At 71.3% G+C, this 42,588-nt stretch carries 39 protein-coding genes, 1 tRNA gene and 1 pseudogene (1 of these 41 cut by a window edge); 19 read left to right on the top strand and 22 right to left on the bottom strand.

The features are described from left to right. The 5 genes from A4R25_RS28375 to A4R25_RS28355 all read right to left on the bottom strand — a co-directional run. Positions 1 to 594, bottom strand: a 594-nt coding sequence (locus A4R25_RS28375) for a helix-turn-helix domain-containing protein (RefSeq protein WP_157539186.1), incomplete at its 3' end; no start/stop codon positions are given. Positions 595 to 968: 374 nt separating this feature from the next. Further along, complete coding sequence (locus A4R25_RS28370) at positions 969 to 1,712, bottom strand: hypothetical protein (RefSeq protein ID WP_043328843.1); 744 nt, start codon at positions 1,710 to 1,712, stop codon at positions 969 to 971. Between the two features lie 74 nt (positions 1,713 to 1,786). Continuing rightward, complete coding sequence (locus A4R25_RS28365; RefSeq protein ID WP_043328844.1) at positions 1,787 to 2,503, bottom strand: response regulator transcription factor; 717 nt, start codon at positions 2,501 to 2,503, stop codon at positions 1,787 to 1,789. Beyond that, positions 2,473 to 3,669, bottom strand: coding sequence for a hypothetical protein (locus tag A4R25_RS28360; RefSeq protein ID WP_064448674.1), 1,197 nt, complete (start codon positions 3,667 to 3,669; stop codon positions 2,473 to 2,475). Before A4R25_RS28360 ends, A4R25_RS28365 begins: the two co-directional genes overlap by 31 nt. Beyond that, on the bottom strand, positions 3,659 to 4,834 hold the full coding sequence (locus tag A4R25_RS28355; protein WP_064448673.1) for an ATP-binding protein: 1,176 nt from the start codon (positions 4,832 to 4,834) through the stop codon (positions 3,659 to 3,661). The genes A4R25_RS28360 and A4R25_RS28355 overlap by 11 nt, the downstream gene beginning before the upstream one ends. 206 nt (positions 4,835 to 5,040) lie before the next feature. On the opposite strand from A4R25_RS28355, the gene A4R25_RS28350 reads away from it, so the two are divergent. Both A4R25_RS28350 and A4R25_RS28345 read left to right on the top strand, forming a co-directional pair. Continuing rightward, a complete protein-coding gene (locus tag A4R25_RS28350; protein WP_043328848.1) occupies positions 5,041 to 5,481 on the top strand; it encodes a hypothetical protein in 441 nt (146 codons plus the stop codon). Positions 5,482 to 5,522: 41 nt separating this feature from the next. Continuing rightward, entirely contained in the window at positions 5,523 to 5,933 is a 411-nt protein-coding gene (locus A4R25_RS28345) for a TIGR03618 family F420-dependent PPOX class oxidoreductase (RefSeq protein WP_064448672.1), read from the top strand. On the opposite strand, the gene A4R25_RS28340 is transcribed toward A4R25_RS28345, so the two are convergent. Both A4R25_RS28340 and A4R25_RS28335 read right to left on the bottom strand, forming a co-directional pair. Continuing rightward, a complete protein-coding gene (locus tag A4R25_RS28340) occupies positions 5,930 to 6,376 on the bottom strand; it encodes a hypothetical protein (RefSeq protein ID WP_064448671.1) in 447 nt (148 codons plus the stop codon). The genes A4R25_RS28345 and A4R25_RS28340 overlap by 4 nt on opposite strands. Positions 6,377 to 6,533: 157 nt before the next feature. Next, complete coding sequence (locus A4R25_RS28335; protein ID WP_197494987.1) at positions 6,534 to 6,893, bottom strand: MerR family transcriptional regulator; 360 nt, start codon at positions 6,891 to 6,893, stop codon at positions 6,534 to 6,536. Positions 6,894 to 6,968: 75 nt separating this feature from the next. Here A4R25_RS28335 and A4R25_RS28330 point away from each other — a divergent pair, with 75 nt between their 5' ends. The 5 genes from A4R25_RS28330 to A4R25_RS28310 all read left to right on the top strand — a co-directional run bounded on the left by A4R25_RS28330 (position 6,969) and on the right by A4R25_RS28310 (position 11,403). Then, positions 6,969 to 7,694 carry an SDR family oxidoreductase gene (locus A4R25_RS28330; protein WP_064448670.1) on the top strand — a complete coding sequence of 242 codons (726 nt, stop codon included), beginning with the start codon at positions 6,969 to 6,971 and terminating at the stop codon, positions 7,692 to 7,694. Positions 7,695 to 7,897: 203 nt separating this feature from the next. Further along, positions 7,898 to 8,473 carry an alpha/beta fold hydrolase gene (locus A4R25_RS28325; protein WP_064448669.1) on the top strand — a complete coding sequence of 192 codons (576 nt, stop codon included), beginning with the start codon at positions 7,898 to 7,900 and terminating at the stop codon, positions 8,471 to 8,473. 31 nt (positions 8,474 to 8,504) lie between these two features. After that, the gene (locus A4R25_RS28320; RefSeq protein WP_064448668.1) at positions 8,505 to 8,831 is read left to right on the top strand and encodes a hypothetical protein; all 327 of its coding nucleotides are present in this window, start codon (positions 8,505 to 8,507) and stop codon (positions 8,829 to 8,831) included. A 135-nt stretch (positions 8,832 to 8,966) separates the two neighbouring features. Then, positions 8,967 to 10,976 (top strand): hypothetical protein, encoded by a 2,010-nt coding sequence (locus tag A4R25_RS28315; RefSeq protein ID WP_064448667.1) that lies wholly within the window; start codon positions 8,967 to 8,969, stop codon positions 10,974 to 10,976. A 31-nt stretch (positions 10,977 to 11,007) separates the two neighbouring features. After that, positions 11,008 to 11,403, top strand: coding sequence for a hypothetical protein (locus tag A4R25_RS28310; protein WP_064448666.1), 396 nt, complete (start codon positions 11,008 to 11,010; stop codon positions 11,401 to 11,403). Positions 11,404 to 11,734: 331 nt separating this feature from the next. On the opposite strand, the gene A4R25_RS28305 is transcribed toward A4R25_RS28310, so the two are convergent. The 8 genes and pseudogenes from A4R25_RS28305 to A4R25_RS28280 all read right to left on the bottom strand — a co-directional run bounded on the left by A4R25_RS28305 (position 11,735) and on the right by A4R25_RS28280 (position 19,980). Further along, positions 11,735 to 12,364 carry a hypothetical protein gene (locus A4R25_RS28305; protein ID WP_064448665.1) on the bottom strand — a complete coding sequence of 210 codons (630 nt, stop codon included), beginning with the start codon at positions 12,362 to 12,364 and terminating at the stop codon, positions 11,735 to 11,737. Between the two features lie 45 nt (positions 12,365 to 12,409). Further along, positions 12,410 to 13,750 carry an IS701 family transposase gene (locus A4R25_RS28300; RefSeq protein ID WP_278090470.1) on the bottom strand — a complete coding sequence of 447 codons (1,341 nt, stop codon included), beginning with the start codon at positions 13,748 to 13,750 and terminating at the stop codon, positions 12,410 to 12,412. Between the two features lie 204 nt (positions 13,751 to 13,954). Beyond that, entirely contained in the window at positions 13,955 to 14,596 is a 642-nt protein-coding gene (locus A4R25_RS31290; protein WP_157539182.1) for a hypothetical protein, read from the bottom strand. A gap of 404 nt (positions 14,597 to 15,000) precedes the next feature. Beyond that, positions 15,001 to 16,118, bottom strand: a pseudogene (locus A4R25_RS28295) (IS701 family transposase); the annotation flags it as partial. A 333-nt stretch (positions 16,119 to 16,451) separates the two neighbouring features. Further along, positions 16,452 to 18,275, bottom strand: coding sequence for a DUF262 domain-containing protein (locus A4R25_RS30900; RefSeq protein WP_197494986.1), 1,824 nt, complete (start codon positions 18,273 to 18,275; stop codon positions 16,452 to 16,454). Positions 18,276 to 18,397: 122 nt separating this feature from the next. Next, complete coding sequence (locus A4R25_RS31960) at positions 18,398 to 18,520, bottom strand: GntR family transcriptional regulator (protein ID WP_082931174.1); 123 nt, start codon at positions 18,518 to 18,520, stop codon at positions 18,398 to 18,400. A gap of 13 nt (positions 18,521 to 18,533) precedes the next feature. Then, the gene (locus A4R25_RS28285) at positions 18,534 to 19,838 is read right to left on the bottom strand and encodes a tyrosine-type recombinase/integrase (protein ID WP_064448663.1); all 1,305 of its coding nucleotides are present in this window, start codon (positions 19,836 to 19,838) and stop codon (positions 18,534 to 18,536) included. A gap of 69 nt (positions 19,839 to 19,907) precedes the next feature. Beyond that, positions 19,908 to 19,980, bottom strand: a tRNA-Arg gene (locus A4R25_RS28280). 170 nt (positions 19,981 to 20,150) lie between these two features. Between A4R25_RS28280 and A4R25_RS28275 the strand changes: the two genes are divergently transcribed. Further along, positions 20,151 to 20,885 carry a hypothetical protein gene (locus tag A4R25_RS28275; protein WP_064448662.1) on the top strand — a complete coding sequence of 245 codons (735 nt, stop codon included), beginning with the start codon at positions 20,151 to 20,153 and terminating at the stop codon, positions 20,883 to 20,885. Between the two features lie 21 nt (positions 20,886 to 20,906). Here the strand turns inward: A4R25_RS28275 and A4R25_RS28270 are convergent, their stop codons facing one another. Together A4R25_RS28270 and A4R25_RS28265 are read right to left on the bottom strand one after the other, a co-directional pair. Then, on the bottom strand, positions 20,907 to 21,923 hold the full coding sequence (locus A4R25_RS28270) for an alpha/beta hydrolase (RefSeq protein ID WP_043328867.1): 1,017 nt from the start codon (positions 21,921 to 21,923) through the stop codon (positions 20,907 to 20,909). Positions 21,924 to 22,086: 163 nt separating this feature from the next. After that, positions 22,087 to 22,497, bottom strand: coding sequence for an HPF/RaiA family ribosome-associated protein (locus A4R25_RS28265; RefSeq protein ID WP_043328869.1), 411 nt, complete (start codon positions 22,495 to 22,497; stop codon positions 22,087 to 22,089). 286 nt (positions 22,498 to 22,783) lie between these two features. Here A4R25_RS28265 and ssb point away from each other — a divergent pair, with 286 nt between their 5' ends. The 3 genes from ssb to A4R25_RS28250 all read left to right on the top strand — a co-directional run bounded on the left by ssb (position 22,784) and on the right by A4R25_RS28250 (position 26,320). Beyond that, positions 22,784 to 23,638 carry a single-stranded DNA-binding protein gene (ssb, locus tag A4R25_RS28260; protein WP_064448661.1) on the top strand — a complete coding sequence of 285 codons (855 nt, stop codon included), beginning with the start codon at positions 22,784 to 22,786 and terminating at the stop codon, positions 23,636 to 23,638. A gap of 85 nt (positions 23,639 to 23,723) precedes the next feature. Next, positions 23,724 to 24,740, top strand: a complete 1,017-nt coding sequence (locus A4R25_RS28255) for a cobalamin biosynthesis protein (RefSeq protein ID WP_064448660.1) — start codon at positions 23,724 to 23,726, stop codon at positions 24,738 to 24,740. Next, the gene (locus tag A4R25_RS28250; protein WP_064448659.1) at positions 24,737 to 26,320 is read left to right on the top strand and encodes a cobyric acid synthase; all 1,584 of its coding nucleotides are present in this window, start codon (positions 24,737 to 24,739) and stop codon (positions 26,318 to 26,320) included. The genes A4R25_RS28255 and A4R25_RS28250 overlap by 4 nt, the downstream gene beginning before the upstream one ends. Here the strand turns inward: A4R25_RS28250 and A4R25_RS28245 are convergent. Beyond that, positions 26,314 to 26,715: a rhodanese-like domain-containing protein gene (locus A4R25_RS28245; RefSeq protein ID WP_013288093.1), complete on the bottom strand. Its 402-nt coding sequence runs from the start codon at positions 26,713 to 26,715 to the stop codon at positions 26,314 to 26,316. The genes A4R25_RS28250 and A4R25_RS28245 overlap by 7 nt on opposite strands. Before the next feature lie 111 nt (positions 26,716 to 26,826). Here A4R25_RS28245 and A4R25_RS28240 point away from each other — a divergent pair, with 111 nt between their 5' ends. From A4R25_RS28240 to A4R25_RS28225, 4 genes are all read left to right on the top strand, one after another. Next, positions 26,827 to 27,483: a uridine kinase gene (locus A4R25_RS28240; protein WP_231915660.1), complete on the top strand. Its 657-nt coding sequence runs from the start codon at positions 26,827 to 26,829 to the stop codon at positions 27,481 to 27,483. Between the two features lie 21 nt (positions 27,484 to 27,504). Then, on the top strand, positions 27,505 to 28,869 hold the full coding sequence (locus A4R25_RS28235) for a dipeptidase (RefSeq protein ID WP_064448658.1): 1,365 nt from the start codon (positions 27,505 to 27,507) through the stop codon (positions 28,867 to 28,869). A gap of 78 nt (positions 28,870 to 28,947) precedes the next feature. After that, positions 28,948 to 29,154 carry a hypothetical protein gene (locus tag A4R25_RS28230; protein ID WP_030273275.1) on the top strand — a complete coding sequence of 69 codons (207 nt, stop codon included), beginning with the start codon at positions 28,948 to 28,950 and terminating at the stop codon, positions 29,152 to 29,154. 86 nt (positions 29,155 to 29,240) lie between these two features. Continuing rightward, positions 29,241 to 30,824: an ATP-dependent DNA ligase gene (locus A4R25_RS28225; RefSeq protein WP_064448679.1), complete on the top strand. Its 1,584-nt coding sequence runs from the start codon at positions 29,241 to 29,243 to the stop codon at positions 30,822 to 30,824. A gap of 10 nt (positions 30,825 to 30,834) precedes the next feature. Here A4R25_RS28225 and A4R25_RS28220 read toward each other — a convergent pair whose 3' ends face one another. Further along, positions 30,835 to 31,659 (bottom strand): SURF1 family protein, encoded by an 825-nt coding sequence (locus A4R25_RS28220; protein ID WP_043330989.1) that lies wholly within the window; start codon positions 31,657 to 31,659, stop codon positions 30,835 to 30,837. 134 nt (positions 31,660 to 31,793) lie between these two features. Here A4R25_RS28220 and A4R25_RS28215 point away from each other — a divergent pair, with 134 nt between their 5' ends. Continuing rightward, positions 31,794 to 33,164 carry a cobyrinate a,c-diamide synthase gene (locus A4R25_RS28215; RefSeq protein ID WP_064448657.1) on the top strand — a complete coding sequence of 457 codons (1,371 nt, stop codon included), beginning with the start codon at positions 31,794 to 31,796 and terminating at the stop codon, positions 33,162 to 33,164. Positions 33,165 to 33,276: 112 nt separating this feature from the next. On the opposite strand, the gene A4R25_RS28210 is transcribed toward A4R25_RS28215, so the two are convergent. Continuing rightward, complete coding sequence (locus A4R25_RS28210; protein WP_064448656.1) at positions 33,277 to 35,409, bottom strand: transglycosylase domain-containing protein; 2,133 nt, start codon at positions 35,407 to 35,409, stop codon at positions 33,277 to 33,279. 121 nt (positions 35,410 to 35,530) lie between these two features. On the opposite strand from A4R25_RS28210, the gene cobC reads away from it, so the two are divergent. From cobC to cobA, 3 genes are read left to right on the top strand one after another with little or no spacing between them, the layout of a single operon-like run. Next, positions 35,531 to 36,613, top strand: a complete 1,083-nt coding sequence (gene cobC, locus A4R25_RS28205) for an Rv2231c family pyridoxal phosphate-dependent protein CobC (RefSeq protein ID WP_064448655.1) — start codon at positions 35,531 to 35,533, stop codon at positions 36,611 to 36,613. After that, a complete protein-coding gene (gene cobT, locus A4R25_RS28200) occupies positions 36,613 to 37,683 on the top strand; it encodes a nicotinate-nucleotide--dimethylbenzimidazole phosphoribosyltransferase (RefSeq protein WP_064448654.1) in 1,071 nt (356 codons plus the stop codon). Before cobC ends, cobT begins: the two co-directional genes overlap by 1 nt. Continuing rightward, complete coding sequence (cobA, locus tag A4R25_RS28195; RefSeq protein WP_043328883.1) at positions 37,680 to 38,921, top strand: uroporphyrinogen-III C-methyltransferase; 1,242 nt, start codon at positions 37,680 to 37,682, stop codon at positions 38,919 to 38,921. Before cobT ends, cobA begins: the two co-directional genes overlap by 4 nt. A 205-nt stretch (positions 38,922 to 39,126) precedes the next feature. Here the strand turns inward: cobA and otsB are convergent, their stop codons facing one another. Both otsB and A4R25_RS28185 read right to left on the bottom strand, forming a co-directional pair. Next, positions 39,127 to 41,727, bottom strand: a complete 2,601-nt coding sequence (gene otsB / locus A4R25_RS28190; protein WP_043328885.1) for a trehalose-phosphatase — start codon at positions 41,725 to 41,727, stop codon at positions 39,127 to 39,129. Then, positions 41,724 to 42,588, bottom strand: partial view of a trehalose-6-phosphate synthase gene (locus A4R25_RS28185; protein ID WP_043328887.1) — the 3' portion only. The gene runs 536 nt beyond the window's last position; the window shows 865 of its 1,401 coding nt (coding positions 537-1,401); the start codon falls outside the window, past its right edge — the gene reads right to left on this strand; the stop codon is at positions 41,724 to 41,726. The genes otsB and A4R25_RS28185 overlap by 4 nt, the downstream gene beginning before the upstream one ends.

The following is a 42,588-nucleotide window of genomic DNA, read 5'->3' as shown; positions in this document are numbered from 1 at the left end:
GTAGGCGGTGAACGCCTGTCTGATCGCGGTGATCGCGGCTCGGGCGGTCTCCGCGGCGGCGGCGTGGCAGGCGACCAGGGTGCGGGTGCAGTCGTCCAGGACGTCGAAGACGACGACAGTGCGGCCGTCGGCGAGTTTCACTTCGGTGGCGTCGATCTGATAGCAGTCGCGGGGCCGGGCATAGCTGAAACGCCGCCACGAGCTACGCGGTCGTTTAGCCGGAGTAGCCACGAGCAGGTCATGCCGGGCCAGCACCCGGTTGACCGTCGAGCGTGACGGCACCGACCAGGACGCGTCGGTGCGCCGGCGCACATCGTCCAACGCGTCTCGGATGAAGTCAGCCCCGTTGTCCGGGCCCAGTTCAGCGCGCAGTTTGCAGATCCACGCGTCCACCTCCGGCGGCGTGACCCGCGGACTGGTACGCGGCCGCCGGGATCGTTCCTGCCACTGACCCTCGGCCCGGATACGTGCGCGGTGCCGGTACACCGTGCGCACCGACACCCCGTGCTCACGCGCGAACTCGGCCGCGTTCACCCGAACCCCCGCCGCCAGCAGCGCGTCCAGCAGGTTCATCACATGCCGCCGAGAAGCCATGCCCGGCAGCACATACCACCCGACCCAAGATCCCTACCACGTGACACATGTATCGGGACTTCAACGCTGACAGATGTCATGGGACTGAACAGCCCCCATGAGGGCCCTTTCGTACCAAGATCTACACAGATCTCATGACGTAGTACGTTCGTCTCATCTGGTGGTGTGCCCTCCAGGAGTGCGGTGCGCGCCCGGCCGAACTGAGCGAGTGGAGTCTCACGCAACGCCCCTCCGTTGCCGAGATCTTCGGCCGCCCACCACGCACATACGAGGAAAGGGCCGCCGAGAACGCTCACCTGTTCCGCCGACTGAGGACAGCCGCACCGCGCAAGGATGCACCTCCATGCCGCAGAGGATGCGCGCTCGGGGGAGGGTCAGCAGGCGGAACCGGGCTGGTCGCGGGCCGGGACGTCGGACAGCGCCCACGGCGACGCCTCGGCCACCGGCGGACGGTAGTAGTCGTCGCGGGACAGGAACTCCACCGGCAGCGAGCCCGGCAGCGTCACCGTGCCGAGCATCGGGCCGGGGGAGGCGGCGACCCGGGTGGCGAGCACGTCCCGCTCCGGCGGTGAGAGGTCGACCAGATCGGGGTTGGCCAGGCGGTATCCGGCCACCGCGCGGCGGACCTGCCGGGCCAGCCCGGCGACCGGCCCGACCGGGCCGGTCAGTGCCAGCGCCGGCTGCCGGATGGTGCGCAGCGCGTCGCAGACCACGCGCAGCTCGGCTGTGCCGTCGCCGTGATCGACCAGTTCCAGCCGGGACGGCCACTGCCAGCGGATCTGACCGCTGACCAGGCGGGACAGCCGGACCGGGCGCCGGTGCCGGGCACCCGTCCGGCTGTCCCGCCCGGGGACCACTGACAACTCGGAACCGCTGCAGACGTACGCCAGCCGGCGGTCGGTCACGGTGATCGTCGCCGGCGCGGGCAGCGCCCAGCAGCGGACGTCCTCGGTGGGGCCCAGCAGGTGACCGGCGACCCGCAGCAACTGATGCCCGAGTATGCGCTCACCCGGCTCGGGCACCAGCGCGTAACGCCGGTCCAGCACGGGACGGGTGGGGTCGGCGTCGGCGTCGAACCGATGCGGTCCGACGAAGAAGGGTGCGGCGTCCTCCGGCACGGTACGACCTCCCGGTGACGGTTGGCGGTATCAGGGAGCCTGCCGGATTCGTAGGGTGATTGTCATGACACCTGTTAGGGGGTCGGCCGGTCGGCCGACGCCTGCGACCGGTAGATGCCGATATCTTCCGGTCGGACGAGTCCGTCCTCGATCGCGCGGGCGAGCAGAGCCGCCTTCGTGGCAGCCGGACGCCCCGCTCGGGTGTACTTGATCCGCGCTCGGTCGACGTACTGCTTCACTGTGTGCTCGCTGATCTGCATCCGGCGCGCCACCGACGCCTTCGACATCGACTGGAACCACAACAGCAGCGCCTCGCGCTCCTTGTCCGACAGGGCCGGACGATCCGGCCGGGCGTCGCCGACCATCGCGCCGGCCAGCGCGGGCGGCACGTACGGCCGGTCCTGCGCCGCCGCCAGCACGGTGCCCACACAGTGCTCGCGTCCCTCGTGCTTGGCCAGGAACGCCACCGCGCCCGCGTCCAGCGCGGCCAGCATGGTCGGCGGGTCGCTGTGCTCGGAGTAGACCACCACCCGGCGCCCGGCCGCGCTCAGCTCGGCCAGCTTGTCCAGCACCATCCGGCCGTGCAGGCGCAGGTCGAGCAGCACCACCTCGGCGTCGGGCGCGGCCCGTAGCACCTCGTCCGGGTCGTCGCCGGTGGCCACCACCCGCAACCGCGGCTCGCCGGCCAGCCAGGCCCGCACCCCGTCGATCACCACCGGATGGTCGTCCACGATCGCCACCCCGATCGGCCACCCGGCGTTCACGTCCGCCGCCAGCGGGTCTGCGTCCATCTGATCTCCCCGTCCCGCTCGTGCAGGTGTTCCACCGGTCCGCCCCCACCGGTCGTCGTCTCGTCCGGGCCGTCGTGGTCCGGTGTCACCAGGCTGACCACCACCTCGTCCGGTCCCGCGACCACTGTCAGCCGCGCCCAGCCCTCGGCCGCGGCGAGCCCTGCCGTGAGCGGGTCGGCCAGCCCGCGCCGGATCTCCACCGGCAGCTCCGGCGGCGTGCCGACCGCCACCAGGTCGATCGGCAGCCCGTTGCGTTCGGCCAGGTCGGCCGCCGCGCGCAGCTCGTGCAGCAGCGCGTCGGGCACGTCGTCGGACTCGGCGATGAGCCGGCGCAGCCGGGCCGCGGCCAGCACCGCCCGCCGCCGCACCGCCGGGTCGGCCGGGTCGGCGTCGCCCGACGCCAGCTCGGCCAGCACCTCCTCGGCGGTGCCGCTGACCAGAGCGAGCCGTTCCTGGCGCTCGGTGCGGGCCCGCTCGGCCGCCTCCCGCTCCGCCGCCACGGCCAGCGCCGCCGCCGCGGTGGCGGCCCGGGCCCGGGCCTGCGCGGTGAGCGCCGCCGCGCCGACGAAGACCGCCACCGGCAGGGTGGAGGTGCCGTAAACGTACATCGTGGCCCGGCTCAGATCGGCCGACGCGGTCGCGCCGTACAGCACCACCGCGGTCACCGCGATCGCGCCGTGCGCGGCGAGCATGACCAGCAGCCAGCGCACCGGCCGCCGCCAGAGCGCCAGCAGGAAGAACCAGGCCAGGCCGCCCCACACCCAGTTGGCGGTGCTGAACAGGAAGCGCTCGCCGGCGCCCGCGACGACCGCCGCGTCGACCACCAGCAGCGCCGCGGCCAGGCTCCGGGCCGGGGGCAGTTCGCCGCGCAGCAGAAGTACGCCGGCCCAGACCCCGATCAGCGCGGTCACCAGCCAGCCCACCGCCACCACGGCGGGGAAGGCCATTCCCGGTCCCGCCCGCAACACGGCCGGCAGCGCGATCGCCAGGTGCCAGGCCGCCGCGATGACGATTGCGGCGATCCGCGCGCCCCCGTCGGAGGCGTCGGCCACCGCGTGCGCCTCCGGCGGGGCGGTGGCCGGTCCGGGGCGCGTCGCCACCCGCGGCCGGGGAAGTGGACGCAGCACGGAGTCGGCGGTCACCGCCGCACCCGACTCAGTCGGCATCGGACCACTCCAGCCGAATCCGGGTGCCCGCGCCAGGGGCGGAGGTCACCAGCGCGCGTCCACCCACAGTGGTCATCCGCCCGTGGATCGACTCGCGCAGCCCGTACCGGTGGGCCGGGACCGTGGCGGGGTCGAAGCCCGGACCGTCGTCGACCACCTCGACCACGACGGCGCCGCCCTCGCGGGCCAGGCGCAGCGACGCGGTCGCGCCGGGTGCGTGCCGCGCCACGTTCGCGAGCGCGGCGGCGGCGCTGTCGGCGAGCGCCGTGGCGACCTCCGCCGGCAGCCGGCAGGGCGCGAGCGTCGCGGTCACCGCCGGCCCGGGCGTTCCGGCGAGCACCTGGCGCAGCCGTTCGTCCAGGTCGGCCTCGCCGGCCGCGGTCGCGGATCGCGCGCCCGCCAGGGCGGTCAGGGTACGCAGATCGTGCGCGCACCGCTCGCGCAACGTCGCCGAGTCGGGTACCGCGCCGAGGCCGACCATGGTGAGCGTGCCCAGCACGGTGTCGTGCAGGTCGCGGTTCTGCCGCCGTTCGTCCTCGCGGGCGGCGCGCGCGACCACCGCCTCGTGGGACAGCCGCTGGTAGTCGGCGAACGCGGCGTCGGCGCGGGCGATCCGGCGGCGCATCACCGCTGTCATCACCGCCGCGCTTCCGGTCTGCACCAGCAGCGTCCCGGCGTGCGCCCGCGCCTCGACCGGGTTGCCGGCCAGCGTGGTGCCGGTGACGTACGCGGCGGTGACCAGCAGCCCGGCCGGCACCGACCAGCGGGCCGGCGCGGTGGCCTGCGTGTTGATCACCGTCGAGCTGGCCAGCACCGCGATCCAGCTCGCCTCGCCCGGCAGCACCTCCGGCGCGACCAGCCACGGGACGGCGAGCGCGGCGGCGGTGGTGAGCGCGACGTCGCCGGCCACCAGCGGCCCGTCAATGCCGTGCCGGAACGCCCGCCAGGCGTACCAGACCGACCAGACGGTGAGGACGACGACAGCGGGGATCAGCAGCGCCACCCGCACCGGCGGTGTCCGCACCGACAGCGCGACCACCGCGCCGACCAGACCGCAGGTGAGTCGCAGTAGCGCGGGAAGCGTCGTGAAGATCAGCGTGAACGCCTCAGCCGCCGGCCGGGCCTGGGTGGACCCGGGCAGAGACGTGGCGGCAGCGACCGGCATCGGGGGGATGTCCTTCCGGCAGCGACCCGGCCGGGTCCGCGCGGCATAGATTGACGCCGGAGAATAACACGGTTTGTGGGTACTGGTCACCCTTGGTGCTTGACGAGTTTCGCTCCGGCGTAAAGCAGCCGAGGCTCAGCGCCCCGCCGAGAAGCGGAGCCGCGGCCTCCGGTTTACGGTTGCCGGCGTCTCCTACCCTGCGGGGTATGGCATACCAGCCGGCCATGGTGCCGCCGAAGAAGTCCAAGCGAACCCTGTTCATCGTGCTCGGCGTGGTGCTGGCGATCTGTTGCTCCGGCGGTGTGCTCGGCGGCTTCTTCCTCTTCCGGGTCGTGCAGGAAGCCACCGGCCCGGCGCGCTCCACAGCGCAGACCTACGCCGAGGCGATCGTCGACCGCGACTACCCCGCCGCGTACCGGCAGCTCTGCACCCGCGTACGCGACCGGGTCAGCGAGGCGGACTTCACCCGGCAGCAGTCCTCCCAGCCGGAGTTCACCGGCTACGAGATCACCGGGCTCAACGTGTCGAACAACAACGGCCGGGTGAGCGGGTCGACGACCATCCGGTTCACCCCGGCGGTCGGGACCAACGTGACGCAGTCGTTCCCGATGGTCAAGGAGGACGGGGAGTGGCGGATCTGCGAGTGAGCCGGTGGCGCTCCTCCGCGCGCACCTGATCCACTTGTCGCATGGCCCCATCTCCCACCGCACCGGTTCCCCCGGCCGTCGAGGACCGGCTCGCCCGCGAACGCAACGTCTGGCTCTGCACGCTGCGCCGGGACGGCTCACCGCACATGACGCCGGTGTGGTTCGTGTACGCCGACGGCGTCTGGTGGATCGGCTGCGAGGGCCGCAGCGTCAAGGCCCGCAACGTGGCGGCCGACCCCCGCGTCTCGCTCGCCCTGGAGGACGGCGTCCACCCGGTCGTCGCGGAGGGCGTCGCCCGCCTGCACCGTGCCGGCTTCCCGCCCGCGATCGTGGCGGCGTTCGCCGAGAAGTACGGCGGCTGGGACATCCGGCAGCCGGTCACACCGGACAGTGAACGGGTGCTGCTGGAGGTGCCCGTCCGGCGGTGGCTGCTCGCCGGCCGGGCACGCTAGTCCCCGGAGAATCCCCAGAAGTAGATCTCGCTCGGGACGCCCGCCTCGTCGTGCAGCACGGCGTACCGGCCGAACCAGCGCTGCTTGGCCAGCGGCGCGAGCGCCTCGACGTGCGCGCGGGTCGGCCTGGCGACGCCCACACGTGCGAGCGCTTCGGCCTCGGTCACCCGCTGGAACGTCCCGAAGCCGGGCTCCTCGCCGTCGGCCAGCACCCGCGACATGTCCAGGATGGAGTGTGTGCCGGACTCCTGTACCCGCTCGTCCGCCCACAGCTCCTCCTCGCTGCGGGGACGGTCCGGGAAGTCGGCGGCGGACGCACCGAACTCGCCCGGCGCCGCCCACCAGTAGTCGCCGGTCTCGAAGACCTGCCGGCGCAGTTCGTCAAGCGCGGCCTGGGCATCCGGCTGGTACGCCACGAAGTAGGTCCATCCCGATGCGCCCACGCTGCCTCCCGGTGATCCCGCTCGTCGACCGCCGTCGTGCGGCGGCGCACGCGATCATGCCCGACACCACCGACGAAACCGGCGGGTCGACGCGACCAGGATTTCTGTGCCACTCTCCGCCATGCGTCTGTCGTCGGACCTGCGCGGGCGATCGCGCCTACGGGTGCGAATCGGTGATCGCAATGACCTCGTCGAGGCGGTCCAGGGCGGCCCGGAGATCGTCGACCCTGGCCTGGATGCGCTCGCGCTCGGCGCGCAGCATGGCCCGCTGCCCGGGGTCGGTGTGCCCGGAGTCCCAGCACGGCAGGAGTTCGGCGATCCGGCTGCTGGTCAGGCCCGCCGCGTACATCTGCTGGATGAACCGGACCAGCGTGACCGTGTCCGGCCGGTAGAGGCGCTGGCCGGACGGGCTGCGCCTGGGGACGAGAAGACCCTGCTCCTCGTAGTAGCGCACGGCCCGCACCGAGACACCGGCGCCGCGTGCCACCTCACCGATGCGGATCAGCGGCTCGGTCACGGTGACCCCTCTCACCCCGGTCTCGGCGATCAACACTTGCCTCTGACGTCAACGTCAGGTTTTAGCGTACCGGGCATGGACATCAACGACTCGGTAGCCCTCGTCACCGGCACCAACCGCGGCCTGGGCCGCGCCTTCGCCCAGCGCCTGCTCGAACGCGGCGCCCGCAAGGTCTACGCGACCGCCCGCCGGCCGGAGACCGTCGACCTGCCCGGCGTCGAGGCGCTGCCGCTCGACATCACCAGCCCCGCATCCGTACGGGCCGTCGCCGCTGCCGCCCCGGACGTCACGCTGCTCGTCAACAACGCCGGCATCCAGACCGGAACCGACCTGGTGACCGGTTCGCTGGAGGCGGTACGACACGAGGTGGACACCAACGTGCTCGGCCACCTGGAGATGATCCGCGCGTTCGCGCCGGCACTCGCCCGCAACGGCGGAGGCGCGATCGTGAACGTGCTCTCCGCCATGTCGTGGTTCGGGACCAGGGGCGCCGGCGCGTACCACCTGACCAAGGCCGCCGCCTGGGCCATGACCAACGGCGTACGCCTGGAACTCGCCGACCAGGGCACGCTCGTGACGGCGGTGCACCTCGGCCTGGCCGACACCGACATGTCAGCCGGCTGGCCCGTCGACAAGATCGCGCCGTCCGATCTGGCCGACGCGGCGCTCGACGGCGTCGAGGCGGGCGCCGCCGAGGTTCTCGCCGACCAGTGGAGCCGGGACGTCAAGTCCCGGCTGACGCTGACGCCGGAGGAGTTCAACGCCGCGATGGACCGCGCCCTGGCGGCGCTGGCGGCCTGACCGGGCCTGGCGGTACGTGCCGGTCGTGGCCGCGTTCGCTGAGGCGCCACATCGCCGACCGGTTGCAGCGCGTTGACGGTGACCCGGAGGGTGTCGGGGCGCCTCCGATCACCCTGATGCAGGATGCAGCGGGTGACCTCGATCTATCGAACCGCTGCGGGCCAGGACAGGATCCGCCGGTGGTGCGAGGAACAGTTGACTGCATGGTGGTCGCCGCCGACCTTCCAGGCCAGCCAGGGCTGAGCTCCGACGAAGCGGGCACCGCCGGTGGCCGGCTCACGTGGTACGGCTCGTGGCTGGGAGAGGTCATCGAGAAGACCACCGCCGGGCCGGTCGTGGTGCTCGGGCATTCGTTCGGCGGCGCTGTCACGCTCGCCGCGGATCATCCGAGGATTCGGGGAAAGGTCGCCGTGTCTCCAGGCGGGTTGTGCCGGCTCCGGATCACACCCCGTGTCCTGCTGGCGTTCCTGGCCTGGCTGGTGCGGCCACGCGCTGATTCGAGCCGTCGACTGCTACGCATCCTGTCTGCTCCCGGCCAGGAGCCCCGCGCCGAACTGGTAGAATGGATGACGCTGGTCGCCCGGTACGCCCGTCCGGTGAGCTCCGACGACCTCGTACCGGCGGCCGCTCACACGATGCCGGTCGTGGTCGCGAGCGGACACCACGACGTGTTCCTGCCCCGGAACGACTGCGCGCAGGAGCACGACAGCGGATCCATGCGGACGCCGACATCGTTCCCGGCGCCGGCCATCTCGTCACCGACGAGCGCCCCGACCTGATCGCCGCGCTGGTTGCCCGGCTGGAGGATCAGTGGCGCTGAACAAGCGGGGCAGTCGGCCCATCGTCGTCGACGGCAACCGCTACTGCTGGCTCGTCCGCCGGAAGCCGACGTACAGCCAGGGTCTGACCTGGTCACCGTTGAGCTTCGCCGTTGAGCGCGCGGATCTGGCTGGGTGCGCCACTCTCGTCGTCCGACTCGCGTCACCGCGACCGGACAACTGGATGAATGCCGTGGCCTCTCCGGTGCTCCCTTCGCTGGTCGCGAGTGCCATCAGGCAGGGGCTTGAGCGGGGCTGGCAGCCCGAGCGCCCCGGCTCCCCGTTCATGCTGGACCTCGGCGCTGACGAGCAGGGCTAGGGCCGGCGACGCGGAGCGCACCGCGCTGAAACACGTCCTTGGAACTCGTCTCGTGACCGTGCGGAAGGCCGGAAACGCGGTTCTCCGAATGGCGTTTCGCTCCGTAGGATCTCCGGCGATCAAGGGGGATTAACGGTGGGCGATTTCCAGCAGTTCGTGACGGACGTGACTTCACGTCTGTCCACCATGTCCAAAGGTGAGTTGTACCTCGTCGGCGACGGCCTCGACCGGGACTCACTCTGGCTCACCTTCCTCGAATCCTTCCCCGCCGGCACCAATCCGCGGTTCCGTGAGCGATCCGAGTACGACTGCTCGACCTGCCGCGGTTTCATCAAGCACTTCGGCAACGTCGTCGAGATCAACGCCGGGCGCGTCCGTACCGTCTGGTCCGGGGTCTCGGCCTCCGACCCGGTCTTCTCCGTCGTCGCCGCCGCTCTGGACGAGTTCGTCCTCTCGCTGCCGTTGGCCACCGTCTTCCGGTCCACTCAGGAGCAGTACGGCACGAAGACCACCCGATCGCTGCGCGACGGCCAGGTCGAGGTGTGGCACCACCTGCACGGCCGGGTGGAGAAGCGGCATCGCACCGACGACGTCGGCGCGGCACAGAGCGACTTCGACGCCGCGGTGCAGGTCTTCCAGCGCGGCCTGGCCGAGCTGACCCCGCACGCTCTGGACACCGTCGTCGACCTCATCGACGACAACGCCCTCTACCGCGGCACGGAGCATCGTCGGGCGGTGACCGAGTTCCGGTCGCTGCAGAACCGGTGGACGAAGGCGACCGACGGACGGGCCTTCGTCTTCGCCAACGCCATGAACCCGGCGGCACGCTTGCGCAACACGGTGATCGGCACCCTCGTCCAGGCTCTCTCCGCCGGCGTCGACCTGGAGCAGGCGGTCCGGTCGTTCGAGACGAAGGTGGCGCCGCAGAACTACCAGCGCCCCACGGCGCTGATCACCCCGGCCATGGTCAAGGCTGCCATGAAGACCATTGACGAGTTGGGCATCGAGGAGTCGTTGCAGCGACGGTTCGCCCGGCTGTCCGACGTGTCGGTCAACAACGTGCTGTGGGTCGACAATGACACCCAGCCGCAGATGAAGGACGGCATCGAAGGGCTGCTCATGCAGGCGGCCACCAGGACGTCGACAGGTGCGCGCCTTCGTGACGCGAAGCCGGAGGAGATCCCCGTGGTCTCCTTCCTGAAGGACATCCTGCCCGGAGCCAGCTCCATCGACCTGTGGGTCGCCAACACCCACGAGCCGCACTTCGTCAGTCTCACGACCGGCCGGCACCCGGCTGCTCCGCGGTTGTTCAAGTGGGACAACGACTTCGCCTGGTCGTACGGCGGCAACGTCGCCGACTCGATCCGGGAGAAGGTCAAGCGGGCCGGCGGCAACGTCACCGGCAAGCTGCGGGTGAGCCTGTCCTGGTTCAACCACGACGACCTCGACCTGCACGTGTTCGAACCAAACGGCGACCACATCTGGTACCAGGAGAAGCGCGACAAGCTGGACGTCGACATGAACGCCAGCGGGCCGTTCTCCCGCGAGCCGGTGGAGAACGTCACCTGGACCGACCACGTCCCCGACGGTGAGTACCGGATCGAGGTGAACCAGTACCGCAAGCGGGACAGCGCCCAGGTCGGCTTCGTGATCGAGACCGAGAGCGACGGGAAGATCGAGCATTACCGCCACGAGCGCGCGGTCGGCCACAAGGAGACCGTCGAGGTCGGCCGGATGACGGTCACCGGCGGCGTGATCACCGCTTTCCGGCCGGGTAAGGACGTGCAGCGGGGCAGTGCGGGCAAGGAGTTGTGGGGGATCACCTCCGAACAGTTCGTACCGGTGTCCACGATCATGTACTCGCCGAACTACTTCGACGACAACGAGGTCGGCAACCGGCACTACTTCTTCATCCTGAAGGGGTGCGTGAACGACCAGCCGACGCGCGGGATCTACAACGAGTTCCTCCGCGCCGACCTGCAACCGCATCGCAAGGTGTTCGAGGTTCTCGGCGACCGCACCAAGTGCGAGCCCTCTCCGGATCAGCTCTCCGGCCTCGGCTTCAGCTCCACGATCCGCAACTCCGTGGTCGCCAAGGTGACCATGACCGGCGGCCGGCGCCGCCTCCTCAGCATCCAGTTCTGATCCCCTGCCCAGAAAACGGAGAGAGGTCGTTGTGACCATTTTTGAGAAGGCCACCCGGGAGAAGTTCCGCTATCCGTCGGCCAAGGGATTGCTGACCACGGAGCAGCTGTGGGAGCTTCCGCTGACCGCCAAGTCCGGCTTCAGCCTCGACGACGTGGCCAAGGCGGTCAACGCCGAACTCAAGGCCGTCGACACCGAGTCGTTCGTGACCACCGAGGCCAATCCGGCCAAGGCGACCCTGGAGACCAAGTTGGAGGTCGTCAAGCACGTCATCGCCGTCCGCCTCGCCGAGGACCAGGCGGCGAAGGCGGCGGCGGCCAAGAAGCTGGAGAAGGAGAAGCTGCTGGCGGTCCTGGGCCGTAAGCAGGACGCGGTCCTGGAGAACCTGACCGAGGCGGAGCTGCTGGCCCGGATCAACAACCTGTAGCCCGCTGACGATCTGGCCTGCGGTGGGGATGGTGCGCCCGGCAGGATTCGAACCTGCGGCCTTGGGATTAGAAGGACTTTTAGGCATCGCCGGACCGCCTCGCATGGCCGTCGTATCTGGGCCGGTAGCGGCCTCGCGGGGTGCAGTCTTTGCAGGTCAGGCCGTGTCTCTGCACATCTTCGGGCGGAAGCGGATTCCGGAGATCGCCGGGGATCGCCGAAGGTTGCTGCGGACCCTTCCCGGACCCTCGATCTTGACTCCCTGCTACCCGGTAGGGGTACTCCCGGTAGCAGCGGCTCCTCTCGGCATCGGAGAGGAGCCGCTGCAGCGGCTACAGGACCTGACGCGGAAGGATGCGATCCTCCACCGTCTTTGCTCCGATGGGGGAGAGGGTCACGTGGCCTGTTGTCTCGTCGTACTCCACAAGCCGGTCCCGGTGGAGCTGCCGGAGAACTCTCTTGTAGTTGGACAGACGATCTTGTTCGAGGTGCTTGGCGAGGATCTTGTCCGTTAGTTGCGTTGTGAACGAATGAAGCAGCAGCAGAGTCTTGTTGGAGAGGGACATCGACGGGTCGAGCACCCGTGCTGTATCACCGACATGCCAGATCAACGGGACGTGGCGCTCCACGAGGGCTTCAACAACGCTCGTCGCCGTTGCTAGGTCGGTGCCATGGAACATGCGGACGAACTCGGCCATGATCCACTGAGTCGCGTGCAGTACAAAGGTGGCATCCATGTGGTTGGCGCTTACGTCGCCGCCGACATGCCCAACACCGCGATTGTTACGGATGTCGTACAGCGCAACGAGCACCCGCGGCACCGTCACCCGCGCCGACTTCGGATACAGCTTGCTGTCCGCCTGCTCCAGTAGCTTGCATGCATGGTCAAACCGGGACGGCTTGCTCGCTGTCTGGGCATAGTTGCCCCCGTCTAGGTAGCCCGCAAGGATCGTGTACGCCACCTCCGAGAAGCGTCCGCCGTCTAGTACGGCAGCCGCCGTTCGGGATCATGGCTGGAGTTCGAGGTTGAGGCGTCGGGTGTAGTGGGCTTGGCGGGCTCGGGCTTGATGCTGGCGCCGCCAGTCTGACCAGCGCAGACGGTGGGCGAGGTTGCTGAGCGGGCGGATGATGCAGGCGTTGATCAGGCGCCGGACCTCGTTGACGGTGAGCTTGATCAGTCCGGTGTCGGCCGGGTTGTGGTCGGCGGCGTCGGCGGCGCAGATCGCCAGGACGGCGAGGGCGGCCAGGGCGAGGGTGGTGAACCGGTGCCAGGAGTCCCAGCGGCGGACCTGGTGCTGGTCGAGACCGACCTGGCCCTTGGCAGCTTGGAAGCTCTCCTCAACCGTCCAGCGGATGCCCGCGACCCGCACGAGTTGGGCCAGGGTGGCCGGTTGCGGGGTCCAGCAGCGGTAGAAGGCCAGCTCACCGGTGGTGGTGTTGCGGCGGATCAGGAGGCTGTGGTGGCCGCCGTCGTCGGGGTCGGCGTCGGTGCAGACGTCGTCGAGCCAGGCCCAGTCGTAGAAGCGTGGCCCTTTCGACCCGGCACCGGCGCTGCGACGTTGCCACGCCGAGGCCGGCAGCTCGGCGGCGACCCGGTCAGCCCGAACCCGGGTCTTGCCGCCGTCGAGTGGGACCAGGTGGCTGCGGGACACGGCCAGGACATAACCCAGGCGGTGGTGGCGTAGGTGGGCACGGAAGACGCTGCTGTTGCCATAGGCCTCGTCCGCGGCCGCCCACCCGGCCGGGACGCCGGCGTCGACGGCCGCGGTGATCATGTCGGCGGCCAGCTCGGACTTCGTGGCGAAGGCGACCTCGTCGGGAACCCCGGCGGCCTGGCATCGGTCCCGGTCATCGGTCCACGACACCGGCAGGTAGACCCGGCGGTCGATCAGCGTGTGCCCATGCCGGCTGGCATAGCCGCAGAACACCCCCACCTGCGCATTCTCGATCCTGCCGGCGGTGCCGGTGTACTGGCGTTGCACTCCGATGGTGTGCACGCCCTTCTTCAGGTCCCCGGTCTCGTCCACGACCAGCACCGCGTCCGGATCACCGAACCGGCCCACGACCACCGCCCGCACATCGTCGCGGACCGCATCGGCATCCCACACCGCCCGAGACAACAACCGCTGCATCGCGTCCGGCCGGGCATGCCCGGCCCGCTCCGCCAACTGCCAGCACGTCTTGACCTCGATGTCGGCCAGCAGCCCTGTCACGAACGCCGTCGCCGTCCGACGCGGCTCGACCCGCCCGAAGCGTCCCGCGAACGCATCGCACACCCCGGTCAGGACTTGCCGCCACCGGTCTGGGTTTACGCTGTGGCACGCGGCCACCGCCAGATCTGAAGTCATGTCCACAGCAGACAGACGATCACGCGGTGGCCGCACCTCGTCTACCCGGCCCCACCAGCGACATCTCAAACGGCGGCTGCCGTACTAGCTCGGCTGCTTCCCACCGTCCTTCCCGGTAGTTCCGGGTGATCTTGCGGAACTCCTCTACTAACTCGGCGCGGAGCCCTGGCGGCAGATGCGCCAGGGCCGTCGCTGCGTCAAGCGTCACTTCTTGGCCTTTGTAGTAATGGGCATGTCGTGCTCGACAGTGTTTCGCCCCCGAGGAGTGGTCTTGATCGCCTTCATGCTGCTCGTGTCAATCCAGCTATTGAGAAAGGCCGTGTTGCGGAGGGCAGTGTTCGGGTGGCCCGGCTCCCGCCAGGTGCATTCCTTATAGGCAGCAAGCACGTGACCCACGCCGATCTCAGAAAGTTCGTACACCTGTTCCAGCCAATAGACCGCGAGCAGGTTCTTCTGGTGGATCGTTGTTGGGTTTTTCTCGGCGACGAGATCGCGGAACGCTTGCTTGCCAGAAGGTCGAAAGTCGATGTCGCGGACTGGAGTCCATGAACGACGGCCAGTGGCCTTCCGTGGTGCCGTCGCCTTCTTGGCCTTCCGCGACCGACCCCCGGTCGCGGCAGGCTCTACATCCGTCTCTTCCTCGGCTTCTGTGACGCTTCCTGCCTCATTCGTCTGCTGCGAGGCAGGCAGAGCCTCCATGGGAGCCGGTCGCGGCGACGGCACCCCGTTGAAGCTGCTAATCAGGTCTTCGTAAGCCCGCTCCTTCAGTCCATCCGGAAGATCCTTTACTGCCTCCGCGATCTTTGGCATTACTTCGAGCAATCGCTGGAAGTCCCCCTCGGCCACTGGCCCCTCCTGTACCGGCGATGGTGAACAGGACATTCTCTTATGTGGAGGAAGGCGATGTAAAGCTGATCAATGTGAGTCGGATGATCAGTTATCTGCTGATGGGACTTCCGGCCGACACAGACCGCTCGTAGGCCGCTACGCCCGCGCCTCCTGTGTCGGAGCCGGTCGCGGTCTCTCCCGTCCGTCCTGTCGTGGGCTCGGCGCTCGACGGCCACGCTAGTACTCCAGCCGCACCTGGTGGAGCCGGAGTCTTCGCTGGTAGTGGGCCCTTCTGGCGCGGTATTGGTGTCGTCTTCGCCATCGTGACCATCGATGGATGTGGTCGAAGGGTCGGGTGGTGGTGATCAGGTGTGCCAGGAGACGTCGGACCTCGCCGAGGGTGAGGGGAATGAGGCCGTCGTGGGATTCGGTTCCCCCTTTTTGGCCTGTGTGGCGGTGACGGTGAGGTAGGCGTGGGCGCACAGAACGAGAGTTGTGTGCCGGTACCAGGCGTCGTACCGGCGCACCTGGTAGTGATCCAAGCCGACCTCGGTCTTGGCGGTCTGGAAACACTCCTCGATCGCCCAACGGGTCCCTGCCACGCGGATCAGGTCTTCGTCGAGGGTGCTGCCTACGGGGCCGAAGCACAGGTAGTAGGCCAGTTCGGTGGGGTCGGTGATGCTGCGTCGGATCAGCAGCCAGTGGCCGTAGCCGTCAACCGTGCCGGGCAGGGAGGCCACGGCCCAGTCGTAGAGTCGCGGCCCTTTGGCGCCGTCGCCGCAACTGCGCCGCTTCCATGCCAGTGCCGGCGCGTTCGCGGCGAGGACATCCGGACGGGAGCTGCCCACCGTGGTCGGGACCCGCTGGTTGCAGGGCACGGCCAGGACGTAACCGATGCGCTGCTGCTGCAGCCACGTCCGGAACTTCGAGTCCTGCCCGTATGCCTCGTCAGCGGTCACCCATTTCGCTGGTAGGCCCGCGGTGACGGCGCGTTCGAGCATCCGCAGCCTTAGCGCGGGTTTCGTGGCGAACCCGACGCTGGCGGGGATGCCGGCTTCGGTGCGGCGGGCGGGATCGTCGCACCAGCGGCGGGGCAGATACAACTCCCGGTCGACCAGGGTGCGCCCTTGCGGCCCGGCGTAGGCAAGGAACACCCCGAGCTGGCAGTTCTCCGTCCGCCCGGCCGTGCCCGAGTACTGACGCTGCACCCCAGCCGACTTGACTCCCTTCTTCAGGAACCCGGTCTCGTCGACAATCAACACCCCGTCGTCATGGCCGAGATGTTCCGCCACGTAGGCGAACAGGTCGTCGCGAACAGCGTCCGGGTTCCACGCAGACTTGTTGAGTAGCCGTTGCATCCGATTCGGCGTGGTATCTCCGGCGGCCTCGGCGAGGGTCCAGCCGTTCTTGCTCGCCAACGGCGACAGCAACCCGACCAGGTACGCCAGCGCCTGCCGGCGCGGCTCCGCCCGCCCGAAACGGTGCGCGAACCCGCCAGCAGATCATCCAAACCCGCCCGCCATCCCACGATCTCATCGATCAACACAAGCACGGGAGCCTGCCCGCCGTACGATCGGCCACAACAGACAGACGGTGCGACCAAGCCACACATCCGTCCAATAGCATCGACATCCGCAGCTACGCGGACGACATAACCCGGACGTCGACCATGCCGCTGAGCTGCTGAAACTCTGAATCACGAAAGTGCGGCTGGAGTACTAGGAAAGGGCTCGATGTGCCACGGTTAGGGGTGCTGACCTCCCATCCGGTGTCGATTGCCGCTGTGACAACGGCGTGACCCACGAGCCAGGTGCCACCAAGCACGAGTAGTCGCACGTAACGCTTACCAATTAGAGCTAAGGAGGTGATGTTGCTAGTTCGAATTGTCGGCGGATGTGAACCGTGAATAAATTCGCATGTAGTCGGTGTGAAGCACTTCCACCGTCTCTGATCCTAGTCTCTCCACCAGTTTTTGCTCGAAGAATAGCGGTTGATTTGCGCCCACCACCTTCAATACAACGACGGCTCTGGATCGGTAGTTGAACAATCGAGCGCTAGCTACGACCGACTTGGCGAACGCGGGGTCTAGTTGGCTACTGGTCAGGCGCTGCGTTAGCCAGGTCCAGTAGTCATTCAGGGACTTGCCCGCTACTTTTGCCTCTCGCTCAACTCCGACAATTTGAAAATGGCGATAAGGTTGTGCAGTTACACCGTCGAGATCTTTGACTCGCGCCGCGTCTTTTTGATTGTCGGCAATTCCGATCACCACGTGTCCCACTACGCCAGGGCCTGCATTCGCCATCGCTGTGAGCGTCCGGCAGATTTTCCGGAAGGATGCCTCGTCGAAAGACCGTGGTGTTGAGAGCGTGTAGAAACCCTGTTTGCAATCGAATAGTTGCTGTTCCACAACGGCGTTTCCAAGAAGCGTTTCGAGTTGGCTTGCCCAGCCGTACTTGCTGTAGTCCTCCGTGGTGCCGCTTTCCTCGAACGCTGCCCGAAGAACGCCTTTTACGGCGTCAACCGAGTTTCTCTTTGCATCTCTCGCCCAGTCACCTCCGCCAGCGGGTACGGAGAGTGCACCCTGTCCGATCCCTTTCAGCTTCCGTGCAGCTAGGTCGTGGTCTCTGATGCGCATTCGATCTTTGAAGAGCAACTCGAAGACTGCGAGGAAGAGGGCGTGGAAGTAGCGTGGGGACCGGCCACCACTTCCGGCCTCGATCAAGGATGAGAACCGCTTATCTTGAGTAGCCAAAATTTCGCGAATTTCGTCATAAGCCTCCATGAGGTGGTTTTCAAGGCGCTCAGAGCCATACGCGTTGATCGCACTCGCGATTGCCATCGATTCTTTCGTCGCTACGTCCTCCGGTTGGTCGCTATCGGAGAAGTCGTAGTAGGCATCCCGGATTCTCGTTCCGGTATTGGGGAATGGATCAATCAGGCAGTCAATGAGTATGTCGAGGACGACTTGTTCGTCTAGCGACTCGCGAACATCCTCCCGCCGCAAGACGCCTTCCTTGACCCAGAAAATGTCGTCTACTAGTACTCCATAGCTTAGGTCGCGACTGGTAATACTAAGCTTCGGCATGACGCGAAGCGGGACGTTATTGCTAGGGGAGGTGTCCGTTCTGATTCTAGAAGAGACGATGCGTACGAGGTCGGCGAGGGGTGATACCGTGCCGGCTTGGCGAAGCTCTTGCCTAGAGAGCCGTTTGCCACCTGAATTAATTCTACGGAATACTTCGTCTACGCTGGCTGACGAAGCTGGCCGAAAGACCGACAAGGCAACGGTGTAGTTGGATAGCTCTACCGACAGGTGCCGGTCCATGACGGGTTGGCGCTGAATGAGCATGCCTTCGTCTTTCAGTGCCTTGGTGTCGGCGAGCGCGTCCAAGTCGAAGTAGAACCCGTTCACGGGGAATTCGTTCTCAAGGAAGGAGAAGATGGCGTTGAAGCGCTGCATGCCATCGATGAGTTCGTAGGAGATGTCGCCAGGTTTTCCGATCTCAGCTACCAGGAATAGTGGAATCGGCATATCTTTGATGATGGAGTCGATCAGGCGCTGCTTTTCTTCGACGCCCCAGACCAGCTTGCGTTGGTAACGGCGATTGACCTCGAACCGGTCCTTTCGGTACAAGCCGTAGACTCGTTGAATGCTTTCGCTACGAACTGAGAGTTCGCTGGCAGCCGGTCCAGTCACTTCCACTCCTCGGCCTTGGCGTCGCGCAGACCTCGGAGTCTAGGTCTCGCGGAGTGAGTTGTGGAGCGAGGTGCGACCCTCAGCGCTCGCGACCGTCGCTCGGCGACCTCTGGCAACGTTTATCAGCCCTTCTGAGGCCAAAGTGCCACAGCACGGTGAGCCGTACCCGCCGAGACGCCATGCGCCGCCGCCAAGTCGGCAACGGTGGGAATCCTGTCGCCGGGCCGAAGTAGACCATCGATCATCTGCTGGCGCAGGTTAGCAGCGACCTCTCGATATGGCTGCTTGGTCCGATCCGTCTCGCTGGTGGAAGCGGCGAGGTGGCATTCGCGCGGCCAGCGTCCCGGCCGCCCGTTGATCCGACTCCGACAGCCATGCGGCATAGACCCGAAGCGTTGTCGTGCCGCCGCCTCCATGTCCAAACCATCCGGCGACCGTCCGCACATCAACACCCGCGTTGATCAGCTCGGTTGCCGAGCAAGGGCGCAGCGCGTGGATGTGGCTGTCGATGCCGAGCCGACTGGCGAGCCGGCCGTACCGCTGGGTGATGGTGTCGGGGCGGTAGCCACGGCTGTTGTCCGGTTCGGGGGAGAAGACGTAGTCGGCAGGGTCGGTGTCCGCGTCGAGCTGCGCCAGGCGGTCGGCGTACCGGCCGTGCAGCTCGCGCAGCACTTCGATCGTTTCCGGGTCGAGCGCCACCCGCCGCTGCTGGTGCGTCTTGGTGTCCTTCTCCCGGAGTTCGCCGTGTTCGTCCAGGTAGGCGCTGCGCCGCAGCGTCAGCACACCGGCGGCCAGGTCGAGATGGTGCCAGCGCAGCGCGGCCAGCTCGCCACGGCGGGCGCCGGTCGTCATCGCGAGCCAGACCAGCGCGCCCCAGTCTGGATCGTGCCATGCCTCGCTGATGATGCGGGCCGCGTCGGCGGGGCTTGGTGGCTGCGGGTCGGGGTGCGGCGGCGCGGGTGGCTCGGCCTGGCTGGCGGGGTTGACGGCGATCCAGCGCCACCGGACCGCCCTGCTGAGAGCACCACTGAGGATCCAGTGGATTTGCCGCGCCGACGAAGCGCTGAGCGGCTTGCAGACGTGCGGGCTGCACTTCGCGGTGCAGGTGTGCGCACCCTCCACGCGGTGCTTCACGTACGCCTTCCCACCGCACCAGTCGCGGCAGCGGCGCAGGCTCGCGTAGAACGACTCCAACGTCTCGGCATCGAGCCGGCCAACCGGCAGCTTGCCGAGCGCCGGCCGTACGTGCTTGTTGAGCTTGTTGACGTAGCCCATGCGGGTGGTGGCCTTGATGTCGGCTACCTCAAGCCACCGGTCTAGAAGTTGGTCGAGCGTGGCGCGGGTGCGCGGGTTGCGCCACTCATCGACCTGCGCCAGCAGCCGCGTACGCGCCTTCTCGGCTTCTTTGGCAGCGGCGCGGCCGGCGGGGATGACGTCGGTCAGGTAGTGCCGCTTCCCGCTGATCGGGTCGACGCCGGCATAGACCTTTACACGCAGTGAGCCGCTGGGGAGCGTTTCGACCTCGCCGCGTTGGCGCTTGGTGCGTCCGTTCGAGGCTGCCACAGTGCCACCCGTAGCGCGCCCGCACCACGAATGGCCCCATGCGAGCGGTTCAGGAAGACGAAGTGCCTGTGCGCCCGGCAGGATTCGAACCTGCGGCCTTGGGATTAGAAGTCCCCTGCTCTATCCGCTGAGCTACGGGCGCGCGCCGACGGTCGTCGCGCCAAGAGGGTACCGCCGCTCCCCGTCCGCCCGGGGGTACGGGTCGGCGCGTCCGTTCCGCCCCTCAGCGTCCCATGCCGGGGCCCGGAACGGCACCACAGTTCCGGCGGGTCCCGCGTGGGCCGGGCGGGACGCGATCCGTACCCTCGTCGGATGCTGCTCGACCAGGAAACCGAGAACGAGATCGTCTTCGAGCTGTGTCAGCTCCTCGGACGGGCGATCCTGCCCCTCACCGGCTCGGACGGCCCGGGCACGCCGCCCGGCGTCCTCGGCACCGCCTTCTTCTACAGCGAGCTGGTCGGCGCCACCGACGACGGGGAGGTCGCGCACGAGTGGCTGCTCACCGCCGACGCGCTGACCGACCGGGCGTACGGCGAGATCGGGTTGCGGCCGAGCGTCACGGACCCGGCCGAGGGCGCGGACGAGCCGATCGACCTGCCCGGTTTCGCCGACCACTGGCTGCACCTGCCGGAACTGGGGCTCGCCGCGATGCCGACCGGCGGCCTGCACGGCTGGGCCGACGACCGGGGCTGGCGCTGGCGTACCCAGCAGGTCACCGAGGCGGTGGCCGCGCCGGCCGACTCGGTCGCCCGGATCGGCGCGGCGCCCGTCTCGGCGTTCGTGCTGGCCCTGGGCGCGGGTGAGGACGGGTCGCGGCCGTTGGAGGCGGTGGTCGAGCGGGTCGCCCGGGACGGCGGCGAGGTGCGGGTCACCACGGAACTGCCCGCCGGCTACGTGGGCGCGCCGGTGTTCGCGGTGGAGGCCGGACCGGACGGCGGACCGGCGCTGCGCTGCCTGGGCGTGGTGCTGCCGTGGCGCGCGGGCGGGCACCCGGTCGCGACGTTCGACCGGATCCGCGCCGCGCTCGCGGCGGTCGTCACCGACTGAAGCGGCTTGGCGGGGCCGGGCTCAGCCCTCGGCGGTCGCGTCGGCCGGCCGCCGAGGTGACGGCGGCGTCGTGGGCTCCGGTTCGGTCGGTCCGGCGCGGAGGAACCCCTCCGCCCACCGTCCGACCTCCGCGAAGACCTTCTCGCGTACGCCGGGACTGGACAGCGTGAGGTCGTGCAGCCCGCCGTCGAAGCGGGCCAGCGTGACGTGCCGGCCGAGGCGGGGCGCCCAGCGCACCATGTGCTCGACGTCGAGCACGGCGTCGGCGCCGGTGGCGCTGTCGTGCCACTTGGTGCCCCGGAAACTGCGCGTCGAACAGGCGAGCAGCACCGGCACCGGGATGTCCAGCCCGGCCCGCAGGCGACGTTGACCGGTACGGATCGCGTTGATCCAGCCGGCCCGCACCGGGAACCCGGCGAGCGGCTTCCAGGCCAGGTCGTACCGCCACTCGCCCCGGTGGTCGGCGTGCAGGCTCTCGCCGTACACCGTGCCCAGGCCGAACGGCAGGACACGCTGCGGCGCCCTGCGGCCCAGGCGGGAGACGGCGGCCGCGAGGGGTCGACGGACCATCCAGGGCGCGTTGATGTCGAAGAAGGGGCTGTTGAGCACGATGCCGTCGACCAGTCCGGCGTCGCGACGGTCGTGCGCCCAGAGCGAGATGATCAGGCCGCCGGTCGAGTGGCCCATGGCGAGCAGGGTGTCGTGGCCCTCCTCGGCACGGATGATCTCCGCGGCGGCGTCCAGCTCGGGGAAGTAGTCGCTCAGGTCGCGGCAGAAGTTCGGAGTCTGGTGCGCCAGCAGGCTGCGGCCGTACTTGCGCAGGTCGAGCGCGTAGAAGTCCCAGCCGCGCTCGGCGAAGAAGTCGGCTACGTGGGTCTGGAAGAAGTAGTCGACGAAGCCGTGCACGTAGAGCACGGCGCGACCGGTCGGGCGGTCGGCCCGCCGCCGCACCAGGGTCGCGACGACCGGCCCCTCGTCGTCGGTGCCCAGGTCGATCGTCCGCCGCTCGTAGGGGGCGCCCAGCACGTCCGGTTCCACGACCGCGACGGTACGCCGCCGCGCTACCCGGCGGTAGGGGTGCTGGGCTGTAAGGAGGGGGCCCTTGTTAACGCATCCGGTAGAGGAAGGGCCCCTTCTTAACAACGCCTCGGCGCGGGGACGGCCCGCCCGCCGGCACCGAGCGGGCGGGCCGTGCCAGGATTCAGACGGTTTCGGCGTCCTCGCGTGCGGCGTCCTGCAACGGGACGCCCTCGGGCTGGTCGACGGCGCGCAGGTGCTTGTTGTTGCGCGGCTCCTGCCGGGTCTTCGCGTCGTTGAGCTTGCGGCGCAGGTCGTCCCGGACGTCGTTGAGCGCGGCGTGCAGATCCTCCTCGGTCGAGGTGGTGACGATCTTCTGCCGGCCGGCGATCCAGCACTCCAGGGTCACCTTCTGGCCCCGGGCCTCACGATCCTTGACGGACACCTCCAGCTCGGTGGCGTCGGCGTGGAAGCCGGCGAGCCGGGTGTCCAGGGTCGCGAACTGCTCGGCGATCCAATTGCGGTCGCCCTGGGAGAACCCGGCGCCGACCCGCAGGCACTCGGCCACGGTCGCGGGGTTCGCCACGGCGCTCATCGCGCTGCCTCGCGGACGTCTCGGAGAAGCATCGGAGCTCCCTTTCTCTCGGTTGATCAAGTACTTACCCAACCGGCGTGATTCCGGAACGCCTGCTTGCCGGCTCCACTCGATCGTGCGTCGCCGCAGGTCAGGCGCGTAGGGCCGGTTGACCTAGCAGATCGGGACCTTGATCAGGGGGTTGTCCACAAGGCGGTCCGTCATCCACAGGTACGGGCCGGGCGGGTGGCCCGGGCTAGGCGGCGGGCCGACGCTTTCCGGGACAAGTCGATCCCTGGGAGGGGCGATGTTCGATACGTACGTCACGATCGTCGGCAATGTGCTGACCGCGCCGGAGTGGCGCCGGACCACCCAGAGCGGAACGCTGGTGGCCAACTTCAAGGTCGCCTCGACCGCCCGCCGGCTCGACCGCGACAGCGGCCGCTGGGTCGACGGCAACAGCCTTCGGGTACGCGTCAACTGCTGGCGCCGCCTCGCCGAGGGGGTGGCCGCCTCGGTAGCGGTCGGTGACCCGGTCATCGTCGCCGGCCGTCTCTACACCCGGGACTGGACCGACGAGTCCGGCACCCACCGCACGCTCTACGAACTGGAGGCGGTCGCGGTCGGGCACGACCTGTCCCGCGGCCGGGCCCGGTTCCTGCGTAACCAGCCCCGCGCGGCCACCAGCACGGTCGAGGACGCGGAGGCCGAGCAGCGGGTGCACGGCGAGACGACCGAGCCGGTGCCCGACGGGCAGGCCCCGGCCACCTTCGACGACCGGCCCTTCGACGACGACTTCCCGCCCCCGGAGTACGGCGGCGGCCGGGTCGGGCTCGTCGGCACCGTGGAGCGGGTGGGTGAGCCCGACCCGTTCGACGCCCGGTCCGTCGACGCCCGGTCCGTCGATGCCCGGTCCGGTGCGCGGCAGGCCACCGGCTTCGAACCCGGTTCGGGTGGCCCGGCGGGGGAGGAGGACGAGCTGGGCGACGTGGCCGACGACGGGCCGGCCTCGGCCGAGGACGACGAACTGGGCGAGGTCGCACCGCCGGAGGTCGGCGGACCGGGTGGTTCCGGGCCGGGTGAGGGCGAGCCGGGCGGCGCGAGCCCGGGCGGGACCGCGTCGGGGCGCCGGAGCAGGCGACGGACCCCGGTGCCCGCCTGACAGTCGTCCGACGGGGGCGCGGGGTGGTGACATCGGCGTCTCCACCCCGCGTACGACTAGGCTGGCCGGCCGGAGGTGGTGACGGGTGCGGCAGGCGACCGCCATGGCGAACGCGACCGGACTGGTGGCGGGCTACGCGCTCGACGCGCTGCTCGGTGACCCCCGCCGGTGGCATCCGGTGGCCGGCTTCGGCCGGGCGGCCGGTGCCCTGGAACAGCGGCTCTACCGTCCCGACCGGTCGGCCGGCGCCGCGTTCACGGCGCTCGCCGTCGGCGCGCCGGTCCTGCTCGGCGCCGCCGCCGCGCTGGCCACCCGCCGTCATCCGGTGGCCCGGGCCGCGCTGGTCGCCGCCGGCACCTGGACGGTGCTGGGTGGGCGCACGCTGCGGCACGAGTCCCGGGTGATGGCCCGGGCGCTGGGCCGGGCCGACCTGCCCGCCGCCCGGGCCCGCCTCGGCAACCTCTGCGGGCGGGACCCGTCCGCCCTCGACGAGTCCGAACTCGCCCGCGCCACGGTCGAGTCGGTCGCCGAGAACACCTCGGACGCGGTGGTCGCCCCGCTGGTCTGGGGCGCGGTCGCGGGCCTGCCCGGTCTGCTCGGCTACCGGGCGGCAAACACGCTCGACGCGATGGTCGGTCACCGCTCGCCCCGGTACGCCCGCTTCGGCACCCCGGCGGCCCGGCTGGACGACGTGCTGAACCTGGTGCCGTCCCGGCTGACCGGGCTGCTCACGGTGGCGGTCGCGCCGGCGGCGCACGGGGACCGTGCCGTCGCCTGGCGGGTGTGGCGGCGGGACCGGGCCGACCACCCGAGCCCCAACGCCGGTCAGTGCGAGGCGGCGATGGCGGGCGCGCTCGGTGTCCGGCTCGGCGGGCGCAACGTCTACTTCGGCCGCGCGGAGACCCGGCCGTTCCTCGGTGACGGGCCCCGCCCCGAGGCGCGGCACCTGAAGCGGGCCGCCCGGATCTCCGGCGCGGTCGGCGTGGCCGCGCTCGGCCTGGCCGCGCTCTACCCGGTGACCGTCGGGCGCGTGGCCGGGGCCGCCGGACGGGCCGCGCTCGGCGTCCTCATGCGGGCAGCCCGCCGGGGGAGCGGGCGGTGAGCGGCGGGCTGCTGGTCGCCGGCACCACCTCCGACGCGGGCAAGAGCGTGCTCACCGCCGGCATCTGCCGCTGGCTGCGCCGCCGGGGCGTCCGGGTCGCGCCGTTCAAGGCGCAGAACATGTCGAACAACTCCGCCGTCGTGGTCGGGCCGGACGGGCGCGGCGGGGAGCTGGGCCGAGCCCAGGCGATGCAGGCCGCCGCCTGCGGGCTCGACGCCGACCTGCGGTTCAACCCGGTGCTGCTCAAGCCGGGCAGCGACCACGCCAGCCAGGTGGTGCTGCTCGGCGAGGCGGTCGACACGGTCACCGCCGGCAACTACCACGAGGTGCGGTCCCGGCTCGCCACCACCGCGTACGCGGCGCTGACCGAGCTGCGCGAGGAGTACGAGGTGGTGATCTGCGAGGGCGCGGGCAGCCCCGCCGAGATCAACCTGCGCGACGGCGACTACGTCAACATGGGGCTGGCGCGTGCGGCCGGGCTGCCGACGATCGTGGTCGGCGACATCGACCGGGGCGGCGTGTTCGCCTCGATGTTCGGCACCGTCGCCCTGCTCGACGCGGCCGATCAGGCGCTGGTCGCCGGGTTCGTCGTGAACAAGTTCCGGGGCGACCGGGGGCTGCTCCAGCCGGGGCTGGACATGCTGCGCCGGGTCACCGGCCGCCCCACGTACGGGGTGGTGCCGTGGGCGCTGGACCTGTGGCTGGACGCGGAGGACTCGCTCGCGTACGGGCGGGTGCTCGGCCGGCCGCCCGCGCCCCGGGGCACCGACTGGCTCGACGTGGCAGTGGTGCGGCTACCCCGGATCAGCAACGCCACCGACGTCGAGGCCCTCGCCACCGAGCCGGGTGTGCGGGTACGCCTCACCGTCGAACCGGCCGAACTGGCCGCCGCCGACCTCGTGGTGCTTCCCGGCACCAAGTCGACTGTCGCCGACCTGGCCTGGCTGCGGGAGACCGGCCTGGCCGACGCGGTACTGGCGCACGCCGCCGCCGGCCGGCCGCTGCTCGGCATCTGCGGCGGCTTCCAGATGCTCGGCCGGGCGATCCACGACCCGGTGGAGAGCCGCGCGGGCACCGTTCCCGGCCTCGGGCTGCTGCCCGTCGAGATCACGTTCGAGCCGGTCAAGACGGTGCGCCGGGCCGAGGGCAGCGCCGCGGGAGACGTGCCGGTGAGCGGCTACGAGATCCACCACGGCCGGGTGTCGACGGCCGACCCGGGACTCGCACCGCTGCTCCGTCACACCGACGGCACCGGCGAGGGCGCACGCCTCGGCAACGTGTACGGCACCCACTGGCACGGCACGTTCTCCTCCGACGAGTTCCGCCGCCGCTTCCTGACCGAGGTCGCGGCGGCGGCCGGGCGCACCGGCTTCAAGGTCGCCCCGGACACGTCCTTCGCGGCGGCCCGGGAGCGGACGCTGGACCTGCTCGGCGACCTGGTGGAGGAACACCTCGACACGGACGCGCTGTGGCGGCTGATCGAGTCCGGCCCGCCGCCGGGACTGCCGTTCGTGCCACCCGGCGCGCCGCCGGCACAGCGCGTCGTCCGACCGGCCGCCGTGGAGCGCGCGGTTCAGTAGCGCACGTCGGCCGGGCGGTCGGACATCGGCAGCCCGGCCTCCCGCCAGCCCTGCACCCCGCCGATCATGTCGGTGGCCTGCCGCAGCCCCAGCGTCTGGAGGCTGGCGGCGGCCAGGCTGGAGCTGTACCCCTCCCGGCACACCACGACGATCTCGCGGTCGTACCCGGTGGCCTCGGGGATGCGCCAGGCGCTGGCCGGGTCGAGCCGCCACTCCAGCACGGTGCGGTCGATGACGATCGCGCCGGGCAGCTCACCCTCCTCGCGGCGCTGCGCCTCGGTACGCGTGTCGATCAGCAGCGCGCCGCCTCGGACCGCCTCGACGGTCTCGTGCGGAGTGAGCCGGCGGAGACCGGCGCGGGCCTGTTCCAGGAGGGCGTCGACGCCCGGACACATCACGTCATGGAGCACCCCCCGATGATGCCCAGCCGCCCACGTCACCGCTCGCCGAAACGGTCCGCCCGGGTCGCAGGTTCCAGCGGACGGGGGAACGTTAGCGTCGGTCGGGTGAACGTCGCCGTGATCGAGGCGTACGCCGGGTTGGCCCGCCGCGTGCTGGCCGGTCCGGCGCGGTTGGGGCGTACCCGGCTGGTGGCCGTCGACGGGCCCAGCGGCGCGGGCAAGAGCGTGTTCGCGACGCGCCTCGCGGACGCGCTCGCGGAGCGGGCGGGCGGCGTGCGCCCGCCGTTGGTGCACACCGACGACCTGCTCGACGGCTGGGACGACCAGCTCACGTTCTGGACCCGGCTGGAGGAGCAGGTGCTCGGCCCGCTGCGGGCCGGCCGGGCGGGCGGCTACCGCCGCTACAGCTGGGTGCGCCGGCGCTTCCTGGACCGGGTGGTGCCGGTGCCGGCCGGTCCGGTGCTGATCGTCGAGGGGGTGAGCGCCGCCCGCGCCGCGGTACGCCCCGAGCTGACGCTGTCGGTGCTCGTCACCGCGCCGGCCGAGCTGCGGTTGCGCCGGGCGCTCGCCCGCGACGGTGAGCAGATCCTGCCGGAGTTGCGCCGCTGGCACGCGGGGGAGCGGGCGCACTTCACCGCCGACGGCACCGCGGCGGCGGTGGACCTGGTCGTCGACGGCGCCCCGGACCTGCCGCACGACGCGGACCGCTACTACGTCCGGGTGGGCGGCCGGCGATCAGGCTCGGCCGACGTGGCGGGGTAAGGCCAGCATACGATTCCGGTCATGACCACTCCGATCCTCTCCGAGTCCGAGGTGCGGGCCGCCGTCGAGCGGGAACTGCCCGGCGTCCGTGCCGACCTCGAGCGACTCGTCCGCATCCCGGGCATCGCCTTCGAGGGCTTCGACCACTCGCACGTGGAGCGTTCCGCCGAGGCGGTGGCGGAGCTGCTGCGCGGCTGCGGCCTCGACACGCGGATCGTCCGGTCCGGCGGCCAGCCCGCGGTGATCGGCACGAAGGCGGCCCCGCCCGGCGCGCCCACCGTGCTCATGTACGCGCACCACGACGTGCAGCCGGTCGGCGACCTGTCGCTGTGGGAGTCGGACCCGTTCGAGCCGGTGGAGCGTGACGGCCGCCTCTACGGCCGGGGCGCCGCCGACGACAAGGCCGGCATCATGGCTCACGTCGCCGCGCTGCGCGCGTTCGGCGACCGGCTCCCGGTCGGCGTGGTGCTGTTCATCGAGGGCGAGGAGGAGTACGGCTCGGACTCGCTGGAGCGGCTGCTCGCCGAGCACCGTGACGATCTGGCCTCCGACGTCATCGTGATCGCCGACTCCACCAACTGGGACGTCGGCGTGCCCGCGCTGACCACCTCGCTGCGCGGCATCGTCAACTGCTTCGTGGAGGTGCGCACGCTCGACCACGCGGTGCACAGCGGCATGTTCGGCGGCGCGGTGCCGGACGCGCTCACCGCGCTGGTGAAGCTGCTCGGCACGCTGCACGACGAGGCCGGTGACGTCGCGGTGGACGGACTGGTCGGCCGCGAGGGCGCCAGCGTCGACTACCCGGAGGACCGGTTCCGCGCCGAGGCCGGCCTGGTCGACGGCGCGGAGCTGTTCGGCACCGGCCGGATCACCGACCGGCTCTGGACCAAGCCGGCGCTGGCGATCCTCGGCGTGGACGCGCCGGCCACCGGCGAGGCGCCGAACGCGCTGGTGCCGTCCGCGAAGGCGAAGCTGAGCGTACGGCTCGCGCCGGGCGACGACCCGAAGAAGGCGTACGCGGCGCTGACCGCGCACCTGGAGCGGCACGCGCCGTGGGGCGCGCAGGTGTCGGTGACGTTCGAGCACGACGGCGCGCCCTGCGTCATCGACGCCTCCGGGCCGATGTTCGACGCGGCCCGGTCGGCGTTCCGGGCGGCCTGGGACGGCACCGACCCGGTGGACATCGGGGTGGGCGGGTCGATCCCGTTCATCGCCACGTTCCAGGAGATGTTCCCGCAGGCCGCGATCCTGGTGACCGGGGTGGAGGACCCGCACGCGCGGGCCCACGGGCCGAACGAGAGCCTGCACCTGGGCGAGTTCGCGCGGGTGTGCCTGGCCGAGGCGCTGCTGCTGGCCCGGGTGGCGGAGGCCGGAAACCGCGGCTGAGGTGTCGAAACCGTAACTTCGGGGCCGATGTCGGAGTTTGTGGTGTGTCGGCGGGCGGGGTGTTATAGCCTTTCGAACATGCGTACGAACGACGAGATGGAGCGGCTTCAGGCCGCCGTCCGTGCTCTGGGGGACGTCGACGTCTCCGCGTGGTCCGAGGACACGCTCAACGAACAGATCGGCGAGCTCTCCGCCGCGCTGGTCACGCTCGACGCGCTGCTCACCCGGGTCGCCGAGGGCGTGCGCGGGCGCGGCCTGCGGATCGAGGAACCGGTCTCGGCCTGACCGGTTGCCGGTGACCCGGCCACCCGTGTGGTGTGCCGGGTCGCCGGATCGGCCCCGGTGTCGCAGGTGACTGGCAGGATATGGGCGTGCGTTTCGTGGAGCTGGCGGCCACCTCGGCCGCGGTCGGCGCCACCAGCGGCAGACGAGCCAAGGTGGAGCTGCTGGCCGCTGCGCTGCGCGGGCTGGAGCCGGGCGAGATCCCGGCCGGCGCCGGCTATCTCGCCGGTGAGCTGCGCCAGCGTCAGACCGGTGTCGGCTGGGCGGGCCTGCGTGACCTGCCGCCGCCGGCCGCCGAGCCGACGCTCACCGTCGCCGCCGTCGACGCGGCGATCGAGGAGATCTCCCGCGTCGCCGGCTCCGGTTCGCAGGCCCGGCGGCGGGATCTCGTCGGCCGTCTCTTCGCCGCCGCGACCGCCGACGAGCAGCGCCTGCTGACCGGCCTGTTCCGGGGCGAGCTGCGGCAGGGCGCGCAGGCCGGGCTGCTGACCGACGCGGTCGCCCGCGCCGCCGACGTACCGGTCGCGGCCGTCCGGCGTGCCCTGCTGCTCGCCGGTGACCTGCGCGCGGTGGCGGTCGCGGCGCTCACCGGCGGCGCCCCGGCGCTGGCCGGGTTCGGCCTCCAGGTGGGCCGCCCGCTCGCGCCGATGCTGGCGCAGAGCGCGCCCTCCGTCGACGAGGCGCTCACCGCCACCGGCGTGCCGGCGATGGTCGACGTGAAGCTCGACGGCATCCGCATCCAGGTGCACCGTTCCGGCTCGGACATCGCCGTGTTCACCCGCAGCCTGGACGAGATCACCGGCCGGCTGCCCCAGGTGGTGGCGGCCGTACGCGCGCTGCCCGCCCGCGAGCTGGTGCTCGACGGTGAGGCGATCGGGCTGGACGCGGCCGGCCGGCCGCTGCCGTTCCAGGAGACGTCCAGCCGGGCGGCCCGGCGCACCACGCCCAGCACCACCGGGCCGACGCAGGTCGCGCCCGCTGTGCTGGCCGCCGCCGAGCGCACCGGCGAGCCGGTGCTCACGCCGTACTTCTTCGACCTGCTGCACCTCGACGGCGCCGACCTGATCGACGCGCCCGGGCGGGAGCGGTGGGCGGCCCTGGCCCGCGCGGTCGACGCCTCGCTGCTCGTCGACCGGATCGAGGTGGACGACGCGGAGCAGGCGGCCACGGCGTTCGCCGCGGCGGTTGACGCCGGGCAGGAAGGCGTGGTCGTGAAGGACCCGGCCGCGCCCTACGACGCCGGCCGGCGCGGCTCGGCCTGGGTCAAGGTCAAGCCGCGGCACACGCTCGACCTGGTGGTGCTCGCGGTCGAGTGGGGCAGCGGCCGGCGCGAGGGGTGGCTGTCGAACCTGCACCTCGGCGCCCGTGACCCGCGAACCGGCGAGTTCGTCATGCTCGGCAAGACCTTCAAGGGGCTCACCGACGAGATGCTGCGCTGGCAGACCGAGCGGTTCCTGTCGCTCGCAGTGGAGAAGGGCGACTGGGAGGTGCGGGTCCGGCCGGTGCAGGTGGTCGAGATCGCCTTCGACGGGGTGCAGACCAGCAGCCGTTACCCGGGTGGCATGGCCCTGCGCTTCGCCCGTGTGCTGCGTTACCGCCACGACAAGACGGCCGCCGAGGCGGACACGATCGACGCGGTCCGCGCCATCCACGCCGGCCGGATCACCGGCTGACCGGTCCGGCTCAGGCGGAGGTGGGGGCGGCCGGCTCGGCGGCCCGGTCCACCGGCTCGCCCGGCTTGTCCAGTCCGGCGAGGCGCCGGGCCTCGCGGCGCGCCACCCAGCCGTAGCCGAACAGGCTCATCACCGCGAAGATCCACCACTGCCACACGTAGCCGAAGTTCTGCCAGTTGTTCGTGTGCCCGATCTGCACCGCCCGGAAGGCCGGGTCGGCGGCCGGCGTCTGCCCGTCGAGCAGCACGTAGCCGCCGGTCACCGGATAGGGCAGCTGCTCCGCCAGGCGGGGGATGTCGATGCGCCGGGCCTCCAGCTTCCCGTCGCGCCGGCTGACCCCGCCCCCGCCGCTCTCGCTGGCGACCACCCGGCCGGTCACTGTCACCTCGCCGCCCGGCGCCGCCGGCACCTGCGGCTGGACCGTCGCGCCTGCCCCGGGGGCGGGCGGGATCCAGCCCCGGTCGACGAGCACCGCGCTGCCGTCGGCGAGCACCAGCGGGGTGAGCACCTCGAAGCCGACCGTCCGGTCGACGGTCCGGCCGCGGATCAGGACGGTGTTCGCGCTGTCGTACCGGCCGGTGGCGGTGACCCGGCTCCAGGTCAGCTCCTCGGCCGGAGCGGGACCGACGGCACCCGCGCCTCCGGTGGGCGCGGGCAGCGCGTCGCGCAGCGGCGCGGGCGTCATGGTGGCCCCGGCGTCGATCCGGTCGTTGATCGCCGTCCGGCCCCGGTAGCGGTCCAGCTGCCAGTTGCCCAGGAACACCATCACCGTCGCGGCGACGAGCGTCAGCGCGAGGTAGCCGAGCCAGCGCGGGGTCAGCAGGAACCGGTACACGTTGGCCAAGGCTACCCGTATGAGCGATGCCACTCGCCGTCGCCGGGCAGAAACGGCGGTACGCGCGGACGTCGCGGGCCGGGCCGGACGGGTATGGTCACGCGGGCGGAAACCACCCACATCAGGAGTCGATGATGACCGACGTGCCGCGCGTCGTGCTGAGTGCGCCCTCCTCGGGTCACGGCACCGGCGCCGTCTCTCTCGGCCTGCTGGCGGCCCTCGCCGACCGGGATCTCCCGGTGGCCGGCTTCAAGGTCGGGCCGGACCAGGTGGACGCGGCGTACCTCGGGCTCGCCGCCGGCCGTCCCGGGCGCACGCTCGATCCGAGGCTGGTCGGTCCGGAGCGGATCGTCCCGCTCTTCGCGCACGGCGCGGCCGGGACCGGGTTCGCCCTGGTGCAGGGGACGATGGGCCTCTACGACTCGGTCGCCGGGCGGCCGGAGAGCGAGTCCACGGCGGCGGTGGCCACCGCGCTGCGCAGCCCGGTGGTGCTCGTGGTGGACGTGGCCGCGATGGGCCAGTCGGTGGCCGCGCTGGTGCACGGCTTCCGGGCGTACGACGACGAGCTCTGGCTGGGCGGCGTGATCCTCAACCGGGTGGCCTCGCCCCGGCACGAGGCGCTGCTGCGCGAGGCGCTCGACGACGTCGGCGTGCCGGTCTACGGGGCGCTGCGCCGGCACGAGCTGCCGCCGGTGCTGCCCGCCCGGCGGTACGGCACCGGTCCCGTGGTGCGCGGCGACGCCGATGCCGAACGTGGCGTACGCCGGCTCGGGGAGGCGGTGGCCGCCACCGTCGACCTCGACCGGCTGCTGGTGCTGGCCCGGTCCGCCCCGGCGCTCACCGTTCAGGCGTGGTCGCCGGAGCCGGCCGACGCCCCGGCGGCGTCGGCGGAGCGCCCGGTGGTCGCGCTGGCCGGCGGTCCGGCCGGCGCCTACAGCCACCCGGAGGTCGCCGAGCTGCTGCGCGCCGCCGGCGCCGAGGTGGTCACGCTCGATCCGCTGCGCGACGAGGCGCTGCCCGCCGGGGCGCGGGCGCTCGTCGTCGGCGGCGGGTTGCCCGAGACGTACGCGGAGCAGCTCTCCGCCAACCGCCGCCTCTGCATCGCGGTGGCCGAGCTGGCCCGCTCGGGCCGTCCGGTGATCGCCGAGGGGGCCGGCCTGCTCTGGCTGGCCCGGGAGCTGGACGGCCTGCCGATGTGCGGCGTGCTCGACGCGGTCGGCACGGTCCGGGACGGCCTGGTGGTCGGCTACCGCACGGCCACGGCGGTCACGGACAGCGTGGTGGCCCCGGCCGGTACGACGGTGACCGGGCACAAGCAGCACGCGGCAGTGCTCACGCCGCGCGCCGGTGAGCGGCCGGCCTGGCGCTGGGAGGGCGGCAACCCGGAGGGGTTCGTCCGGCAGGCCGTGCACGCCTCGCAGCTCGTGCCGCACTGGGCCGCGCACCCGGACGTCGCGGCCCGGCTGGTGGCCGCCGCGCTGGCGCCCGTGCCGGCGCCCGCCTGACCGCAAGGTGACGGAAACGTCGATCAAGGAGCTCGCGTCGGCGGATCAGGCGATCCGGACGCAAACTCCTTGATCGACTACCCGGGCGCACCCCCGGGCGGATCGGGGCGGGTCAGCCGACAATCTGGTCCGAGGGTGGGGTGAATTGGCGGGTCGGCTGACCCTTCAGGGAATCCCGCAGGGTCTGCGCCACCGCGTTCACCGGGATCTGCGACTGCCCGTCACCCACCGCGTTGAACGGATTGTCCGGGTCGGCGATGAAACTCGCCGCCGCCAGCTCCGGCGTGTAGCCGACGAACCACGCCGACCGGGTGCTGTCCGTCGTACCCGTCTTGCCGGCTACCGGCCGGCCCACGGTGCCGCGGACGCTGTCGGCCGTCGACCAGCCGCCGCAGCTCCCCTTCGCCGGGGTGTCGCCGGTCGGGCAGCGCGCCGCGTCCGTGGCGGCCCGGGCCGCGTCCGCGTTCACCACCTGGCGGCACCGCGGCTTGGCGACCTCCCGCTGCACCCCGCCCGGCGTGCTGTACGTGGCCGGTGTGCCGTCCCGGTTCATGATCGCGTTGACCGGGATGGCCTCGCAGTAGCGCCCGTCGGCGGCGATGGCGGCGTACGCGTTCGCCATCTCCAGCGGGGTGGCGTCGGAGACGCCGAGCGTGAACGCGCCCCACTTCTTCGCCTTGCCCGGCGACGCCTGTTCCTTGTCCACGTCGGTACGCCAGCGCAGCCCCAGTTGCTCGGCCAGCCGCACCCCGGCGTCCGCGCCGATCTTCTCCTCCAGCTGGACGAAGTAGGTGTTCACCGACTTGCCGAACCCGGACCACATGGTCTGCCGCCCGGTCATCGCGCCGCTGGCGTTCGACGGGGCCCACCCGTCGTAGACGGCCGACTTGTACGTGTACGGCGAGTCGTACGCGGTGGACAGCGGCATCCCGGCGTTGAGCGCGGCGAGCATCGGGAACATCTTGAACGTCGAACCGGCCTGGTAGCCCGGGAGCGTCCCGCCGCCGAGCAGCGGCGCCACCGTGTTCGGGTAGTTCGCCTTGACCTTCGGTCCGGCCTCCGGGTTCGAGCTGTTCGGGTTCTCGGCCAGATCCAGCGAGTAGTTCCGGTTCACCGCCATCGCCTTGATCCGCCCGGTGCCGGGCTCGGCGACCACGATGCCGTTGGCGAACGGGCTGCCGGTGTTGTCCTTGGCGCCCACGTTCTTCTCCGCCGCCGCCTGCGTCTTCGGATCGAGCGCGAGCACGATCCGGTAGCCGCCGCGGCGCAGCTTGTCCATCCGTTCCAGCCGGTTCTCGCCGAACGCGGGCTGGGCGCTCCACCAGTTCTTCAGGTAGTCGCAGTAGAAGCCCCAGCTACGGTGCCCGCCGTCGATCGCGGCGCAGTCGTTCGGCGGGTCGGTCAGCTTCAGCTTGATCGGCTGGCCCTTGGCCGCCGCGGCGGCGTCGGGCGACAGGTAACCGAGGCGGGCCATGTTGTCCAGCACGTAGTTGCGCCGGCCGGTGGCCTCCTTCTGGTCGGAGGTGATCGGGTCGTACTCCGACGGCGACTTCACCAGCCCGGCCAGCGTGGCCGCCTCGACCGGGGTGAGTGTGGCCGGGGTCTTGGAGAAGAAGATCTGCGAGGCGGCGTAGATCCCGTACGCGCGGTGGCCGAAGTAGGCCGAGTTGAGGTAGCGCTCCAGGATCTGTTCCTTGGTCAGGTGCTTCTCGATGTCCAGCGCCATGCGCATCTCCTTGACCTTGCGCAGGCTGGTCTGCTGGGTCGCCTCCTGGACCTCCTTGGGCGTGGTCGCGCTGTCCCGCAGCGCCATCCGCACGTACTGCATGGTGATCGTCGAGGCGCCCTGGGAGACGCCGCCGGATCGGGCGTTGGAGACGAAAGCTCGCGCCACACCCTTCGGGTCGACGCCGTGGTGCTGGTAGAAGCGGTTGTCCTCGGCGGCGACGATCGCCTGCTGGATGTTCGGCGACATGTTCTCGATCTTGGTGTACTGCCGGTACTCCTCGTAGAACATCGTCAGCACCGTCTTGCCGTCCGGCGCGTAGACGTACGAGGTCTCGGCCGGCAGCGCGGTCTTGAGGATGCTCGTCTTCTGTTCGATCGCGTGCGCGGTGGCCTTGGCCCCGATGCCGGTGACGGCGACCAGCGGATACAGGGCGGCGGCGACCACGATGCCGGCGATCAGCCCGGCGCGGAGAAGAGGAACGAGACGGCCAGCGGAAGCAAGGGGACGACTGCTCACGGGGTCAAGCTATGACATTTCCGATTCGGAAATGAGAAGAACTCATAAACCGGCGGACCGTGACGCGACCCACGCCGGGATGCGCTGTCCCGGGCGGCGGCTACCCGGCAGGATCGCGGACATGCCCGCACCATCGACCGGGAGCGCCGCCGCGCTCGACGAGCCCGACCTGGGCCACCACGGGGACGCCGAGGCCACGCCCGGCCTGGTCGACCTGGCGGTCAACGTGCGCCGCGCCCCGATGCCGGACTGGCTGGCCGACCCGGTCACCGCCGCGCTGGGCGACCTGGCCGCGTACCCGGACCCGGCGCCGGCCCGCGCCGCCGTCGCTCACCGGCACGGGCGACCCCCGGAAGAGGTACTCCTCACCGCCGGCGCCGCCGAGGGTTTCGTCCTGATCGCCCGCGCGTTGTCCGGCGTCCGCCACCCCGTCGTGGTGCACCCCCAGTTCACCGAGCCGGAAGCCGCGCTACGGGCCGCCGGGCACCGGGTGGACCGGGTGCTGCTCGACCCGGCCGACGGCTTCCGCCTGGACCCGGCGAGCGTCCCGGAAGACGCCGACCTGGTCATGATCGGCAACCCCACGAACCCGACCTCCGTGCTGCACCCGGTGGAGGCGATCGCCACGCTGGCCCGCCCCGGACGGGTGCTCGTGGTCGACGAGGCCTTCGCCGACACCACCACCGCGCCGGGCGTCGACGGCGAGCCCGAGTCCCTGGCCGCGCGTCGCGACCTGCCCGGCCTCGTGGTCGTGCGCAGCCTCACCAAGACCTGGGGCCTGGCCGGGCTGCGGATCGGCTACCTGCTCGGCGACCCCGCGCTGCTGGCCCGGTTCGCCGCCGCGCAGCCGCTCTGGGCGGTCTCCACCCCCGCGCTCGCCGCCGCCACCGCCTGCGCCGCGCCGGCCGCCGTCGCCGCCGAACGCGCCATCGCCGCCGAACTCGCCGCCGACCGCGACCACCTGGTGGCCCGCCTGTCCGGCCTGCCCGGGGTACGCGTGGCGGGCCGCCCCGCCGCCGCCTTCGTCCTGATCCACGTGGCCGGCGCCGCCGACGTACGGGAGCGGCTGCGCGCGCACGGCTGGGCGGTACGCCGGGGCGACACGTTCCCCGGGCTCGGCCCGGACTGGCTCCGGATCGCCGTACGCGACAGGGGCACCACAGACGCGTTCATCGAGACGCTGGCACGGATCCTGGAGGTATGATGCTGGAGTCCACAGTCGCGGCGATCCGGCCGCTGGACGAGGCCGCCATGGCGGCGGCCCGCGAGTTGCAGGGGCGGCTGACCAAGCCCGCGGGCTCGCTCGGCGCCCTGGAGCCGCTCTCGGTACGCCTCGCCGGGCTGGCCGGCGCCTGCCCGCCGCCGCTGCCCGAGCCGGCCGCGGTGGCGATCTTCGCCGGTGACCACGGCGTGCACGCCCAGGGCGTGACCCCGTGGCCGCAGGAGGTCACCGCCCAGATGATCGCCAACTTCCTGGCCGGCGGCGCCGTGGTGAACGCGTTCGCCCGCCAGGCCGGCGCCTCGGTCACGGTGGTGGACGTCGGCGTGGCCACCCCGATCCCCGGCGCCGAGTCCGCCGACCCGGCCGGGCCGCGTCTGGTGTCCGCGAACGTCCGCGCCGGCACCCGCGACATGACTGTCACCGCCGCGCTCACCCGGGACGAGGCCCGCACGGCCGTCGAGACCGGTATCCGGGTCGCGGGCGAGCTGATCGACGCCGGGGCGGGCATCCTGCTCACCGGCGACATGGGCATCGGCAACACCACCCCGTCCGCCACGCTCATCGCCGCGTTCTCCGGCGTCGACGCCGAGGCGGCCACCGGCCGGGGCACCGGGGTCGACGACGAGACGTACGCCCGCAAGGTGGCGGTGGTGCGGGCCGCGCTGGCCCGGCACGAGCCCGACCCGGCCGACCCGCTGGGTGTGCTGGCGACCGTCGGCGGGCTGGAGCACGCCGCGCTGACCGGCCTGATCCTCGGCGCCGCCGCGCGCCGGGTGCCGGTGCTGCTCGACGGCGTGATCGCGGTGAGCGCCGCGGTCGCCGCCGCCGCGTTCGCGCCGGACGCGGTGGGCGCCATGGTGGCCGGGCACCGCAGCGCCGAGCCGGGCGCCACGGCGGCGCTGCGGCACCTCGGGCTGGAGCCGCTGATCGACCTGGGGCTGCGGCTCGGCGAGGGCACCGGGGCGCTGCTCGCCCTGCCGGTGGTCACCGGCGCGGTCCGGGTACTGCACGAGGTGGCGACGTTCGACTCCGCCGGGGTGGCGGAGAAGTGACCGGACCGACGTCGCCCAGCCCGTACCCCCTGGGGTTGCGGCTGGACGGGCGGCGCGTGGTCGTCGTGGGCGGGGGAGCGGTCGCCACCCGGCGGGTGCCGGCGCTGCTCGACGCCGGCGCGGACGTCCTGCTGGTCTCGCCCGAACTGACGCCGGCGCTGCGTGCCCACGTCGACGCCGGGCGGCTGCACTGGGAGCCGCGCCGGTTCGCCCCCGGTGACCTGGACGGCGCGTGGCTGGTCCAGGTGGCGGTGGACGACCGGACCGCCGCCGCCGCGGTCAGCGCCGCCGCGGCCGAGCGGCGGATCTTCTGCGTACGCGCCGACGACCGGACGGCGGCGAGCGCGTGGACGCCGGCGGTGACCCGGCACGGCCCGGTGACGGTGGCGGTCCTCGGTGGCGGCGACCCCCGCCGCGCGATGGCAGTCCGCGACGCCGTCCGGGAGTTGCTCGGAAGGAAGGGCCCCCCGTTAACGCCTGCGGTAGAGGAAGGGACCCCTGTTAACACCGGCGGCCGCGTCGCGCTCGTCGGATCCGGTCCGGGCGACCCGGAGCTGATCACCGTGAAGGGATGGCGGCTGCTCACCGAGGCCGAGGTGGTCGTCGCCGACCGGCTCGTGCCCGGACTGCTCCTGGACGAGATGCGCCCCGACGTCGAGCTGGTCGACGCCTCCAAGATCCCGTACGGGCCGTCGCGCGCCCAGGAGGAGATCAACCGGATCCTGGTGGACCGGGCCCGGGCCGGCAAGGTGGTGGTACGGCTCAAGGGCGGCGACCCGTACGTCTTCGGCCGGGGCGGCGAGGAACTGCTGGCCTGCGCCGAGGCGGGCGTACCGGTGACTGTGGTACCCGGCGTGACCAGCGCGATCGCGGTGCCCGAGGTGGCCGGCGTGCCGGTGACGCACCGGGGCGTGGCGCACGAGTTCACAGTGGTCTCCGGGCACCTCGCGCCCGACGCGCCCGCGTCGCTGGTGCGTTGGGACGCCCTGGCCGGGCTGCGCGGCACGCTGGTGATCCTGATGGGGCTGAAGAACCTCGCCGCGATCAGCGCCACCCTGATCGCGCACGGCAAGCCGGCGGACACCCCGGCCGCGGTGATCCAGGAGGGCACCACGTCGGCCCAGCGCACGCTGCGCTCCACGCTCGGCGCGGTCGCCGCCGACGTCGAGGCCGCCGCCCTGCGCCCACCCGCGATCGTGGTGGTAGGCGACGTGGTGCACGCCCTGACCCCCGCCTGACCCTCCGCCCTCGCCCTCGCCGCCCCGCCCGCCCCGCCCCGAGCGCATCGATCTTGCACTTCGTGCCCGCAGGATGCCCGTTTCGATCACCTTTGCCCGGGCCGCAACTGCAAGATCGCGGGGGCGGGGCGGGGCGGGCGGGGCGGGGATGGAACGAGGGCGGCGGCGGGGACCGTTGGGTCCCCGCCGCCGCCCTCGTACGGCGTTACTGCTTGAGCATGTTGTCCAGCAGGAGGGCGCAGCGGATCAGGCCCAGGTGGCTGTACGCCTGCGGGTGGTTGCCCAGCCCGCGCTCGGCCAGCGGGTCGTACTGCTCCGGCAGCAGCCCGGTTGGCCCGGCCGTGTCGACCATCTGGGTGAACAGCTCCTCCGCGTCGCTCCGGCGGCCGGTGCGCAGGTACGCCTCGATCAGCCACGACGTGCAGATGTGGAAGCCGCCCTCCCGGCCGGGCAGGCCGTCGTCCCAGTGGTACCGGTAGACGACCGGCCCGCTGCGCAGCTCCGCCTCGATCTTGAGCACGGTGGAGAGGAAGCGCGGGTCGTCACCGGCGAGCAGCCCGGAGATGCCGATCCACAGCGACGAGGCGTCCATCTCCTCGTAGCCGTAGGCGACGCTGTACGCCTCGGCCTCCGGGTGCCAGCCGTGCTCCAGCACGTTCGAGGCGATCCGGTCGCGCAGCTCGACCCACTCGGGCCGGTCCTCGCCGCCGTGCCGCCGTACGACGTGCAGCGCCCGGTCCACGGTCATCCAGAGCATGACCTTGGAGAAGACGTGGTGCCGCGGGGGGAGGCGGGCCTCCCAGATGCCGTGGTCGGGCTCGTGCCAGCGGCGGCGTACCGCCTCGACCATGTTCTCCAGCACCCGCCACTCGTCGTCCCGGATCGAGCCCCGGGCGTCGGCGACTGCCGCGATCAGGTCCGCGACCGGCCCGAACACGTCGAGCTGGAGCTGGTGGTTGGCGAGGTTGCCGACCCGTACCGGCCGGGAGCCGGCGTAGCCGGGCAGCGTGTCGATGACCGCCTCGGCGCCCAGCTCGAAGCCGTCCACCGTGTAGAGCGGGTGCAGCCGCTCCGGGTGCCCGCCGGTGCGCTCGACCACGCCGTCGATCCAGCGCAGCAGACCTTCGGCCTCCTCGGTGGAGCCGAGGTCGACCAGCGCGCGGGCGGTCATCGCGGCGTCCCGGAGCCAGCAGTAGCGGTAGTCCCAGTTGCGGACACCGCCCAGCTCCTCGGGCAGCGACGTGGTGGCCGCGGCGAGGATCGAGCCGGTGGGCTCGTGGCAGAGCCCGCGCAGCGTCAGCGCGCTGCGGGCGACCAGGTCCCGGGCGGTGGCGGGCAGCCGCAGCGAGGCCACCCAGTCCTTCCAGGGCTGCTCGGCGGCGGCCTGCCGTTCGTGCACCGGCAGCCGGTGCGGCTCCAGGCTCTGGGTGCCGAAGCGCAGCTCCAGCACCACCTGGCCGCCGGCCGCCGACAGGTCGACCACCGCCTTCGCGGTCTCGTACCCGGCGTCGTTGGTGACCTCCCACTCGACGCCGGGGGAGTGCAGCGCGACCGGCTCGTTGGAGCCGAGCACCAGCAGGCCGTCGTCGAGCGGCTGGAGCTGCACCGCGACCTGGCCGAACTCGGGCCGTGGCGCGAACTCGACGCGGGCCCGCCCGGTGCCGCTGAGCACCCGGACCAGTGTGGAGTCGCCGCTGACCACGGCCGGGTCGTCCGGCGTGGTCTGCCGTACCGGTAGGTCGAGCCAGTCGGTCACGGTCAGGCCGGACCAGCGGGTCTCGACGGTCATCGTGTTGCTGCGGTAGCGCTGGCCGAGCGGGATGCCGCCGCGCTCCGGGCCGACCGTGAAGTGCCCGGCCGGGCTGCCGCCGACCAGGTCGGCGAAGATCGCCGCCGAGTCCGGCTTCGGGTGACACAGCCAGGTGATCTTCGCTTCCGGCGTGACGAGCGCGACGGTACGGCCGTTGGCGAGCATCGAGTGCCGCTCGATCGGCACCGCCCGCTCGCCGAACAGCCAGTGCCGCCGCGTCTCCAGCAGCAGCCCCAGCGCGCGGGCCGCCTCGATCGGCTCGGACACCCGGTAGTCGGCGCGGGTTTCGCCGGGGCCGATCTTGATGCCGACGTCCGGCCCGGTCAGGTTGCCGAACGCGTTCTCGTCGGTGACATCGTCGCCGATGAACAGCACCGCGCTGGCGGCGAGCTGGGTCCGGAGCTGGTCGATCGCGGTGCCCTTGTTGGTGACCACCACCGACAGCTCGATGACTTCCTTGCCCTGGGTGACCGTCACGCCGTCCCAGGTCGCCGGCCCGTTGCGGACCGCCTCGACGGCCCGGGCGGCGGTGTGCGGGTCGACGCCGCGGGTGTGCACGGCGACGCTGGCGGGCTTGCGTTCCAGGCGGATGCCCGGATGCTCGGCGGCGATCTCCCGCAGCGCCTCGCGGAGCCGGTGCCGGACCGCGATCAGCTCGGGGGTGAGGCGCTCGACGAAGCCGATGTCGAACTCCGAGCCGTGGCTGCCGACGAGGTGCACCTCGCTGGGCAGCCGGGAGAGCGTGGCCAGGTCGCGCAGCGCGCGGCCGGAGACCACCGCGACGCTGGTCTGCGGCAGCGAGGCCAGAGCGCGTACCGCGGCCACCGACTCCGGCAGCGGAACGGCCTTGCTCGGGTCCTCGACGATCGGCGCGAGCGTGCCGTCGTAGTCGCAGGCGACCAGAAGCTGCGGAACCCGGGCGATGCGGCCGATCGCGGCACGCAGTTCGGGATCCAGCACGCCGCCGTGTGCGGCGGCGAGGGCGGGCGAGGTCACGCAGCCTCCGTATCTCCGACGCCGAGCTCGCTGAGGAACGACTTGGCCCAGTGGCCCACGTCGTGGCTGCGCAGATGGCGTTGCATGACGCGCATCCGGCGGCGGGCTTCGGGCTTTTCGACATGCACGGCCCGCAGCAACGCGTCCTTCACCGCGTCCGGGTCGTGCGGATTACACAGGAACGCCTGGCGCAGCTCGGTGGCAGCGCCGGCGAACTCACTGAGCACGAGCGCGCCGCCCTGGTCGGCGCGCGATGCGACGTACTCCTTGGCCACCAGATTCATTCCGTCTCGCAGCGGGGTCACCATCATGACGTCGGCCGCGACGTACATCGCGGCCAGTTCGGAGCGACTGTACGACTGATGCAGATAATGCACTGCAGGCACGCCGACCCGGCCGAATTCACCATTGATCCGGCCAACCTCGCGTTCCACCTTCACCCGAAGTGCCTGGTAGTGCTCCACACGCTCGCGGCTGGGCGTGGCGACCTGCACCATAACCGCGTCCGGAACTGTCAACTTTCCGTCAGCGAGGAGTTCGCGGAAGGCCTTCAGGCGGAGTTCGATGCCCTTGGTGTAGTCGAGCCGGTCGACGCCCAGGATGATCGTCTTCGGGTTGCCCAGCTCCTCGCGGATCTGCTTGGCGCGGGCCTGGATCGCCGGGTCCTCGGCCAGCCGCTCCATCTCCTTGGTGTCGATCGAGATGGGGAACGCGCCCGCCTTCACCTGCCGGCCGTCGACCTGGATCATCTGGCCCTCGTAGCGCAGGCCGAGCAGGTGCCGGGCCAGCCGGACGAAGTTCTGCGCCGCCAGCCGCTGCTGGAAACCGACAAGGTCCGCGCCGAGCAGGCCGCGCAGGATC

Source organism: Micromonospora sp. NBRC 110037, assembly GCF_001652995.1.
GTDB classification, from domain to species: Bacteria; Actinomycetota; Actinomycetes; order Mycobacteriales; family Micromonosporaceae; genus Micromonospora; species Micromonospora chalcea.
The sequence above is the reverse complement of the archived record's forward strand: the minus strand, read 5'-3'. Positions and strand labels throughout refer to the sequence as shown.

Coding starts and splice junctions, on each gene's coding strand:
- A4R25_RS28365 (WP_043328844.1), bottom strand. CDS start 2,503: ATGGACGCAGACCCGCTGGCGGCGGACGTGAACGCCGGGTGGCCGATC.
- A4R25_RS28360 (WP_064448674.1), bottom strand. CDS start 3,669: ATGCCGACTGAGTCGGGTGCGGCGGTGACCGCCGACTCCGTGCTGCGT.
- A4R25_RS28355 (WP_064448673.1), bottom strand. CDS start 4,834: ATGCCGGTCGCTGCCGCCACGTCTCTGCCCGGGTCCACCCAGGCCCGG.
- A4R25_RS28350 (WP_043328848.1), top strand. CDS start 5,041: ATGGCATACCAGCCGGCCATGGTGCCGCCGAAGAAGTCCAAGCGAACC.
- A4R25_RS28345 (WP_064448672.1), top strand. CDS start 5,523: ATGGCCCCATCTCCCACCGCACCGGTTCCCCCGGCCGTCGAGGACCGG.
- A4R25_RS28330 (WP_064448670.1), top strand. CDS start 6,969: ATGGACATCAACGACTCGGTAGCCCTCGTCACCGGCACCAACCGCGGC.
- A4R25_RS28325 (WP_064448669.1), top strand. CDS start 7,898: ATGGTGGTCGCCGCCGACCTTCCAGGCCAGCCAGGGCTGAGCTCCGAC.
- A4R25_RS28300 (WP_278090470.1), bottom strand. CDS start 13,750: ATGACTTCAGATCTGGCGGTGGCCGCGTGCCACAGCGTAAACCCAGAC.
- A4R25_RS31960 (WP_082931174.1), bottom strand. CDS start 18,520: ATGATCGATGGTCTACTTCGGCCCGGCGACAGGATTCCCACCGTTGCC.
- A4R25_RS28275 (WP_064448662.1), top strand. CDS start 20,151: ATGCTGCTCGACCAGGAAACCGAGAACGAGATCGTCTTCGAGCTGTGT.
- A4R25_RS28265 (WP_043328869.1), bottom strand. CDS start 22,497: ATGAGCGCCGTGGCGAACCCCGCGACCGTGGCCGAGTGCCTGCGGGTC.
- ssb (WP_064448661.1), top strand. CDS start 22,784: ATGTTCGATACGTACGTCACGATCGTCGGCAATGTGCTGACCGCGCCG.
- A4R25_RS28245 (WP_013288093.1), bottom strand. CDS start 26,715: ATGTGTCCGGGCGTCGACGCCCTCCTGGAACAGGCCCGCGCCGGTCTC.
- A4R25_RS28235 (WP_064448658.1), top strand. CDS start 27,505: ATGACCACTCCGATCCTCTCCGAGTCCGAGGTGCGGGCCGCCGTCGAG.
- A4R25_RS28230 (WP_030273275.1), top strand. CDS start 28,948: ATGCGTACGAACGACGAGATGGAGCGGCTTCAGGCCGCCGTCCGTGCT.
- A4R25_RS28215 (WP_064448657.1), top strand. CDS start 31,794: ATGACCGACGTGCCGCGCGTCGTGCTGAGTGCGCCCTCCTCGGGTCAC.
- cobC (WP_064448655.1), top strand. CDS start 35,531: ATGCCCGCACCATCGACCGGGAGCGCCGCCGCGCTCGACGAGCCCGAC.
- cobT (WP_064448654.1), top strand. CDS start 36,613: ATGCTGGAGTCCACAGTCGCGGCGATCCGGCCGCTGGACGAGGCCGCC.